Source organism: Dyella solisilvae, assembly GCF_003351225.1.
Taxonomy (GTDB): Bacteria; Pseudomonadota; Gammaproteobacteria; order Xanthomonadales; family Rhodanobacteraceae; genus Dyella; species Dyella solisilvae.
Window position 1 is genome coordinate 1 of record NZ_QQSY01000002.1, and the last position, 57119, is coordinate 57119.

The window sequence follows — 57119 nt, forward strand, 5'->3', positions numbered from 1 at the left end:
ACCAGCTACCTGGCCGCCGTGACATGGTCACTGAGAACGGGGCGGAATACCTATATCGGGTCGGAAGCAGACCTAGTAGCAGCGTCGGCAATCAAAACAGATTAGCGACTGTCGCGATGGCAGGAACTGCTATCAAGGCCGCTGTCAGCATCGAGCGTTTTCTGGCTTCGACGAACGACCGGCCGGAGAGCCAAAGAGCGCTGAGAAGGCAAAGGGCCCCAACCATTAATAGCGTGTTGGAGACGCGCCTATGGCTCTCCATGGACAAACGAGCCGCATCCGTCATCGCATCGCCAAGCTGGGACAGGACGCCGTAGTACGCCAAAAGCCAGCCCGTTACGGCCAGGACTATTGCCAAGTTCGCCATCCGACTCACACTCATTCCCCCTCCCAAATCGGTCCGCGACCCCGCTTCCAATACGTCCGCATCGGGTCGGAAGCGGACGCTTAGTCAGCCGCACTTTTTGAAAATCTGCTGGCAAGCCCCCTGCCAGCAACACACGCGACCAGGCAAAGCACTGCCCCGTTCCGCAACCAGTCCAGAAGATCAGACTGCTTCCACGTCACATAGAACACGCGATCGTGATCTTGCATCGGAACCACATGTCCGGTCGCGGGGTCAGGTGACGTCGGCCCTTTGGCGAAACCACCAAATACAGCAATCGATAGCAGGCCAGCGAAGATCCCAGCAAGTCCAAGTGCGTGCGATGTGAAGTCCACGATCTTCAGGAATCTGTCGCGATTCAAAGCCATCCACTGTCCCCTAAGGATGTCCGCTCCGGGTCGGAAGCGGACATTTTTGGCTGATCTAGCCGGAGCGTCTGCTATCGATCTGATGCGGACGCTACAACGCGATACCGCGGCCAAGCTACTGCAGGCGACTGAAGCTCAGCGACCAAGCGTCAACACTTCTACGGCACTCCCAGACCTCTGCGTGAGCGAAACGCTCTCCAACAATGTCACCCACGAACTGCCGGAAATCTCCTGCTGCTTTGCAGCCAAAGTAAACGGCCCGCAGCTCTAAAGGATGGAACGGTACGTCTTCGAACTCCGCGCCGGCATCGCGGCCTGGCCCGGTGTCAATTCGCCACTCGCTTTCGTACTCCCAGGCGGCCGCCTTTGCGTAAAGCGTCTTAAGGGCGAGGTCATGGGTAAGCCTTAGACCGCCTGAAATAAATTCGGAAAGTTCATCTTCGTCAAACAGACACGGCACCTCGCCGCAGTAGTTGACCCTTCGCGCAACTTTGTAAGGGCTATCCACGCCCTCAGGGCTACCGAACTCTAGGGCTAGACCTTGATGACTCTCCGCATAATGCGACCACATTAAGATGCTGTCGCGCACCGCGCTCAGGCAGAGAATCTTGGTTTCAGCCAGCGCTTTCTGCACTTCTTTATTTAGGTTAACCATAACATTCGGTAGACCCTCGAGCGTCTTGATGACGCCCGGGGCTTGTCCTTTATTGAATTTCTCTCGCCCACCCTTGCGATGCAATGCCGCGGTCAGATCAAGAATCGCACCCATTTCGTTTTGGGCAGTGGTGCCCTGCCCGAGGCAGCGGGCCCACATCTTGTCTAAGGTCATTTGCACGACCCGGTCTAGGTCAAACCTGGCCTGCAAATTGACCTGCATGTCGAACGGGTCGTTGAACCGCGATGGACGAGACCAACGAAGTCGACCACCGCCCAAGACAGCTCTGGCTGTCTGTACGCTCACATACTTAAAGAACGACGCTGGCCTGTCCGTCATCCGCCATTTCCGCAGAGAGTGAGTATTGGGTCGGCGCAGGAGGGATCGCCGCAGCCCATCCTGCCTGTCAACAGTCAGAAGCGCCTCCATCGGGACGTTGCAATGAGCGACTTCCGAATCCAAATGGCCTGTGACCGAAGGAGGCTGCCTTTGACGGCGCTTCTTACTCGTCAGCTAGATCACTAGACGTTCTTCTGTGACGCATCAATCGCCTGGTCAATTTTGAGGCAGATCGATTTGCACTTGCTGATGTGCTGATTAACGAACCCAAGCGACAGCTTTTCGGCAAGCTTATAGTCTGCTAGACACCGCTGCTTGTGGGCGGACTCCAGCAATCCTCCGATTAGCTTTAGAGATTTGTAGCTCGAAGCGATGTACCGCTTGGCGAGCTGTTTATGCATCCCTTCGGAGGGCTCCCCCGCGACGATCGCCAGATCCAGAAATCGCAGGGCGTCAACGGCGCGGTGGTAAGACCAATAGTAAGACCGACTCACTGCGTTCCGCAGCTCAATCTCATCTGGCGACGTTTTGAATCGAGCAACGCAATCCTGAGCACTAGCCAGAAAATCATACGAATCCAAAGGCCGGCTCCCCTTGCTCTCGACTCAATTTGACGAAGGTTTGATATAGCTCCAACGGATAGACCACAAAGCTCACCGCTTCGAAGAGTGGGTCGTCGAAGTTGTCAATAAGTGCTTCGGTGATCGCAATGTCATAGTTGGCTCGCGACTCGTCATCCGCAGGACTCGGAAAGCCGAAAATAACGCCGGCAGCCGTTGGCTCGATAATGCAGTTGTATACACCCCGACCGGAGAGCGTCATCAGGGTCTTGCTCGCGAAATGCACCCTCAGTGACAAGCTCGCGTCATCAACCCCCTGCTCTTCCAGAAAGTTGGCAGCCTCGACAATTTCGTCCGGTCCAAAGATGTTTTCAGAACCAGCAAACGCTTGCCTGTTTGCCTCGATATGAATTGCGGCCTCTTTCAAGCGACCAAGCTGCATCATGCAGCCGACATAGTGACGCACATCAATTGGCACTAAGCGCGCGAGAGCCGCTTGAAGAGTTTCATCAAATACCGCTGGCTCCGCCAGTTGAGCAGCGCTGGTCATTACAGCGTGATAACTGTTTGCCGACAGCTTGGGGTCTGCTATTGCGCGACGCGCATGATACTGAAAGTCCTCGACGCCATCTGGCCCGCGAGCCACTTGAATGGCGGCTAGGCTCGCGTGGGCTTTAGAAGCTTCAGACGAAACCTGATGAACAAGCTTAAGTAAGTCCTGCTTAATGCCGTTCCATACGAATACGTTGACTGGCTCCCCGGCTTGGACAGCCAGATCCTGGATCTGGACTCTTCGCAGAATCTCGTCGTGTTTTGCGAGCGGTGACGGAATGACCATTCGATTGGCCTGACATTAGGACGAGTCGCGGCAGGTTCTCTCGAGCGACATTGACGCGAGACTATCCCGCCAGAATCCATTCTGCCATAGCCCAAATTGGGGGCGACCGCCTCCGGTGCCCCTAGCCACTTCTCCTCGAGATCGCTGCCCGCAGCATGCGCCAGGGGCTGCCGCGGCACCAACAGCACAACCAATTCGCAATCCATGGCCGACGCCGCCCGACGCAAGGTATCGACGCGCACGGTGTCGGCACGTTCGCTGTTTTCCAGCTTAACCACGGAACTGGGAAGCACGCCGAGCCGTCGTGCGAGATCTGACTGCGACATGCCCAGAGCATCGCGCGTAGCTGCGACCCAACCTCCCCGCGGGGTGGATCGGAGCTTAGGTAGCACTTGGCGCAGCCAGTCGCCAGCTTGATCGAGCCGTGTCCGGGCGAGGCGGCGCATCTGCTGGGACGTATTGGAGGCCATGGATATTCCCTATAAGGCGGAACGTGCTTGGCTATCTATGCCCTGTAGGGCGCGTCACGTTCGAATCCTCGTGCTTCGTCGTCAAAATTCGGGGCGCTACCAGTTGACTAAGGCGGCGCCGCGGCGCACATCGCGGTGTGGCCAAGCAAGTTGCGCCGCGGTTGCCATTAGCGGCGGGTATTTTGGGTCACTGCGCGGGACCGCAAATCTGCCGAAGTCGCTCGAGGCAGCGCTATGAAGTCCCGCTCCGTCATAACCTCATAGGCGTCCTGGAACGGCAGATATAGCTCGACGACCCACTCCCCTTCCTCTTGCCGCCCTGCGAAAGGATGCAGGATCTCGCCGTCCGTTCGGCGTCGGTCGAAGCGCAACACGCCCGGGTACGGATAAGCGTGAGCGCGCCGCACCTTCAGCATGTGCGTCAGGGCCGCGGAGGAATAACCGGGGTGTGCGCTCGTTTGGCGTTCCGTCGCGGCGGCCGACAGCGCGTCGGCATTGGTTGGGTGGCAGCGCGCCAGGTCATGCTCATCAAATACGACCTCTTTGGCGATATAGGGCGGCCCCTGGTACCAATTGGTGTCGTTCCGGTCGAGCCGAATGGCCAGGATGGTCCGACTGCCCACATCCGTGCATCGCCATCGGAACCCCGCGCCGGCGACAAACTCCAAGCCGATATGAAAATCCGCGGGCTTCACGTTACCTCCGGCCGATGGCCGACGAATGACTTGGGCGATGCGCGACCTAAATTTTCGCCAATGCAGCGTCCGAAGATGAGCCCTGTGATCGCCATGGCCCGCAGGCTCGTAACATTGGTTTGCACGGTAACATTGCCGATGTTACGAAGCGCGGCCTGGCCGGACGCGGGGCGCAACCAGTTGACTATCTGGACGGCTCGCGCGTCGGGCAGATGAGCCCTTACCCAGGTTACCGGCGATCGGTCCGCGCGCGCCGCAAGGCGCCAAGGAAGGCCCTCCAGTCCCGCACGGGGATGCCTGCCTCCGATACAGTGACACCCCGACCCCAGCCCCAAAACGCCTCCTCTAAGCCGGGTGCTGTGGCCTGCGCCACGGCTTCCATGTCCTCAAATAGCACGAAACCGTCCCTTACTTGCACCAAGCGCTCCAGTGCATCGGGGTCGAACCTTTGCCATTCGGCGGGGAAGTGCGCACTCGTCGCCATGACGTCTCCTTCTTGGCCTCGGGCGCTGCGTGATGGCGCTCGGACGGATCATAGTGCAGGAGGGCCTTCACTTCTGTAGTCAACTGGTTGCACTCTCAAAAAAAAAGCGCCGCGATCCCTGCCGCTCAGTGCATGGTGTGCGCGCACTTTGTAGTCAATTGGTTGCACCTTGCGTCGGCAAGTGTGGGGTTCCACGCGCCCGGTGTTGGCGGCGATGCTGCATTGCTTTATGGTCGCTCGCAAGCGACGCGACGGTCGTCGTCGGACAGCGCAGACCGATGATCCTGTATCTCGATTTTGACGGTGTCCTCCATGCCGAAGACGTGGCGCTGGATGCGCAGCATCGTCCTTTCCTGCGTGGGCCGGGCACGTTGTTCGAGCACGCGGACTGCTTGGCGACGGCGTTGGCGCCCTATCCCCAGGTGGCGATCGTGCTGTCCACCAATTGGGTGCGGGTCAAAAGCTTTCGCTACGCCGTTCAACGTCTCCCGCTCGAGCTGCGGCGACGTGTGATCGGCGCCACGTGGCACAGTCGTTTCGCCGTTCAGGACGAGTTGCACTTTTGGTGGCTGCATAGCGCCAGTCGCTACGATCAGATCGTCGGCGATGTCAGTCGGCGCCGGCCGCGGTGGTGGTTGGCGCTCGATGACGACGCCCACGGGTGGCCGGCGAGCGCCCTGGCGCACCTGGTGCACTGCGATTCACAGCACGGCCTCGGCGAGCCACGCGCGCTCCGGCAATTGGAGGAGCGGCTCGCCGCGCAGTGCGCCGCGCGGCCCTCGGCGCCTTAGCGGGTCGCGGCGTGATCGCTGATCGTAGGCGGATGGTTGCGCGTCGCGGGTGGTCGTCGGCAACAAGCTCACCCGCCACAACGTTCAAACCCTTCGTTTCCTCACCTGCTTGATACCCAAGGAAGCCCCCGTGGATCGCCCCCTGGACCCTGATCTCGAGGCCTTGCTGGCGGAGCGCCAGCGCAGCATGGCGTTGTTCACGGCGGACTATCGACCGCTCAACATGTACGTGATCTATCGCGCGGACCTGGCCATGAGCCCGAGCAAGTTGGCGGCCCAGTGCGGTCACGCCTTCGTCAATGCGTACGAGCGGGCGCGGCTAGAGCGCCCGGCCATCACCGCGAGTTACCGCGGCAGCGGCGAAGGCACCAAGGTCGTGATGGAGGCCAAGAGCCTGGCCACGTTGGTGCGGGCTTACCGCGATCTGCAGGCGGCCGCGTTGCCCTATCACCTGGTCATCGATCGCGGCCATCACTGGCCGCCCCACTTCACCGGCGCCCCGATCATCACGGCGCTCGGCATGGGGCCTGTGTTTCGCGACGAGGTCGCGCACATCACTCGGCGCTACCGGCTGGCGCCGTGAGCGCGGATCACGACAGAACGTAGTCAACTGGTTGCGCGCAACCGCCATGGGCACACCCTAGCTGTGTGCCGCTACACGGCCATCCATAGTCTTAAATCCACGGGTGAACAAAGATGACTTTGTTGATACCGCGTGCCATGGACAGGTTTCCTCTGTGAGCCGGCGCTGCGTTCTGGGGCAGTCAGCGCCGGGATGTTGAACCGGAGGCCATCATAACCGCGCGCCACGGGGTGAAAACAGGATTGACCTGCGCCCCCGGCCCGGATTCGCGACCGGCCGACGCCCTGCCCGGTTGTGCGGGCAGGACGAAAAAACGTCCGCCCATCAGAGCATTGGCCGCTCTCACCGGCTGCGACACGCGGACGTCCGGCTCAGGCGCCGCTGAGGAAGCGGTAGCCCACCCCGGCCTCGGTCTTGAGCCAGCGCGGGGCGGTGGGGTCGTCCCCCAGCTTCTGCCGCAGCTTGCCGATCACGATCCGCAGGTAGTGGCTGTCGTGGGTGTGGGTGGCGCCCCAGATGTCGCGCAGCAACTGTTGCTGGGTCACCACGCGCCCAGCGTGGCGCAGCAGCATGGCAAGCACGGCGTATTCCTTGCGGGTCAGCGCCAGCGGCTCTCCGCCCAGGGTCACCTCGCGACGGGCCAGGTCGATGGCCAGCTCGCCGTCGTCATATCGCTGCGGCGCCTCCGGCTCACCCGGTCGGCTGCGCAGCATCACCCGCAGGCGCGCCATCAGTTCCTGGATGCCGAACGGCTTGGTGACGTAGTCGTTGGCGCCGGCATCGAGCGCCTTGACCTTTTCGGCCTCCGCATCGCGCACGGACAGCATCACCACCGGCACCTGGGTCCACTGGCGCAGTTCGGCCAGCACCTCGTGGCCTTCACGGTCGGGCAGACCAAGATCCAGGATCACCAGATCGGGCGAGCGCGTGGCCGCCAGGGCCAGGCCCTCGGTGGCGTTGGTGGCCAGCAGCACCTCATAACCCTCGGCGCGCAGGCCGATGTCGAGGAATTTGCGGATCTGCGCTTCGTCGTCGATGACCAGGACACAGGGAGCGCTGGTACTCATGGCACAGGCTCTCAGCTCTCGGGAGGGGGCGGCAACGGCAAGGTGATGCGAATGGTGGTGCCTACGCCGTCGCCCGGCAAGGCCTCCACGCTGCCGCCGTGGGCGCCGATCATGCCGCGGCAGATGGCCAGGCCGAGGCCCGTGCCCTGCGGCGCGCGGTCGCCGCGCGAGACCGAATAGAACATGTCGAAGATCCGTGCGCGCTCATCCTCTGGAATACCGGGACCGCGATCGGTCACATCGATCTGCACCTGTTCGCCCTTGCTGCGCGCCACGACGCGCACCGGCTCGCCCGGCGGGGAGAAGCGGGCCGCGTTCTCCAGGATGTTGAACAGGGCCTGCTCGATCAGCGCCGGGTGCACGTAGAGCAGCAGCTGGCCGTGCGGCAGCACGGTGTCGAGCTTGAGGTCGGGGAACAGCTTGCGCAGGCGCGTGGTCGACGCGCCCACGATCTCCGCCACGTCGGTCCAGTCGCGATTGAGCTTGAGCGTGCCATGGCCCAGCTTGGTCATGTCCAGCAGGTTCTGGATGTAGCGATCCAGACGCTGGCCTTCGCCGAGGATGGCGTCCAGCAGCTCGTGCCGCTCGGCCGGCGGCAGCTGATCGCCGTAGCTGGCGAGGGTGCCGGCGGAACCGATCATGGAGGCCAGCGGCGAGCGCAGGTCGTGCGACACGGAGGACAGCAGCGCATTGCGCAGGCGCTCGGTCTCGCCCTGCACGCGGGCGCCTTCCAGTTCCTCGGCAAGCTTCGCGCGCTGCAGCGCCTGGCCGATGTCCTGCACCATCGCCAGCGCCAGGCTGCGCTCATCCGGCGATGGCTCGCCCTGCCCTTGCGGGAAGCGCAACGCGGCCACGCCAAGATGGTTGTCGTCGGTGCCCAACGGCAGCACCCAGCACGGCGCTGCGTTGAGCGTGTCCGTGTAGCGGCCGGCCTGTTCGGAGTGTTTTTCGCTCCATGCCGCGGCGCCCATGTCCTGCGAGGTCAGCGGAAAGTCGTGCGGCGAGGACGCCACCACGCGCAGTACCTGGCTGGGGTCCTGCGCCAGCACGGCGCAGTCGCAACGCAGCACATGGGCGAGCGCGGAGGAACCGACCTTGCGGATACCCGCCGCATCGGTGCTGACCGAGAGGCGCTGGCCCAACGCAAGCAAGGCGCGCGCATTCGCGTGCGCGGTGCGCAGCGATTCCACCTGGCTGGCCAGCCGCGTCGCCAGGCGACTGCACACCAGCGCCGCCACCAGGAACAGGCACACCGCCAGCACATCGTCGAAGCTGGCGATGGCCAGCGTGTAACGCGGCGGGGCAAAGAAGAAGTTGTAACCGAGGAAACACAACGCAGCGGTGTACACCGCCACTGCCATGCGTGTGCGCACCGCCACGACCAGCACTGCGGTGAGGAAGATCAGCGACAGGTTCGCCACCGACAGATAGCGATCGGCGATGAACGACAACCCGAACGCCACCACGGTAGCGAGCGTGGCGTAGATGTACTCGCTGCGTCGTCCCCTGCCTCCCGGCATGCGCAGGCGCAGGCGCGACTTGGCCCGTTCGGCGGGCGTGGCGATGATGGTCAGCTCCAGGTGCGCGCCCTTTCGCAGCACCTGCTGGGTGAGCGAACGCCCCAGCATGCGCGCCACCGGACGCTCGCGCGTACGGCCAAGGATGATCTGGCCCATGCCCTCGCGGTCGGCATGCGCAATCAACTCGTCGGCAGGATTGTGGCCGCGCAGCACCACCGCGTCGCCACCGAGGCGGCGCGTCAGGCGCATGGCCGAATCCAGCCGCTCGCGACGCGCCTTGTCCAGGGTGGCGCCAGTGTCGACGAACGCCACGCTCCACGGCGCGCCGCGCCGCTCGGCGATGCGACGCGCCACGCGCACCAGGTACTCGCTTTGCGAGTGACCGTCGATCGCCGCCAGAACGCGGCGGCGCACCGGCATCACGCCGCCACGCGCCAGCATGTGCTCGCGAAGGTCGCTGTCCACATGGCCGGCCACGGTGTCCACCGCAAGCTCGCGCAGCGCGACCAGGTTGGTCGGCGAGAAAAATGCGTCGAGCGCGGCGGCGGCCGTCTCCGGCACGTAGACCTTGCCCTGTTTCAGGCGCTGGATGAGTTCGCGCGGTGGCAAGTCCACCAGCACGATGTCGCGCGCCCGGTCGAGGAAGGCGTCCGGCACTGTTTCACGCACGGTGACGTTGGTGATGCGTCGCACCTGGTCGTTGAGACTCTCCAGGTGCTGCACGTTGAGCGCGGTGTACACCTCGATGCCGGCATCGAGCAGTTCGGCGATGTCCTGCCAGCGCCGCTCGTGACGGCCGCCCGGCAGATTGGTGTGAGCCAACTCGTCGACCAGGATCACCTCCGGCCGTCGCACCAGCGCGGCGTCGAGGTCGAACTCGGTGAAGTCGCGTCCCTTGTAGTTCACCTTGCGACGCGGCAGCTGCTCGAGTCCTTCGAGCAGCGCCGCCGTCTCGTTGCGGCCATGGGTTTCCACCAGGCCGACCACCACGTCGACGCCCTGGCGCTTGAGCTCCCGAGCGGCCGACAACATGGCGTAGGTCTTGCCCACGCCAGGCGCCGCGCCCAGGAAAATCTTCAGGCGATTGCCTCGCTGCTCCTGCACGGTATCGAGCAGGGCGTCGGCGCGTGCTTCACGGGAAGGTTCGGACATGCGATACCAGGGCGTGTCAGTTGTGCAACTACGTTATGCCTTAATGGCCATCCAGCGCCATATTGAGCTTGAGCACGTTGACGCGTGGCTCACCCAGGATGCCGAACTGCCGCCCCGTGGTGGCCGCATCGACCAGGGCCTGCACCTGCGCCTGGCTCATGCCCCGCACGCGGGCCACGCGCGGCACCTGGTAGGCCGCCGCCGCCAGCGAGATCTCCGGATCCAGGCCACTGCCCGAAGCGGTGACCAGGTCCACCGGCACCGGCGCGGTATTGCTCGGGTCGGCGGCGTGCAGCGCGTCGATGCGCTGCTTGACCGCGTCGGTCAGGGCCGGGTTGGTCGGCCCCAGGTTGGAGCCGCTGGAGTTCAGGCCGTTATTCGGCTGCGGCGTTGTCGCCGACGGCCGGCTCCAGAAGTACTTGGGGTCGGTGAAGGACTGCCCGATCAGCGCGGAACCGACCGGCTTGCCATCCTTCACGATCAGGCTGCCGTTCGCCTTCGACGGGAACAGCACCTGGGCCACACCGGTGACGGCCAGCGGGTAAAGCACGCCGGTAATCACCGTCATCAATAGCAGTAGCACGATGGCACTGCGGAGCAACCTGCCCATGTTCATCACCTTTAGTAGTGGAGGATCGCGTCAATCAACGCGGTGGCCTGGTGATTCTTCAGGCCACCGTCATAGGCCGGAAAATCGTAGGCGTACTCGTAACGCAGCTCTGGACGAACCTCCAGATCAGGCGACACCCAGTACGTCATGCCCACCGTGTGACTGGAGTAGCGCGTGGCAAAACCCGTGCGCTGTCCGTCCTGATCCTTGTAGAACTCGTTGCGGATCGAAACGTAAGCCTTGGGGCTCAGCTGGATGTTGAAGTAATTGACGATGCCGTACGCAGGGTTGTTACCCAGCGGAAAATCCGGCGCCTGTCCCAGCGGATAACCTGGTTTGCCGGTCGGCGCCTGGGACTGTCCCGGGCCAGTGACCAGCGCCTGGTCCTTGACGTAGAGGTAGTACGCCTCGGTGAGCATGTGCACGTCCGGCGTGAAGCGGTGCCCCCAGGTCATCACGAATTCCTGGAGATTGTTGTACGTCTGCCGGTCGTTGTTATAGGACTCCACGCAGGGGTAAAGCATGTCGTTGTTCGACTTCGACACCCAGCGCACGCAGGCCTGGCCAGTCAGGCGACTGGTGCTGTCCCAGATGGCCGAGTCGTCACCGCCATGCACGCCGAGCTGCAGCGTCCACTGGTCGTTGAGCTTGGTGCTCGTGATGATGCCCATGTTGGTATACGCATCCACCGTGTAGAGAATGGAGTGCGTCAGAAGATAGTTTTCGGGAGAGAACTGGGCTTCGATGTCCGGCAGCGACAGGTAACGACCCGCCGTGATCACCATGCCCTGGGCCACCCACGGGATGTAGAGGCTCACAAAGGCGATCATCGGGTCGTTGCCGTAGACCTTGCCGTTGAGCGCACTGTTCGGCCGGGGATTGTCGAGCAACTGATCGCTCGTCACGCCCTTCATGGTCGTGTAGTGATAGTCGTAGCCGTACAGATCATCGAAATGGAAACCCCAATCGATGTGGTCGGTCTGTACCGTGTCCGGAACGCGCTGGATGCGGAACAGGAACTGGTCAAACTCCACACGGTTCGGGCGCGTCGCATACGACAGAGGGTAGTTGGTGTGCTCTGACGTGCTGAGGTTTGCCGATGGATTGAACCAGCCGTAGACGTCGATGCGATTATCCTGCATCCAGCGACCTAGCCTGTTGCACCCCATCGCCCTTTCCAGCGGACCTGGCGAATTGGTATTGGGAACGCCGATCGGCGTGTCCACACCGCCGAGCTGCCATTCCGAATTGGGAAACGGCGGCGAGGAGAACGGTGCGTCCATCGCGCGACGCGCCGGCGCCGGGGCGTTGGAATCGGCAGGCTGGGCGTCCTCACGATAGGCGGCAACGAAACGGGACAAGAAGCCGCGCGAGCAATCCGCGCTGGCGGCCGTGGGCGCGGCGGGCGTCGCAGCGCCCAGGTCGGCCGAGGGAGCAATCGCAACAGCCGTATCGACAGACTCCGCCGACGCCATGGCCTCACTCAACGGTGCAAGCGCAAGCAGCAACGCAAACGAAAGCATCTTCCTGGAAATCATAGATAGTCCTGAAAACCGGCCCGGGGCAGGCCGTCCTTAAGGTGTTGTGTTGGGATGACGGGCGGCGCCTCTGCGCGCCGCGGTCAGATGCCGGCGTAGCCGCCGAGCACGTACTCGTCCTGCTCGCTGCGTGGCGCCGGCGCCATCTGCGGGGCCGCTTCCGGCGACCGCGATTGCACCGGCACCGCGATCACCACGTCGCAGGCGCCGTCGTTGGCGGACAGGCGCAATTCCATGTCCGGGTGTGTTTCATCAGGCAGCGAAACGAAAACCTTCAAAGTCTGCATGGCGTCAACCTCGCCTCAAGCCAGCCCCACCAGGACCAGCAGCATGTCGATCAGCTTGATGCCCACGAACGGCACCGCGATACCGCCCAGCCCGTAGACCAGCAGATTGCGGCGCAACAGTTCGCCGGCGCCCAGAGCGCGGTACTTCACGCCTTTCAGCGCCAGGGGAATCAGAAAGATGATGATCAGCGCATTGAAGATCACCGCCGACAGGATGGCGCTCTGCGGCGTGGCGAGGCGCATCACGTTCAGGCTGTTGAGCGCCGGATAGGTGGTGGCGAATGCCGCCGGAATGATGGCGAAGTACTTGGCCACGTCGTTGGCGATCGAGAACGTGGTGAGCGAACCGCGCGTGATCAGCATCTGCTTGCCGATCTCCACCACCTCGATCAGCTTGGTCGGGTTGGAGTCGAGGTCAACCATGTTGCCGGCTTCCTTGGCCGCCTGGGTGCCGGTGTTCATCGCCACCGCCACGTCGGCCTGGGCCAGCGCCGGCGCATCGTTGGTGCCGTCGCCGCACATCGCCACCAGGCGGTTTTCGGCCTGGATCTTGCGGATCAGCTTGAGCTTGGCTTCCGGGGTGGCCTCGGCGAGGAAGTCGTCCACGCCCGCCTCGGCGGCAATGGCCGCGGCGGTGAGCGGGTTGTCGCCGGTGATCATGATGGTCTTGATGCCCATCCGGCGCATTTCGGCAAAGCGCTCGCGGATGCCGCCCTTCACGATGTCCTTCAGCTCGATCACGCCCAGCGCGGTAGCGCCCTCGGTGACGATCAGCGGCGTGGCGCCACGGCGCGCGATGGCCTCCGCCATGCGCTTGACCAGCGGCGGCAGGTGGCTGCCCTCGGCTTCGAGGTAACGCTCCACCGCGTCGAGCGCGCCCTTGCGAATGCGGCGATCACCGATATTGACGCCGCTCATGCGGGTCTGCGCGGTGAACGGCACGAACTCGGCGTGGCCTTCTTCCAACTGGCGCTCGCGGATGCCGAAGCGCTCCTTGGCAAGCACCACCACGCTGCGGCCTTCCGGCGTTTCGTCGGCCAGCGAGGCGAGCTGCGCGGCGTCGGCCAGGCGGCTCTCCTCCACGCCCGGAGCCGACAGGAAGGCCACCGCCTGGCGATTGCCCAGGGTGATGGTGCCTGTCTTGTCGAGCAACAGCACGTCCACGTCACCCGCTGCTTCCACTGCACGGCCGGAGGTGGCGATCACGTTGGCGCGGATCATGCGGTCCATGCCGGCGATGCCGATGGCGGAGAGCAAGGCGCCAATGGTGGTGGGGATCAGGCACACCAGCAGCGCCACCAGCACGGTGATGGTGATCGGGCTGCCCGAACCGGCCACCTGCACGCTGAAGATCGAATACGGCAGCAGCGTGGCGCAGGCCAGCAGGAAAATCAGGGTGAACTTGGCGAGCAGGATGGTCAGCGCGATCTCGTTCGGCGTCTTGCGGCGCGAAGCGCCCTCCACCATCGAGATCATGCGGTCCAGGAAGCTCTCGCCCGGATTGGCGGTGACGCGCACCACCAGCCAGTCCGACAGCACCCGGGTGCCGCCGGTGACCGCGCTGCGGTCGCCGCCCGACTCGCGGATCACCGGCGCGGACTCGCCGGTGATCGCGCTCTCGTCGACGCTGGCGGCGCCCACCACCACTTCACCGTCACCGGGGATCTGCTCGCCCGCCTCCACCAGCACGTGGTGACCCACGCGCAGTTCGGAAGACGGTGTGAACGTCACCGCAGCCTCGCGGTCAGGCGAAGCCAGACGCTTGGCGATCACGTCCTTGCGCGAACTGCGCAGCGCGGCGGCCTGCGCCTTGCCGCGCCCTTCGGCGACGGCTTCGGCGAAGTTGGCGAACAGCAGCGTGAACCACAGCCAGATCGTCACCCAGAAGATGAACGAGGTTGGCGCCTCGCCGTGTCCGGTCAGCGCCTGCACCCACAGCAGGGTGGTCAGGATGCTGCACACGAACACCACGAACATGACCGGATTGCGGAACTGCTGCCGCGGAGAGAGCTTGCGGAACGAATCCGCGATCGCCCTTAGGATCAGATCGCGGTCGAAAGTCTTCACCGCATGAACATGGTTATGCATGGTCGTCATGAATCTTCAGTCCTGTGGATATCAGCGAACCGACATCAGGAATTCGGCGATCGGGCCCAGCGCAAGCGCGGGCAGGAAAGTCAGGGCGCCGACCACGATCACCACGCAGGCCAGCAGCGTGACGAACAGCGGCGTATGGGTGGGCAGCGTGCCCGCCGACGGCGGCACGTGGCGCTTGGCGGCGAGCGAGCCGGCCATGGCCAACATGGCGATCGCCAGCAGGAAGCGCGAGAAGTACATGCACACGCTCAGCAGAACGTTCCAGAACGGCGTGTTGGCTGAGAGACCGGCGAAGGCGCTCCCGTTATTGTTGGAGGCCGACGACACCGCGTAGAGGATCTCGCTGAAGCCATGGGCGCCGGGGTTGGCCACGGCGGCCACGCCAGCCGGCGTCATCACCGCGATGGCCGTGCAGATCACCACCAGGGCGCAGGGCACGAGCACGGCGAGGCTGGCCATCTTCATCTCGTGCGCCTCGATCTTCTTGCCCAGGTATTCGGGCGTGCGGCCCACCATGAGACCGGCGATGAAGACCGCGACCACCGCGAAGGCGAGCATGCCGTACAGGCCCGAACCCACGCCGCCGAAAATCACCTCGCCCAGCTGCATGAGCCACATCGGCACCAGGCCGCCGAGCGGCGTGAACGAATCGTGCATGCCGTTCACGGCGCCACACGAAGCGGCGGTGGTGATGGTGGCGAAGAGGCCGGTCGCGGCGATGCCGAAGCGCGTCTCCTTGCCTTCCATGTTGCCGCCGGCCTGCATCGCCGAAGCGTGCTGGTCGACGGCCAGACCGTGCAGCGCCGGATTGCCGGCCTGTTCGGCCGCGATCGCGCCGAAGGCGAGCGGGACAAAGATCAGCAACATGGTGGCGAGGATCGCCCAGCCCTGGCGGCGATCACCCACCATGCTGCCGAACGTGTAACAGAGTCCCCCGGGAATCAGGAAGATCGCCAGCATCTCGATGAAGTTGCTGAACGGGGTCGGATTCTCGTACGGATGCGCCGAGTTGGTGTTGAAGAAGCCGCCGCCATTGGTGCCCAGGTGCTTGATCGCGATCTGCGAAGCCGCAGGACCCATCGGCAAGGTCTGCGTGGTGACCACGCTTTCCTTGGTGACATCCTTGCCCGCGGCATCCTTCACGGTATTGCCGGCCGCATCCTTCACTGTCTCCACCGCCGTGGTGTTCTGCATCAGCGGAACGTCGACGTACGCCTTGAAGTTCTGCACCACGCCCTGCGACGCGAGCAGCAGCGCGATGACGAACGAGAACGGCATCAACACGTACAGCGTGCTGCGGGTCATGTCGACCCAGAAATTGCCGACGCTGTCGGCGCTGTGGCGGGTGAAGCCACGCACCACGGCTACGAGCACCGCAATGCCGGTCGCCGCGGACAGGAAGTTCTGCACCGCCAGGCCCGCCATCTGGGTCAGGTAGCTCATGGTGTTTTCGCCACCATAGGCCTGCCAGTTGGTGTTGGTGATGAAGCTGATGGCGGTGTTGACCGCCAGGTCCGGCGCCAGCGCGTCGAAGTGCTGCGGATTGAGCGGCAGCCATTGCTGCAGGCGCGACAGGGCATACACGGCCAACATGCCGGCCATGTTGAACAACAGCATGGCGAGGGCGTACTTGCGCCAGCCCATCTGCTGTTCGGCATCCACGCCGGCCAGGCGATAGAGCACGCGCTCCACACCGCCACCGAAGCGGGTGACGCCATTGGGCGTATCGGAGAACGCCAGGGCCATGTAACTGCCGACCGGCTTGACCAGCACCAGCAGCACGGCCAGGTAAAGCACGACCTGGAAGAAGTCAAAGGTGGTCATTCGAACCACTCCGGCTTGAGCAGGGCCACGCACAGATAGCCCGTCAGGGCCACCGCGATCACGGCAGCCGCGAAATAGATTGCGTTCATGGGTGGATCTCCCGAAGGAAAAGCGTTTGCCGATACATGCGCCGCCGCACCGGGCGACGCGCGGCCATCAGGGGCGTCGGCCCAGGCGGTCGCACATCATCAGAAAGCCGATGGCGGCCGCGAACAGCACGAAGGAGAACAGGAGGTAGATAACGTCCATGGGGACCGATTCACCGTGTCAGTTGACGGTGCAAATTGTCGGAACCGGCGCATAAGAAAGGGGTACACAACCCCTGTCTGGGCGTATACAACGCGTAAAATTTTGACGCTGCGCGGCTCGCGTCGCCGCGCCATCACATTCGGCTTGCGCCGGACTGACGCGCAGCCAACACCATCGCCCGCCGGGCGGGCGGTCAGAAATGGGGCTGGTGGGATCTACGCGGTGGTGGAGATTGCGATGTCTTCGGCCAAAGGCAGCCGGTCCAACGGAAAGCCCGCGGCGTCCCACGCGTCGAGCCCGCCCAGCAGCGGACGCACGCGCTTGTAGCCCAGCGCCATGAGCGCCTTGGCCACCAATGCGGCCGACGCTTCGTTCGGGCAACTGCAATAGATCACCAGTTCGGCGTCCACCGGCACGGTCTCGGCAATCCTGCTGACACTCTTCGTGTCAGCCAGCAAGGCGCCGGGGATCACACGGGAATCAACCAGCCGAACCGCGTCCGAACGCACGTCCACCACCACCGGGGCGCTGCCGGCGTTGATCGCGCTGTTGAGTTCTTCCACCGATATGCGGGCCATGCGCAGGGTGCGCAGCAACCGGTGGCGCTGCCACCACTTGGCGATGATGTAGAGGGCCAGGAGACAGCCAAGCAACATGAGGGCGACGCCACCGGCATTGGCCAGTGCGTCCAGGACGTAGTCGATCTGGCCGGCGAAGACATAACCCAGGCTCACCGCGACGCCCACCCACAACAGCGAACCGAGGCCATCGAACAGCGCGAACGACGCCGGTCGCAAGCCCATCGCGCCCACCAGGGGCGGCGCCACGGTGGACAGGCCGGGCACGAACTTGGCCAGCAGCAGCATGCCGCCACGCCAGCGCTGGAAGCGAAGCTCCGACTGCTTCACGCAGGAATCGGGTGACAGCGAGATGCGGCACAGCGTGCGCATCACCCCGCCACCGAAGCGGCGGCCGGCGGCATACCACGCGAAGTCAGCCAACAGGCAGGCAACCAGCGCCACCGCCACCACCCCGGCCAGCGGCAGCCGGCCGGTCGCCGCCAGGGCGCCAGCCACCAGCATGGTGGGCACCGCCGGCACCGGCGCGCCGGCCTGCTCCGCCAGCACGTTGAGGAAGACCAGCAGGATGCCGTATTGCGCGATCAACTCGATGATGTGGTGGGACATCGAAACCTCGACCGGCAAAGCCAGGAACCTCCACGATCATTGGGGCGCCCAGGCGTGAACACAATCGACCATCGGGGCGAGCCGCGCCCCTCGACGGGTCGCTCAGTAACCAACCACCTCGCCGTCCTTGCGCATCTCCGTGGCGCCCCAGTACACATGCTGGCGAGGGTCGAACAGGATGGCCTCGTAGCCGCCGAAATTGCCGGTGCCGGGCACGATCTTGTAACCGCGCCGGGCAAGCTCCGCCTTCACCGCGGGGTCGAAGCCCGACTCCATCTCCACCGTACCGATGCCCTGGGAGCGCTCGCCGGTCGGCTCGGCGTTGCCATAGTGGCGCCAGCGCGCGGCGTCGCCGGCATCCTGCACGTTCATGCCGAAATCGATGATGTTCGCCAGCACCTGGACGTGCGCCTGCGGCTGCATGTCGCCACCCATCACGCCGAAGGCCAGGAATGGCTGGCCGTCCTTGATCACGAAGCCGGGGATGATGGTGTGGAACGGCCGCTTGCCTGGCGCATAGACGTTGGCCGCGGACGGCTCCAGCGAGTACAGCTCGCCACGGTCCTGGAACATGAAACCGAGCCCGTCCGCCACCAGCCCCGAACCCATGCCGCGATAGTTGGACTGGATGATGGAGACCATCATGCCGTCCTTGTCGGCCGTGGTGAAATACGTCGTGTCGCCATCAAACAGGCGCGGATCACCGGGGCCGATGTCCGGGTTGGCGTGATCGAGGCGGATCTCCGCGCGACGCTGCGCGGCGTAACCATCGGAAATCAACCCGTGCATGGGCACATGGACGAAACGCGGATCGGCGTAGTACGTCGCCAGGTCTTCATAGGCGAGCCGCTTGGCCTCCAGCATCGCGGTGATGGCATCGGCGCTGCCCACGCCCATCTTGCGCAGGTCGAATCCCTTGAGGATCTGCAGCATCTCCAGCGCCGCGAAGCCCTGCCCGTTCGGCGGCAGCTCGTAGACGTCGTAACCGCGGTAGTTGACTGACTGCGGCGTCACCCACTCGCCATGGTAGTCGGCGAAATCCTGGTAGCGCAGGTCACCGCCGATGCGCTTGAAGTAGGCATCGATGGTGTGCGCAATCGCCCCTTTGTAAAACGCGTCGCGACCGCCCTCGGCGAGCTGGCTCAGCGTGCGGGCAAGGTCGGGATTGCGGAACACCTCGCCTTCCGCTGGCGTATGGCCATCGATCAGATAGGTGTGCCGCGCGTTCTCCAGTTCCTCGATCAGGCCCTTTTCGCGCTCGAAGGTAGCGAAGTTGGTCTTCCAGTACGCCGCCACCAGTTGGGTGACCGGGAAGCCGTCCTTCGCGTAAGCGATCGCAGGGGCCAGATCCTCGCTCATCGGCAGCTTGCCGAAACGCTCGTGCAGGGCGAACCACGCGTCGACCGTGCCCGGCACGGTGACCGGCAACGAACCCACCGGCGGAATGTGCTCCTTGGCCGGCAGGCCGGCCTTGGCGTACGCGGCCTTCACCTTGGCGGTCATCTGCGCCAGGTCGCGCCCCCTGGCCGAAGTACCGGAGCCGTTGTAGCCATAGAGCTTGCGCGTTTTCGGGTCCCACACGATGACGAAGCAGTCACCGCCGATGCCATTGAGCACCGGCTCCATCAGTCCCAGCGCCGCATTGGCGGCAATCGCCGCATCCACCGCGCTGCCGCCCTTGCGCAGGATCTCCACCGCCACCTGCGACGCCAGTGGTTGTTCGGTCGCCGCCATGCCGTGCTGCGCGAGTACGGGAGAGCGTGAAGCCCAGGGGTTACCGGAGTAGCGATCACCCCGGCTGATGTCGGCGCTCGAGACAGCTCCCGCGGCCAGGCTGGCCAGTGCGGCGATGCACGCCACGGAAGAGCAGCGGAGGAAACGGCTGGCGGCCATGCATACGCCTCGGTGGATTCAGAATGCGCGGCATCCCCTTTCAAGGCGAGCTCCATGCCCCGGCTCGCGCCGCGCTTGTCCTGTGATACACCGCCACCGCGCCCGCTGCCAAGCGGACGCCTTCACGCCGCCGTCAGGGCGCCGCTTCGGCCACCGGTCCGGAGGCGGCCACGCCGCCCTGGATACGCCGGGCGCCCAGCAGCACCAGCGGCAGCCACAGCAGGGTGAGCGCAGCGGCGCTGAAGAACACGCCATCCGTGCCCACTCGCCCCAGCGCCACGCCACCGACTGCTCCGCCCACGAAGGCGCCGAGGAACTGGCTGGTGGAATAGGCGCCCATGGCGGCCCCGCGCAGTTGTGCGGGCGCCAGCCGAGAGACCAGGCTGGGCAGCGCCGCCTCCAGCAGGTTGAAGGCCGAGAAGAACACCGCCGCCGCCACGCCCAGCGCCATCAGGTGATCGCCGGAAAGCGCAAAGCCCAGCAGGCCCAGACCGATCGCCACCACGCAGACCGCCACAATGCGCAGGCTCTGCGCCACCTCACGCATGCGGTGCAGGCAGCCGCCCATCACCAGGGCGGCAATCACCATCACCGGCAGGTACAGCTGCCAATGGCGATCCACCGGCAGGTGCAGGCGGTCGGCCAGCAGCAGCGGCAATCCGACGAAGCTGGCCGTGAGCAGCATGTGCAGGAAGAACACCGAACCATTCAGCACCAGCATGCGCCCGTCGCCCAGCATGGACAGTACGCTGCCGAATGCGGCCGAGGCCGGCGCCTTCTGCCGCTCCGGGGTGGGCACGATAAGCCACAGCAGCACCAGCGCCGCCAGCGCCAGCAGCGAGGTGGCGCCGAACAGGCCGGACAGGCCGCCGATGGCTTCCAGCGGCGGCCCCAGGATGAGGGCCAGCAGGAACGCCACGCCGATCGACACGCCGATGATGCCCATCACCTTGCCGCGGTTTTCTTCGCGCGTGAGGTCGGCGGCCAGCGCCGTGCCCGCCCCCGCCACCGCGCCCATGCCCTGCAGCGCGCGACCGGCCACGATCCCCAGCAGGCTATGTGAACAAGCCGCGACGAGCCCACCGGCGGCGAACACCAGCAGGCCGAAAGTGATCGCCGGCTTGCGCCCGATGCGGTCCGACAGCAGGCCCAGCGGGATCTGCAGCAGCACCTGGCCGAGGCCATAGACGCCGAGGGCCAGTCCGATCAGCCAGGGAGTCGCGTCGGGCATCCGCTGCGCATAGAGCGAAAACACCGGCATGATCAGGAACAACCCGAACAATCGCAGGCTGATCACGCAGGCGAGCGTCAGGGCGCTGCGCCGCTCGAGTGGAGAGAGTTTGCTCACCGGAAGGACTTATGAAGGCGGACCAGACCCGGATTATACGTTTCACCCCACAATTCCGACCGTGGTGGCGTGTCGCGGCGGGTTCTTGCGCCTGCAACTCTCTATAATGCGCAAATACGACGCCGCGACTGCCTCATGACCACGACTCACGCCGACACCCGCCGTACCGCCGACTTTGCCGCCGTCAAGCAGCTCGCCGCCGGAGACATGCAACGGGTCGACACGCTGATCCGCTCCCGGTTGTCCTCGGACGTCGTGCTGATCAACCAGATCGCCGACCACATCATCGCCGGCGGCGGCAAGCGCCTGCGCCCGATGCTGCACGTGCTGGCGGCCAATGCGGCCGGCTACCGCGGCGAGGACCACATTAAGCTGGCCGCGGTGATCGAGTTCATCCACACCTCCACCCTGCTCCACGACGACGTGGTGGACGAGTCGGACCTGCGCCGCGGCCGCAAGACCGCCAATGCGCTGTGGGGCAACGCCGCCAGCGTGCTGGTCGGCGACTTTCTGTATTCGCGCTCATTCCAGATGATGGTCGAGGTGGACGACATGCGCATCATGCGCATCCTCGCCGACACCACCAACACCATCGCCGAAGGCGAGGTGCTGCAGTTGCTGAACATCGGCAACGCCGACGTGGACGAGGCCGCCTACCTGGCGGTGATCGAGCGCAAGACCGCCGTGCTGTTCGCCGCCGCCACCGAACTGGGCGGCCTGCTGGGCGGCCTGCCGACCGAGCAGATCGCTGCGCTGCGCCGCTACGGCATGGAGCTGGGCTACGCCTTCCAGATCGCCGACGACCTGCTGGACTACGTCAGCGACGCCGGCACGCTGGGCAAGAACATCGGCGACGACCTGGCCGAGGGCAAGCCGACCCTGCCGCTGATCTACGCCCTGCAAAAGGCCGACGGCGACCAGCGCCAGTCACTGCGCCACGCCATCGAGCACGGCGGCCTGGATTCGCTGGACCGCATCATCGCCGCCATCCGCGATTCCGGCGCGCTCGAGCGCACGCATGCACGCGCGGTGCTCCACGCCGACGCCGCCCGCGACGCATTGCGCGCGCTGCCGGATTCGCCATGGCGCGAAGCGATGGCGACGCTGGCGGACTACTCGGTGCAGCGCAGCTTCTGACCCTGCCGCTATCCGGGTCGCGCACTGGATGCGCGACCCGGCGCCTTGCGCATGACTTACGGCGTGCCCGTGAACGCCCCGTGCAACCAGTCGCGCATCAGGCGGTAGCTGCGCGCCGCGGAGCGTTCGTCGTACATGCAGCCTTCCTTGTGCTGGTCGGTCTCGGTGAAGCAATGCACCGTGTTGCCGAACACCACGAACTGCCAGTCAGCCTTGCCACCACGCATCTCGTCCATGAACGCGTCGGCATCGGGCATGGTCCCCTTGTCGTCGGCGCCGTTCATCACCAGCACGCGCGCCTTGATCTGCTTGGCCAGTGACGGGTCGTCGGTCTTCAGCCCGCCGTGGAAGGAGACCACCGCGGCGATGTCGGCGCCACTGCGGGCCAGGTCCAGCACCGCCGAGCCGCCGAAGCAGAAGCCGATCGCCGCCAGCTTTCCGAGGTCGATAGGCGCGTCCTTGGCCTGGGCCTTGAGCTGGTCCAGCGCCAGGTTGACGCGCTTGCGCATCAGCGCGCGATCGGAATACAGCGGCTTGACCGCAGCCTGCGCCTGCTCGTCGCTGGTCGGTCGCACCTTCGCGCCGTACATGTCGGTGACCAGGATGACGTAGTCCTTGCCGGCGATGCCGTCGGCCTTCTTCAGCGCCTGATCGTTCACGCCGTACCAGTTCGGCACCATCACCAGACCCGGCCGCTTGGTGGCGACCGCATCGTCGTACACGAGCACGCTGTGGAAGGTGACGCCGTCCTGGCTCCACTCCACCGGCTTGTGCACCATCTTCGCCTGCGCAGCGAAGGCCATACCGGACAGCAACAACGCACAGCAAAGTCGGGCAATACGCATGACGTGCACTCCTTGAGCGGTAGGGACAGGACGGTTCAAAGCCCGGCGGCGTGCTCCGCGAGCCGGCGCTTCAAGGGCGAAAGCTTGTCGACCAGGCGCACGCCGAGGCCGCGTGCAGCCACCAGCAGGGGCGAACGCCAGCCGTAGACGCGCGCGAGTGCATCGAAGCCGAGCGCATCGAGCGTGTCGGCGCTGCGCCGGCGACGTGCATAGCGGCGCAGCACGTGGGCTGCGGCGATGTCTTGCCCGTCATCGCGCGCGTCCACCAACGTGTCGCGAAGTTCGGCGACGTCGCGCAACCCCAGGTTCACGCCCTGCCCGGCCAACGGATGCACCGTGTGCGCCGCGTCGCCAAGCAACACGAAGCGCTCGGCCTGGTAGCTCTCGGCCAGTTGCAGCTTGAGCGGGAACGCCGCGCGCGGCGTGCTGCCGGTGATGCGGCCCAGACGGAAGTCGCTCGCCACGCCCAGCTCTTCGAGGAAGCTCGCGTCGTCGAGGCCGAGCACGCGCTGGGCCTCCGCCTCCGGCAGCGACCACACGATCGAACTGCGGCCATCCGCCAGCGGCAACAGCGCCAGCGGCCCGGTGTCGAGGAAACGCTGCCACGCCGTACCTTCGTGCGGGCGCTCGGTGCTTACGTGAGCCACTACGCCACGCTGGGCATAGTCGCGGCCTTTGGTCGGGATGCCAGCCAGCGCACGCAAGGGCGAGCCGGCGCCATCGGCGGCCACCAGCAACCGAGCGGAAAGCACGTCTGTCTCGGCGCCATCCAGCGTGAGCTGCACGCGGTCTTCCAACACGTCGTAAGCACTGACCTTGGCCGGGCAGACGCGCCGTACACCGGCGTGCTCCAGCGCCTGCCACAGGCGCCACTGCACCAGATTGTTCTCGACAATGTAGCCGAGCAGGTCGCGCCCCTCGGCAGCCGCATCGAAGTGGATCGCGGCGCCGCTGGCGGCATCCCAGACATGCATGTGCGTGTAGGGACCTGCCCGCGATTCGCGGATGGACGTCCACACGTCCAACTCATCGAGCAGAGCAATGGAGGACGGCGCCAGTCCGACCACGCGCAGATCCACTTCGTCGTCGGCCGACCAGGGCGCCGGCGCCCGCGCCTCGACCAGTGCGGTGGCGAAGCCGGCCCTCGCCAGCGCCAAGGCCGTGGCGGCCCCGACCATGCCACCGCCCACCACCGCCACATCAAGGGCAGGGCCACGTCGGCGCGCGCTTTCGCCGCGCATCATCGGTGTCGAATTCATGGCAGTCGCTCCAGCACGGCGCGCGGCGGCTCGCCGCGAAATCCCATCCCGCGCCTGGCGAGCAGCCCTTGAAGAGGAGGAACGCGATCCAACGCCAGCATGGCCAGCGAGCGCACTGGGCCGAGCAAGGGTTGTGGCAGGCAGGCCAGCTGGATCAGGCCATGACTCATCGCCATGGTGCCTTCACGGTCGCTGGCGCGTCGCTCCGCGTAGCGCGCCAGCAGCGCCTCGGCGCCGGGATCGGCGGCATCGGCCAGCAACTCGGCCAGGGTGAGCGCGTCACGCAATCCAAGGTTGAAGCCCTGCGCGCCGATCGGATGGATGGTCTGCGCCGCGTTGCCCACCAGCACTGCGCGCGGCGCCACCAGCACGCTGGCCGCCACGCGCTGTATCGGATACGCATGGCGCTTGCCGGGACGGGTCAGGCGACCGAGCCGCCAGCCAAACCGCTGCTGGGCGAACGCGACGAAGGCGTCGTCATCCAGCGCGGCCACGGCGTCGGCGTCCTCGCCCGGCACGGTGAGCACCAGTCCGCAACGCCGCCCCGCCAGCGGCAGCAGCGCTACCGGGCCATCGTCGGCGAAACGTTCGTAGGCGCGGCCGGCGTGATCGCGCTCGGGCGTCACGGTGCAGACGAACAGGGTCTGTCCATAGTCGTGGCGTTCGGCGCCGATGCCCAGCCGCTCGCGGACAAAGGAGGCCGTGCCATCGGCGCCGACCAGCAGCGGCGTGTCGATGGTGAGTTCGCCTTCGCCAGTATTAATGATGGCCCGCCAGCCATCGTCCCGCGGCTCGAGCGCGGCAAGCTTCGCCGGCGCCAGGCGTCGCAGCCGCGTGCACTCGTCGAGGCGGCGCAACAGGGCCGCGCCCAGTTCTCGCGCCGGCAGGGTCCACCCCAGTGCATCCACGCCGTGGCGCTCGGCGTCGAGCCGAACGCTGCCGAACTCCCCGGCGCGCGTGACGTGGATGTGACGAATCGGCGTGGCCTGCGCGGCCGCGTGTTTCCACACGCCGATCGCACTGAGGCCGTTCACGGTGGCGCGCGCCAGCGCGAGGTTGCGTTCGTCGTAGCTCGGCTGCTCGCCCACGCGGGGCGCGGCCGCCTCGACCATCACGGCATCGATGCCGGCCGCGTCGAGCGCGATAGCCAGGCTGGCGCCGACCAGGCCGCCGCCGATGATGAGGACCGGTGATCGGCCGGGGGCGCCGACGGAAGTGGGTGGGGTAGTCATGGGGTTGCATGATACGCGCTGGCTCAGGTCAGACCCCACCCAGTTGCGATAGACTTCCGCTCTGCCCTTGGCGCAACACTCTGGAGCAACTCATGGCTACGACGCGAAACCAGCGACTTGGCATCTTCCTGGCCCTCGCTCTGGTGATGGCCGCCACCCGCGTGCACCTTTCCCTGTTCCATCACGACGTGTGGGACGCCTCGTGGGGCATCTTCTTCCTGGCCGGCTTCTGGTTGCGCGGTTCGGCGCGCTGGGCCTTCCCGTTGCTGATCGCCGAGGCGGTGCTGATCGACTACCTGGTGATCAGCAGCCAGGGCATCAACTTCTGGGAGCACTACTGCGTGTCGGCGGCCTACTGGTTCCTGGTGCCGTCGTACTTCAGCCTTTGGCTGGGCGGCAGCTGGCTGGCGCGCAAGCCGCTGGGCTTCAACGTAAGCAGCCTTGCCCGCGCCGCCGGCGCGCTGCTGGCGAGCTGGGCCGCCTGCTACGTGATCTCCAACGGCAGCTTCTACTGGCTGAGCAACAGCGTGCCGCAGCCGCGCAGCGTCGGCGCATGGGTCGGCAACCTGGGTGACTGGTACCTGTTCTTCCTGCAGACCACGGCGCTGTATGTCGTGCTTGGCCTGGTGCTCCATGCGCTCGCCTCGCAGCTGGCCCGTTCGCTCGGCCACGCCGGGCACACCCACTCGGCGCGCTGAACACCATGGGTAATCGCCTCTCGAAGATCTACACGCGCACCGGCGACGACGGCAGCACCGGACTGGGTGACGGTTCGCGCGTCGCCAAGGATTCGCTGCGCGTCGGCGCCTACGGCACCGTCGACGAACTCAACAGCACCATCGGCATGGTGCTGGCCTCCGACGGCGTGAGCGACGAGGTGCGCGAGGCGCTGACCCAGGTGCAGCACGACCTGTTCGACCTGGGTGGCGAGCTGTGCATCCCGGGCATGGCCATGGTCCATGATCAGGACATCGAGTGGCTGGAACAGGTGCTCGATGGCTTCAACGATCCGCTGCCGCCGCTGAAGGACTTCATCCTGCCCGGCGGTGGTATGGCCGCCTCGTGCTGCCACCTGGCCCGCACGGTGTGCCGACGCGCCGAGCGCGAAGTCATCGCGCTGGGTCGCGTGGAGGACGTGCGCCCGCAGGCGCAGCGTTACCTCAACCGTCTGTCCGACCTGTTGTTCGTGGTTTGCCGCGTGCTGGCCCGCGCCAGCGGCCATGGCGAAGTGCTGTGGCAGCACGAGCGCCGCCGCAAGTCGAGCTGAGTCACCCGATGCTGCGGCTTTACACCCACGCCAGCTGCCTGCAGCACGACCCCGGCCCGGACCAACCCGAATCGCCGGCGCGCCTGCGCGCCGTGCTGCAGGCGCTCGATCACGACCGCTTCGCCGCGCTTGATCGCATCGAAGCGCCGCGCGCCACGCGCGAGCAGCTGTTGCGCGTGCACACGCCCGAGCACGTCGACCGCATTCTGGCTGCCACGCCGGAGAACGGCACGGTGCGGCTGGACGAAGACACCCTGATGTCGCCCGGCTCGGCCGAGGCTGCCTTGCACGCGGCCGGAGCGGCGGTCGCCGCCGTCGACGCCGTGCTGGCCGCCGGCGGCCAGGCCTTCTGTGCGGTACGTCCGCCCGGGCACCACGCCACACCCGATCGCGCGATGGGTTTCTGCCTGTTCAACAACGTGGCCGTGGCGGCCGCTCATGCCATCGCCGTACATGGACTCAAGCGCGTGGCCATCGCCGACTTCGACGTGCACCACGGCAACGGCACCCAGGACATCTTCGACAAAGAGTCTCGTGTGCTGTTCATATCCAGCCACCAGATGCCGCTGTATCCGGACAGCGGCCGCGAAGACGAACGTGGCGTGGGCAACATCGTCAACGCCCCGCTATCGCCGGGCGACGGCTCCTACGAATTTCGCGAGCTGTGGGAAGGCGCCCTGCTGCCGCGCATCCATGCCTTCCGACCGCAGCTGCTGCTGGTGTCCGCTGGCTTCGACGCCCACCGCAACGACCCACTAGCGGACTTGCGCCTCGGCAGCGAGGACTACGCCTGGATCACCGGACGCCTGCGCGACGTCGCCGACGCCCACGCCGAGGGTCGCCTGGTTTCGAGCCTGGAAGGCGGCTACAACCTGCTCGCCCTGGCCACGAGCGTGGCGGCGCACGTTACGGCGTTGATGGAATAAGCCCCGCCTTAGCCGGGGATGAAGTCCAGCGCCACCGAGTTGATGCAGTAGCGCAGGCCGGTCGGCTTGGGACCATCGGGAAAGACATGCCCCAAGTGCGAGGCGCACGTCGCGCAACGCACCTCGGTGCGGCGCATGCCATGGCTCTCGTCCTGCTGCAGGCTGATCGCGGCACGCGCCAGCGGCTGGAAGAAGCTTGGCCAGCCGGAGCCTGAGTCGTACTTGGCCTCGGAAGCGAACAGCCGGGCGCGGCAGGCGACGCACACGTAGGTACCTGCGGCCTTGTGGCGATACCACTTGCCACTGAACGGCGGCTCGGTCGCCGAGCAACGGCATACCGCATATTGTTCCGGCGTCAGCGCCGATCGCCACTGCTCGTCGGTCCTGCCGGGTTTCTGCTCGTTCACGCCGAATTCTCCTCGTCGATGGCTCCATCCAACTGCCGTCCATAGGGGCTTTCTGTTAGTTTTACGAGCCTCCCAGCCGACAGACTGCCATCGTGACGCCCAAGCTGACTTCGCGCCACCTGCCCCCGCGCCGCCTGTTGGCGGTCGCTGCCGCGCTAGCCCTGTTCGGCGGGCCGGTGGAAGCTCAGTCTGCCCCCGACCAGTCCGCGCCGGCGGCTCCGACCCAGGCGCAGGAGCCGGCCCCCGCGACCGTGCCGGCCACGCCGGCGCGGCGGACGCCGGAGATGTCCACCTGCCCGCTTGGCACGTTCCGTTGCAACCCTCGGCCGGTCAACTACAACCTGTGCCGTCCCAACGACATGCTGGGGTTCTACGACCCCACGCTGAGCAAGGACAGCTCGGTTCGCGACACTTCCAACACCTACGTCACCGCCGAGCGCGTGGACGGCGCCAACCAGACGGTGTACCACCTGGAAGGCCAGGTGAAGGTTGAGCGTGCCGACCAGCGCCTGCAGGCGGACGTCGCTGATTACAACGACGACACCACCGACTATGACGCACGCGGCAACGTGCGCTACCAGGAGGTAGGGCAGCTGGTGTCCGCCGACCACATGCGCGGCAACCAGGATGCCAGCACCGCCACCGCCGACAATGTCGCCTACCAGATGCTGACCAATCGCGGCAGCGGCGTGGCGGTCCAGGGCCAGATGCTGGACGACCAGCGCAGCCGCTACATCCAGGCGACCTACTCCACCTGCGACATCGACGATCGGACGTGGGAGATCCGTGCGAAAGACATCCGCATGGACAAGGAAACCGGTGAAGGCACCGCGCACGACGCCACCATGTACCTGCACGGCGTGCCGTTCTTCTGGCTGCCGACCTTCACGTTCCCGATCAACGACGAGCGCAAGACCGGCTTCCTCACGCCCTCGATCGGCAACTCCAGCCGCTCGGGCTTCATGCTCAGCGCGCCGTACTACCTCAACCTGGCGCCGAACTACGACGCCACGCTGGACCCGCGCATCTACACCGACCGCGGCTTCATGCTCGCCAGCGAGTTCCGCTATGTGGTGCCGGGCAGTACCGGTCAGGTGAATCTGGAGTTCCTGCCCAATGATCAGGGCTCCAACGACCCGGACAGCCTGATCAATACCAAGAATACCGATCGCTGGCTGCTCAAGTTGAACGACCTGACCCACCTCTACGGGCCGTTCAATTTCTCCACCAGCATCAACCTGGCGTCCGACCGCAACTACATGCGCGACTTCGGCAACGACCTGTTCACCGCCACCATCGGTCAGCTGCCCTCGAATGCTTACGTCGGAGGCGGCGGCATGTGGGGCAAGGCGTTCTGGAATGCCTCGATTGGCGCGGACTACTACCAGAACGTCGACTACTCGTTGCCGGACACCTCGGTGCAGTACAAGCGTTGGCCGCGCGGCACCTTCAACGTGGACTGGCCGATCAACACCTGGCTGGAGGTCGGCGCCAACAACGAAGCGGTCGCTTTCCGCCGGCCCGACTCGGTCGAGGGCAACCGCCTGGACCTGTATCCCTATGTCTCGGCGAACTTCCAGGGCGCGGCGTGGTTCGTGCGCCCGAAGGTCGCCTATCGCTACACCGGCTACGACCTGACCGGCAACTATCAGCAATACGGCTTCTACAGCCTCCTGAATCCGGGCCAGACCTCGCCCTTCACCACCAACTCGCCCAGCCGTTCGCTGCCCGTGGTCGACCTGGACACCGGCCTGATCTTCGACCGCAGCACCTCGCTGTTCGGCACCGCCTACACGCAGACGCTGGAGCCGCGGCTGTACTACCTGTACGTGCCGTACCGGAACCAGGACAACATCCCGCTGTTCGACACCAACCTGATGTCGTTCGACACCTGGCAGCTGTTCACCACCAACACCTATTCGGGCGCCGACCGCCAGATCAACGCGAACAACTTGAGCGCGATGCTGACCAGCCGGCTGCTCGACGACAACGGCGTGGAACGGCTGTCCGCCAGCTTCGGCCAGATTCGCTACTTCACCCAGCAGCGGGTGCAGGTCCCCAACGGCAACACCACGATCCCGACGGCGACCAACTGGTCCGGATCGGACTATGCGATCGACCTGACCACCCAGCTGAACGACGACTGGCGCCTGACGTCGCAATACCAGTGGAATCCCAACACCCGCATGACCGACCTGGGCGCCATCGGCATCCAGCACCGCCTGTCGGACTACGGCATCGTCAACTTCTCCTACCGCTTTCGCCGTACGCCGGGCACGAACCAGCCGCTGCTGGAACAATATGACGCTTCCGCGGTCTACTCGCTCACTGACCGCTGGCGTCTGATCGGACGCTGGACCTATTCGACGCTGACCGATCAGACGATCGAAGCTGACGCCGGTGTCCAGTACGACAGCTGCTGTGTGGCTTTGCGCCTGATCGCACGGCACTACGTCAATACCTACAACGTCACCACCGCCGTGGGCTCGGCCAACACCGCCGTGATGCTGGAAGTCGAGTTCAAGGGCATGGGCAACTTCAGCGGTCAGTCCGAAAACGTCCTGCGCAGTGGTATTCTTGGTTATCAATAACTTCCCTGTCGCCTCCGGCGATTGAAGGCCCCCCGACTGATGAAGCAGCCCTTCGCGTTTTTCCTGCTCGCGATCGCCACCGCGACCGCCCTGCCCACCCATGCCCAGCTGTTGCCGCAGGCGGCTTCCGGCAAGCAGCCGCTCGACCGTATCGTGGCGGTGGTGGACGAGGGCGTGATCCTGCAGAGCGACCTGGATGAGGCTGTACGTTCCGTGCAGCAGCAGTACGCCAGCAACCCCGGCCAGCTGCCCCCGATCGACGTGCTGCGCCGCCAGGTGCTGGACCGCCTGATCCTGATGCGCCTGCAGGTGCAGCGCGCCGAGGACCAGGGCGTCCGCGTGTCCGACGCCGACGTGGACCAGGCCGTGGCCGCCGTGGCCCAGCAGAACCACATGACCCCGGAGCAGCTCCGCGCCGCCGTGGAACAGAGCGGTGGCAGCTTCGCCGCGTTCCGCAAGCAGTTGTCCGAGCAGTTGACCGTGCAGCGCCTGCATGACAGCGTGATCCGCGACCAGGTGACCATCACCGACAGCGAAATCAACAACATGCTGGCCAGCCCGAGCTACAAGGCGGGCGAGGTCCACCTGGCCCACATCCAGATCAGCGTGCCGGCCGGCGGCAGCGCCGCCGACATCAAGGCGGCCCAGGACAAGGCCGCCCAGACCATGGACGCCATCAAGGGCGGCATGGACTTCCACGCCGCGGCGATCCGCTTCTCCGACGCCCAGGACGCCCTGGAGGGCGGTGACCTGGGCTGGCGCCGCATGGACGAAATCCCGCCGGCGTTCGCCGAGGCGGTCTCGAACATGAAGCCCGGTGACATCACCCCGGCCATGCGCGGCCCGACCGGCTTCCACATCCTCAAGCTGGTCGAGCAGCGCGCCCCGAGCCGCCAGGTGGTGCAGGAATTCCACGCCCGCCAGATCCTGATCCGCCCGAGCGAGCTGGTGACCCCGGAGCAGGCCCACCAGAAGGCCGAGGACCTGTACAACCGCATCGTCAGCAAGCATGAGGACTTCGCCAAGCTGGCCAAGGAGTACTCCAAGGACGACACCACCGCCAACAACGGCGGCGACATGGGCTGGTTCATGCAGGGTGACTGGGGTTCGATCATCGGCCAGAAGGTGGCCGATCTGAAGGACGACCAGGTCGCCCCGCCGTTCCAGAGCGAGGCCGGCTGGCACATCCTGGAGCGCCTGGGCAGCCGCCAGAGCGACCGCACCGACGAGATGTCCCGCAACCAGGCCCGTCAGGCGATCGGCAACCGCAAGGCCGAGCAGGCCTACGATGACTACCTGCGCGAGATGCGCTCCAGCGCCTACGTCAACATCCTTGTCCCCGAGCTGCGTGAGCCCAACCAGCAGCAGGGCGCCAAGTCCTCCTGAGGCCGCGTGAACGCTCACGCCCTGCCCCCGCTGGCTGTCACCGCAGGTGAGCCGGCGGGGATCGGCCCCGAACTCCTGATCCGATTGGCCGCCACTCCGCTGGCGGCCAATTTCATTGCGCTCACCGACCGCAGCCTGCTGGAGCGCGCCGCGGCTCGCTGCAACCTGGCCGTGGAGCTGATCGACGACGATGGCGCGCCAGTGTTCGAGCGCCGCCCGGGTCAGCTCCGGGTTCGCCACATTCCGTTGGCCGTCCCGGAAGTGCCCGGCCAGCCGGATCCGGCGAATGCCCGGCACGTGCTGGCCACCCTTGCCGAGGCTGCCGATGGTTGCCAGGCGGGACGCTACGCCGCCGTGGTCACCGCGCCGCTGCAGAAGTCCTCAATCAACGAAGCGGGCATCCGCTTCAGTGGTCACACGGAGTTCTTCGCCGAACGCGCCGGCGCCGAGGTGGTGATGATGCTGGCTAGCCCGGAGCTGCGCGTGGCGCTGGCCACCACCCATCTGCCACTGTCGGCGGTGCCCGCGGCCATAACCCGCGACGGGCTGGGGCGCGTGCTGCGCATTGTCCACCGCGAGCTACAGGCCAAGTTCGGCCTGGCCGATCCGCGCATCGCGGTGCTGGGCCTCAATCCGCACGCTGGCGAAGGCGGCCATCTCGGCCGTGAAGAGATCGACACGGTGATCCCGCTGCTCGACAGCCTGCGCGCCGAAGGCCTGCACCTGCTCGGCCCGTTGCCCGCCGATACGGCCTTCGTGCCCAACCAGCGCGAGCGCTACGACGCCGTGCTGGCGATGTACCACGACCAAGCCCTGCCCGTGCTCAAGAGCGAAGCGTTCGACCGCACGGTCAACCTCACCCTGGGGCTGCCCTTCATCCGCACCTCGGTCGACCACGGCACCGCCCTGGATCTGGCCGGCACCGGCCGCGGCGACCCGTCCAGCCTGATCGCCGCCGCACGCATGGCGCTGACGCTGGCCGAACGACGCCGCGCGGCAGCCCTTGGCGCCGCCTGATCGCTTCGCCCTCTCATACCCTTGCAGCATGCCCTCACCATGAACGCCCGCCCCAAGAAAAGCTTCGGCCAGCACTTCCTGCACGAGAAGCGCTACATCGAGCGCATCGTCAGCGCGATCTCGCCGCGCGCGGACGACTTCGTGGTGGAGATCGGCCCCGGCGAAGGCGCGCTGACGCTGCCGCTGCTCGCCGCCGCGGGCAAACTCACCGCGATCGAACTCGACACCGACCTGATCCCGGACCTGAAGGCGCGCGCCGCCAGCGTGGGCGAACTGAGTGTCATCCATTCGGACGTGCTCAAGGTCGACTTCACCGCGCTCGCCCATCGCCACGGCGTGGAGCGCCTGCGCATCGCGGGCAACCTGCCCTACTACATCTCCAGCCCGATCCTGTTCCACTGCGTCGAGCATGCGCACGCCATCCAGGACATGCACTTCATGCTGCAGAAGGAAGTCGTGGACCGCATGGCCGCCGAACCCGGCAGCAAGGTCTACGGCCGGCTTTCGGTGATGCTGCAACTGGTGTGCCGCGTCGAACCGCTGTTCGTGGTGCCGCCGGGCGCGTTCCGTCCGCCGCCGAAGGTCGATTCGGCCGTGGTGCGGATGACGCCGCTGGGAGCGGATCAACTGCCCGATGCCGACCCTGCGCGCATCCACACGATCGTGAAGGCCGCCTTCGCGCAACGACGCAAGACGCTGGGCAATGCGCTGAAGAATGTCATGGATGCGCAGGCCATCATGGCGGCCGACGTGGATCCCAAGGCTCGCGCCGAAACCCTCTCGCCGCAGGACTACGTGCGCCTCGCACGCGTCGCCGCGGAATGATCGTGCAGGGCCCGCCACGTGGCTGGCCACGATTCAGCCCATCGCCCGCAAGCTTGCCCCATGCGGCGCGACAACCCGTACAATCGCGGCATGAATGAAAGATCTTCCTACACGATCGACGTGCAGGTCGTTCCCCGCTTTGTCCCCGACCAATCCCGTCCCGGCGACAACCGCTACGTTTTCGCCTACACGATCACCCTGCATAACGCGGGCGATGTTCCCGCGCGCCTGTTGACCCGGCACTGGATCATCACCGACGGCAACGGCAAGGTCGAAGAGGTCGAAGGTGAGGGCGTGGTCGGCGAGCAGCCGTGGATCCGCCCGGGCGACGAATACGAGTACACCTCCGGCGCCGTGCTGGAGACCAGTGTGGGCGTGATGCAGGGCAGCTACCAGATGCTGGCCGACGACGGCACGCATTTCGAGGCGCCGATCCCGCCGTTCACCCTCTCCATCCCGCGTACCCTGCACTGATGGCTACGTACGCAATCGGCGATGTGCAGGGATGCTATCCCGAACTCCAGCGCCTGCTCGACAAGCTCCGCTTCGATCCCTCCAGTGACCGCCTGTGGTTTTGCGGCGACCTGGTGAATCGCGGCGGCCAGTCGCTGGATACGCTGCGGCTGATCCACGGGCTGCGCGAGCAATCCATCGTCACGCTGGGCAACCATGACCTGAGCCTGCTGGCGATCGCCCAGCGGCGCCCCGAGGCGCAGTCCAAGGTGAACCCGGAACTGCGCGAAGTGCTGTTCGCCGATGACGCGCCAATACTGATGGAGTGGCTTCGCTCTCAGAAGCTGCTGCACCTCGACGAACAGCTCAACTGGACCATGGTGCATGCCGGCCTCGCGCCCTCGTGGACACTGCGCCAGGCGCAGCGCGCCGCGCAGGAGATCGAACGTGAGCTCGGCAGCCCGCGCCACCCGCGCCTGCTGAAGAACCTGTTCGGCAATCGCCCTGCGGCCTGGACCAGCCGCCTGCAAGGTATCGAGCGCATGCGCGCATCGATCAATACGCTCACCCGCATGCGCTACTGCGACGTGCAGGGCCGCATCGACTTCGAAAGCAAGGGTATCCCCGGCACGCAAAAGCCTGGCATGTATCCGTGGTTCGAAGTGCCTGGCATGCGCCGGCGCGAAACCCGCATCGTCTGCGGCCACTGGTCGGCGCTGGGCCGCATGTCCGGCATGGGCATCTACGCCATCGACACCGGCTGCGTCTGGGGTGGCCAGCTCACCGCCATGCGGCTGGACAGCGAAGAGCCGCAGTACATCTCCGTTGATGCCGAGCCGACGCGCAAGCGCGTGCCGGGTGGCGGCGACTGAGGCGCGACCTCGACGACCGCTGCAAAGTCGGTCGAGCACAGGGTGCGCCCCTGCAGCAGGAAACCCAGGCAAAAAGAAACCCCGCCGCGGCGGGGTTTCTTTTGATCAGGACAGCTGCCCGTGGCAGTGCTTGTACTTCTTGCCCGAGCCACACGGGCAGGGATCGTTGCGCCCCACGCGCGGACCGTCATGCGCGCTCGCCGCCGGCGCGGCCATGCTGCCCGCCGCCACGGCTTCCGGATCGGCGCCCAAGGCTCCCACCGGAGCGCCACCGCCGCTGGCCAACATCTGGCGCTGCAGGCGCTCGGCGAGCCGCTGCTGCTCGGCTTCCATCGCGGCGACTTCTTCCTCGCTGCGGATGCGCACACGCGCCAGCATCTGCACCACTTCGCTCTTGATGCGATCGAGCATGGTGGAGAACAGCGAGAACGACTCACGCTTGAACTCCTGCTTCGGCTGCTGCTGCGCATAGCCACGCAGATAGATGCCCTGGCGCAGGTAATCCATGCTCGCCAGGTGCTCCTTCCAGGCGTTGTCCACCACGCTGAGCATGATGTGCTTTTCAAGCTGGCGCATGGTGTCGCTGCCGATCTGCTGCTCCTTCGTCTTGAACAGCTGCTCCACCGAGTCACGCACGTGCTCGAGGATCATCTTGTCGTCGATCTCGTGCTGTTGCTCGACCCATGCCTTGAGGTGAAGCGACAGGCCGAACTCGCTTTCCAGCTCGCGATCGAGGCCGGCGAGATCCCATTGCTCGTCGATGCTTTCCGCCGGCACGTAACGCTGCACGAGATCGCTGACCACGGCGTCACGGATGTCGGCAATGGTGTCGGACACGTCATCCACCACCAGCAGCTCGTCGCGCTGGCTGTAGATCACCTTGCGCTGGTCGTTGGCGACGTCGTCGAACTCCAGCAGGTGCTTGCGGATGTCGAAGTTGTGCTGCTCGACCTTGCGCTGCGCCTTTTCGATCTGCCGGCTGACCATGCGGTCTTCCAGCGCATCCTCTTCCTTCATGCCGAACATGCGCATCCAACGGCCGACCCAGTCGCCAGCGAAGATGCGCAGCAGGTTGTCTTCCAGCGACAGGTAGAAGCGGGAAGAGCCCGGGTCACCCTGGCGGCCGGAGCGGCCACGCAGCTGGTTGTCGATGCGACGCGACTCGTGGCGCTCGGTGCCAACGATGTGCAGGCCGCCCGAGGTGAGCACCTGTTCGTGGCGCTTCTTCCAGTCGGACTTGACCTTCGCGCGCTCGGTCTCGGAGGCATCTTCCGGCAGCGCAGCCAGCGCCGCCTCGAGGCTGCCGCCGAGCACGATGTCGGTGCCGCGACCTGCCATGTTGGTGGCGATGGTCACCGAACCCGGCGCGCCGGCCTGGGCCACGATGTGCGCTTCGCGCTCGTGCTGCTTCGCGTTGAGCACTTCGTGCGCGATCTTGTCCTTGCGCAGCAGGTTCGACAGCAGCTCGGACACTTCGATGGACGTGGTGCCCACGAGCACGGGCTGACCGCGCTTGTTGCAGTCCTTGATGTCCTCGATGACCGCACGGTACTTGGCCTGCTGACCAAGGAAGACCATGTCCGGGTTGTCCTGGCGGATCATCGGCTTGTGGGTGGGAATCACCACCACTTCCAGGCCGTAGATCTGCTGGAATTCGTAGGCTTCCGTGTCCGCCGTACCGGTCATGCCGGCCAGCTTCTTGTACATGCGGAACAGGTTCTGGAAGGTGATGGTCGCCAGCGTCTGGTTCTCGCGCTGGATCGGCACGCCTTCCTTCGCTTCCACCGCCTGGTGCAGGCCATCCGACCAGCGGCGGCCCGGCAGCGTGCGGCCAGTGAATTCGTCGACAATCACCACCTCGCCGTCGCGGACGATGTAGTCCACGTCGCGGTGGTAGATCGCGTTGGCGCGCAAGGCGGCATTGAGGTGGTGCACCGCAGCCAGATTCTTGGTGTCGTACAGGCCGCTGTCGGCATCGATGACGCCGGCCTCGTGAAGCAGTTCGTCCGCGTGCGACATGCCCTCTTCGGACAGGTGCACCTGCTTCTGCTTCTCGTCGACCCAGTAATCGCCCGCGCCGTCTTCCTTCTCCTGACGGATCATCTTGGGCACGATCTTGTTCACCGCGATGTACAGCTGCGGGGAATCCTCGGCCGGGCCGGAAATGATCAGCGGGGTGCGCGCCTCGTCGATCAGGATCGAATCCACCTCGTCGACGATGGCGTAGTGCAGGCCGCGCTGGTAGCGCTGGTCCTTGCTGAGCGCCATGTTGTCGCGCAGGTAGTCGAAGCCGAATTCGTTGTTGGTGCCGTAGGTGATGTCGGAAGCGTAGGCGGCATGCTTGTCCGCGTGGTCCATGCCCGGCCACACCACGCCCGTGCTCAGGCCCAGGAAGCTATAGAGCTTGCCCATCTGCGCCGAGTCGCGGCGAGCCAGGTAGTCATTGACCGTGACCACGTGCACGCCCTTGCCTTCCAGCGCATTGAGGTACACCGGCAAGGTGCCGACCAGGGTCTTGCCTTCACCCGTGCGCATTTCGGCGATGCGGCCCGAATGCAGCACCATGCCGCCGATCATCTGCACGTCGTAGTGGCGCATGCCCAGCACGCGCTTGGCCGCCTCGCGCACGGTGGCGAAAGCTTCCGGCAGCAGCTTGTCCAGCGATTCGCCGCCGGCGACGCGCTGCTTGAACTCCTCGGTCTTGGCCCGCAGCGCCTCGTCGCTCAGCTTCTCGAATTCGGGTTCGAGCGCATTGATGCGCGCGACATTCTTGGAGAGCTGGCGCAGCACGCGTTCGTTGCGGCTACCGAAAAGGCTCGTCAGGGCACGGTTAAGCATCGATCTTCCGGATCAGGATTCATGAGCCGCCCGCCCGGCAAATCCGGGCAGGACGAAAGGATTGATGATACTAGGGTCGGCGAGCTATCCCAAACGCCGCACCGCCGCAGGCGCTGGTCCGCAACATGCCGCGTCGCACCGCCGTACGGGCCGGCGCTGCAGACTCCCCGATCATCGTCCCAGCCAAGGAGTGGCGGCGCGCGGAAAGCCTTTCAAGGGCGGCCGAGGCCGCCCGCGCGAACCGCTCAGCGATGGTTCTTCACGAAGGCCAGCGGATTGACCACGCGGCCCTTGTACCAGACCTCGAAATGCACGTGAGAGCCGGTCGAGCGGCCGGTGGAACCGGCCTCCGAGACCACATCGCCCACGTGCACGCGCTGGCCCGGACGCACGTCCAGGCGGCTGTTGTGGGCGTAGCGGGTCATGTAGCCGTTGCCGTGGTCGATCTCGATCACCTGGCCGTAACCCGTGCGCTCGCCGGCATAGGTGACCATGCCTTCGGCCACCGCGTGCACCGGCGTGCCCTTGGGCGCGGAGATGTCCAGGCCCGTGTGATACGCACTGTGACCGCTGAACGGGTCGGGGCGACCGCCGAAGTAGGACGAGATATAGCCCTCGACCGGCATGCCGGTGGGCTTGAGACTGGATTCGACCTTGGCGTCCAGCAGCAGGCTCTGCAGGGCCAGAAGCTGGGCCTGCTGGCTATCGAACTGGCTGGCCAGCTGGTTGATGCTGTTGTCCAGGGTCTGCGGCAGCGCGTAGCCGCTATCCGAGGTGTCTTCTACGCCGCCCACGGGCGGGGCCTCGTCGAAGTTGAACTCGCCATCGTCGAGCTTGCCGACCTGGGTCAGGCGCTCACCGAGGGCGTTGAGCCGCGTCGATTGCGCCTGGAGCTGGCCAAGTTTCACCGCCAGGGCGTCCGTGTCGCGCTGGGCGTCCTTGCGCACGCCAGCCAGTTGCTGATCCTGCTGCTGGACCTGCTGGCGGAGGCGGCGGATCTCGCTCAGCGCCCGGTCGTGGGGGCTGGCTACCACCATGGCGACTGCGCCGCCGAGTCCCGCACAACCAAGCACCGCCGCCGTCGCTGCTCCGATCAAGCGCCAACGCAGGCGCCGATCGGCAAGATTGAAGGTTTTCGGCACCTTTTTGGTGCGGGACACAAGTATGATTTGCATGTCTTTCTTCGTCGAAGTTGTCGGCATCCATGCAGCGCGACGTTCCAAAACCCACCCGCCGCACAGGATCCGGACTCAAAGCCATCACTGAGTTCGGCCCCGTCGCCTCACTGGCCCGCAAAGCCCGTGAGCTGGATGCATTGGATCGCGCACTGCGCCAGACGTTACCGTCACCACTCCGCGAGCAGGTTCGATTCGCCAACCTGCAAGACGGCCGCCTCGTTTTTCTGGCTCCCTCGCCGGCCCTGGCCGCCAGGCTGCGCCTTCTCCAGGCGCAAATCCTCTCGACCGCACGTGCTGTGGGCACGTACGCCAGTTCAGTCACCGTGAAAGTGGCCCCCCCTTCACCGACAGAAACCGTGCCGGATCGGTCCAAACCGCTTTCAAAAGCCGCCGCCTCTCATCTGAGAGCCGCCGCGGCCTCAACCTCAGACCCCGAATTGCGGAATCTGTTCCTTGAGCTGGCGTCCGTCGCCGAAAATTCTGATTCCAGGCCCGGCGACGCGGACTAAGGTCCGTCAGCCACCGACTCCATCGCCGTACTCTCCCAACGTCGGCCTGTCGGCCGGCGCCTTCGGGTTTATACCATGCCCCCACGACCCTGATAGACCCTGATGTCATCAGTACGTGAACAGCTGCCAATGGAAGGGGCGAGGTATATCACAAAACGAACGGCCGCGTCCCGAGAGGCGCGGCCGTTCAGTTTGTTCAGCTTGGACCGGGGCTTAGCCGATCCGGCGAATCTCAGATCGCCTGCGCCGGGTGGGCGTAGGAGATCGGCGAGGTGGCCGGGTCGTCTGCGAAGCTGACTTCTTCCCAGGCCGAAGCGTCGGCCATCAGGGTACGAAGCAGCTTGTTGTTGAGCTCATGGCCCGACTTGTGGGCGTAGTAGGCGCCCACCAGGCTGTGGCCCAGCAGGTAGAGGTCACCGATCGCGTCGAGGATCTTGTGCTTCACGAACTCGTCCTCGTAACGCAGGCCGTCTTCGTTGAGCACGCGGTAGTCGTCCAGCACCACGGCGTTGTCCATCGAGCCGCCGAGCGCGAGGTTGTGTTCGCGCAGCATCTCGATGTCGCGCATGAAACCGAAGGTGCGCGCACGGCTCACTTCCTTCACGAAGGAAGTGGTGGAGAAGTCGATCTCCGCCCTGGAGGTGCGCTTGCTGATGATCGGATGGTTGAACTCGATCGAGAAGCCGACCTTGAAGCCTTCGAACGGCTCGAAGCTGGCCCACTTGTCGCCGTCCTGCACCTTGATCGGCTTCTTGATGCGGATGAAGCGCTTGGCGGCGTTCTGTTCTTCGATGCCTGCGGACTGCAGCAGGAACACGAAGGGACCGGCGCTGCCGTCCATGATCGGCACTTCCGGCGCAGACAGGTCGACGTAGGCGTTGTCGATGCCGAGGCCCGCCATCGCGGAGAGCAGATGCTCAACCGTCGAGACGCGCACATCGCCATTGACCAGGGTGGTGGAAAGACGCGTATCACCGACGTTGTCGGGACGGGCGGCGATTTCCACCGGCGGATTCAGATCGGTACGACGAAACACGATGCCCGTATTCGGGGCAGCGGGGCGAAGCGTCATGTACACCTTGTCGCCGGTATGCAGACCGACGCCTGTGGCGCGAATGATGTTCTTGAGCGTACGCTGCTTGATCATTTTTTTGGTACCTGTAAGGGGCAGCAGCCAAATTAGGGGAGCGATGCTAACACAGTCTTAACCTGTGAAAAGCCAATCCGCTCCACAAACTCTGCACACCCTTTCATGTTCCTTTCATTCATGAACAAGCCACGTTCATGCGGTGTGCAAATATTTCCCTAACCGTTTCAACAACTTAGCCTCGACACAGCGCCCCGCACCGGGACGGGATCCGGTGGCGGGACGCTGGACCGGGCCGGATCGAAAGATTCGGCCAGTCATGCGCCATCCCTGAGGCACGTCGTTGAAGCCAGATGTACTCAAGAACGATCGCCGAACAGCGTCAGCCGGGCCCCCCACCTAACGGCGGGGGTGACCCTCGCGTGCACCGCCCCAACCGGGGCAGAACCGTGCGCGGTTCGTTACTGACAAGTGAAACCGGCGATTTGTTCAATTTTTCTTCAAATTATTTGCCCTGTCAGTCGTTTCAGTCGGCCTGGCGGCGCAGGAAGGCCGGGATATCGAGGTAATCGAAGCTCGGATCGGCGCTCTTGGCCGACGAGCTGGTCTCGACGCGGCTGGTGGTGACGGACTCGGGCTGGGCGTAATCGACCACTTCGTTGCCGGTGCCGGTACGCAGCACGACCGGACGGGGGCGCTGGCGCATTTCGACCTGCTGGGTCACCTGCGGGCGCACCGGCTGGCGGGCGGTGGCGCGGTTGAGGCCGGTGGCGACCACCGTGACGCGCACGTCGTCCTGCATTTCCGCGTCGAGCGAGGTGCCCATCACCACGGTGGCGTCTTCGCTGGCGAAGTCGTGGATGACGCGGCCGATCTCGTCGAATTCGCGCATAGTCAGGTTCGGACCGGCGGTGACGTTGACCAGGATGCCGCAGGCGCCGTTGAGATTGACGTCTTCCAGCAGCGGGTTGTTGATGGCGGCCTCGGCGGCGGCCTGGGCGCGATCATCGCCACGGGCGGTGCCGGAACCCATCATCGCCATGCCCATCTCGGACATCACGGTGCGCACGTCGGCGAAGTCGACGTTGATCAGGCCCGGGGCGGTGATCAGGTCGGCGATGCCCTGCACGGCGCCCTGCAGCACGTCGTTGGCGGCCTTGAATGCATTAAGAAGCGTCACTTCACGACCGAGCACCGACAGCAGCTTCTCGTTCGGCACGGTGATCAGCGAGTCCACGTGCTGGGAAAGGTCCTCGATACCCTTCATCGCCACCTGCATGCGGCGACGACCCTCGAACGGGAACGGCTTGGTGACCACCGCCACAGTGAGGATGCCCTTCTCCTTGGCCAGCTGCGCCACCACCGGCGCCGCGCCGGTACCGGTGCCGCCGCCCATGCCGGCGGTGATGAACACCATGTCCGCGCCCTCGAGCATCTCCTCGATGCGCTCGCGGTCTTCCAGCGCGGCCTGACGGCCCACTTCCGGGTTGGCGCCGGCGCCCAGGCCCTTGGTCACGTTGGCGCCCAGCTGCAGGTGCGTACGCGAACCGCAGCTCTTCATGGCCTGCGCGTCGGTGTTGGCGACGACGAACTCGACGCCTTCGATGTTTGCGTTAAGCATGTGCGCCACGGCATTACCGCCGCCGCCGCCCACGCCGATGACCTTGATGACTGCATTTGGTGCGAGTTTTTCGATCAGTTCAAACATTTCCCGTCCTCCGTAGAGCATCGTTGTCGTTGTAACCGCGGGTGTCGACCGTCCTGTCGCCCCTTGGTGGCGGACGAACATCCATTCGTCCATGGCGAGGCCTCCTGCCCCACCGAAATCAGAAATTCTTGGTGATCCAGCCGCGTAGCTTGTCGACCAGGCCGCCCACGCTGCCGCCCGAGGGGCCGCTCACGCGCATGCCGCCGGAGCGCGCGCCGTGCAGCAGCAGACCCACGCCGGTGGAGTGCAGCGGATTGGAGACGACCTCGCCCAGACCCGAGACATGCTGCGGCACGCCCACGCGCACCATCTTGTGGAAGATCTCCTCGGCCAGCTCCAGCGCGCCTTCCATGCGCGAGGCGCCACCGGTGAGCACCACGCCAGCCGCGACCAGGCTCTCGTAGCCGGAGCGGCGCAGCTCGTCCTGCACCATCTCGAAGATTTCCTCGTAACGCGCCTGCACCGACTGCGCCAGCGACTGGCGGGCCAGGCGGCGCGGCGGGCGGTCGCCGACGCTGGGAACCTGGATGGTTTCCTCGGCGTGGGCGAGCTGCGCCAGCGCGCAGGCGTACTTGATCTTGATCTCCTCGGCATGCGCGGTCGGCGTGTGCACGCCGTAGGCGATGTCGTTGGTGACCTGGTCGCCACCCACCGGCAGCGACTTGGTGTAGCGGATCGCGCCCTGCGTATAGATGGAGATGTCGGTGGTGCCCGCGCCGATGTCCACCAGGCATACGCCCAGCTCGCGCTCATCGTCGGTCAGCACGGACTTGGCGCTGGCCACCGCCGAGGGCACCAGCTCGTCCACGGTGAGACCGCAACGCTGGATGCACTTGGAGATGTTCTGCACCGCCGCCGCTGCGCCGGTGACCAGGTGCACGCTCGCCTCCAGGCGCACCCCACTCATGCCCACCGGCGAGCGGATGCCGTCCTGGCCGTCGATGCGGTATTCCTGCGACTCCTTGTAGAGCACCTTGCGGTCGGCCGGGATCGCCACCGCACTGGCCGCTTCCAGCACCTGCTCGAGATCGCCCGGAGTCACTTCGCGGTCGCGGATCGCCGCGGTGCCGTGCGAGTTCTTGGTCTCAAGGTGGCTGCCGGAGATCGAGGCGTAGACCGAGCGGATATCGCAGCCGGCCATCAGCTCGGCCTCCTCGACCGCGCGCTGGATGGAGTGGACGGTCGATTCGATGTCCACCACCGAGCCGCGCTTCATGCCGCGCGAGACGTGGGTGCCGATGCCGATCACTTCGATCGGTTCGCCCGGCTCGTACTCGCCGACGATCGCCACCACTTTCGAGGTGCCGATGTCGAGGCCGACCACCAGTTGCTTGTCGTTCTTGGTCTTCATGTGCGGGGTGAGCCTCCAGCGTTCACGGTGCTCGCCTGCGGCGGCCATCGAACGGCAAATCCATTGGTGTAGCGAAGATCGGCATAGGCGAAGCCATCGGTATGGCCAGCCATCAGCTGCGGGTAGACGTCCAGGAAACGGCGCAGGCGACGACCGGCCTGGTCGCGGTCGCCCAGGATGATCTGCGCGCCGTTGCTGGTGGTGAGGCTCCAGCTGCCACGCTCGGTGAGCGAGACGCCGGTGATTTTCAGATGGGTGTTGGTGAACGCCTTCTGCGTCTCGGCGTAGAAGCTCACCACCTCGGCCAGGCGCGCATCGGGTCCGCGCAGGTCAGGCAGTTCACTGTTGGCGGACACGTCCGGCACGTCGAACACCAGTCCCTGACGGCTGATCAGCTGCTTCTCGTTCCAGCGTGCAAACGGCTGGCGTTCGTAGATGCGCAGCACCAGGGTGTCCGGCCAGCGCTTGCGCGCCTCCACCGACTCCACCCACGGCAATGCGGCCACGGCCTTCTGCACGCCCTCGATGTCGAGCGCGAAGAACCCCTTGCCGAGACGCGGCATGACCACGGCGCGGAGCTCGTCCGGCGTGACATGCTTGAACTCGGCCTGCACCGTCAACTGGGTCACCGGCCAGCGATTGGCCGCAAACCATCCGCGCAGCACGCCGACGATCGGCAGCGCCACGAGCGCGATGGCGAGAACCCAGGCAACGAGGCGGATGGTTCCCCTCACACGCCCTCCCGGAAGCTGGTTTCCAGTACGCGCCAGCAAAGCGTCTGGTAGTCGATGCCGGCCACCGCGGCGGCTTTGGGCACCAGCGAATGCGAGGTCATGCCCGGCGCAGTGTTCACTTCCAGCAGCCAGTTGCGCCCCTGCCTGTCGCGCATGACGTCGACGCGGCCCCAACCCGAGCAGGCCAGCGCGTCGAACGCGCGCAGGGCCAGTTCCTGCATCTCGCGCTCGGCGTCGCCGTGCAGGCCCGGGCAGAGGTACTGGGTGTCCTCGGCGATGTACTTGGCGTTGTAGTCGTAGTACTCGCCCTTGGGGACGATGTTGATCGTGGCCAGCACCTGGCGATTGAGGATGCCGACGGTGTACTCACCACCCTCAATGAGGGTCTCCATCAGCATGTCGCCCGGATAGCGCTGGGCCAGCGCCACCGCTTCGTCCAGATCCTCTTCCTTGAACACGCGGGAGACGCCCACGCTGGAGCCTTCCCAGGCCGGCTTCACGATCAGCGGGAAGCCGATCTCGCGTGCCGCCGCGTGCACGTCGGCGCCGCGCGGCAACGCCTTGAACTTCGGCGTGGGAAGGCCAATCGCCTGCCACACCAGCTTGGCGCGGATCTTGTCCAGCGACAGCGCCGAGCCGAGCACGCCCGAACCCGTGAACGGGATGCGCAGCGACTGCAGGGCGCCCTGCAGCTCGCCGTTCTCGCCACCGCCGCCGTGCAAGATGTTGAACACGCGGGCGAAGTGGCCTGCACGCGCCGCGTCCAGCAGCGCCGGGATGCCGTCGATCGCGTGCGCGTCGACGCCACGCGCCTGCAGCGCGCCCAGCACGTTGCGGCCCGAGTCGAGCGACACCTCGCGCTCGGCCGAGCTGCCGCCCATCACCACGGCGACGCGGCCAAACTGTGCGGGATCGGTGATGGTCTTCGTCACTTGTGGGTCCTCAAATTGCCGGCCTGGGCCAGCTCCACCGCCGCCGCGCCGATATCGCCGGCGCCCAGCAGCAACAACAGGTCGCCGTCGCGCAACAGCGCGGGCAGCGCGTCCTTCAGTTCACGCGGATGGTCGATCAGCACCGGATCGACCTTGCCGCGCGCCCGCACCGCGCGCGCCAGCGCTCGACCATCGGCGCCGGCGATCGGCGCTTCGCCGGCCGGATAGACGTCCGTCAGCACCAGCACGTCGGCCTCGGCAAGCACGTTGGCGAAGTCGTCCAACAGGTCGCGCGTACGGCTGTAGCGGTGCGGCTGGAAGCCGACCACCAGGCGACGATCAGGCCAGCCACCGCGCGCTGCGGCGAACACCGCCGCCAGTTCGCGCGGGTGATGACCATAGTCATCGACCAGCAGCGCCGTCCCTTGATCGAGCGCGATCTCGCCGCGGCGATGGAAGCGGCGGCCGACGCCCTGGAAGTTTTGCAGCGCATGGGCGATCGCCTGCGCCTCCACGCCGAGCTGCCAGCCGATGGTGGCGGCGGCCAGCGCATTGAGTACGTTGTGCCGGCCCGGCAGGTTGAGCTTGACGTGCAGCGCCTCGGCACGGCCCGGCAGCCACAGGTCGAAGTGCATCTCGAAGCCGTGCTGCGAGAGATTGCTCGCGCGCACGTCGGCATCCGGCGTATCGATGCCGTAGGTCATCACGCGGCGCGTGGTGGACTTGGCCAGCTCGGCCACTTCCGGGTCGTCCACGCACAGCACGGCGAGGCCGTAGAACGGCAGGCGGTGCAGGAAGTCGCCAAAGGCCTTCTTCACCAGCGCGAAATCGCCCTGATAGTTCTCAAGATGATCGGCGTCGATGTTGGTGACCACGGCGATCACCGGCGACAGCATCAGGAACGAGCCGTCCGACTCGTCGGCCTCGGCCACGATGTACTGGCCGGTGCCGAGCCGCGCGTTGGCGCCGGCCGCGTTGAGCTGGCCGCCGATCACGAAGGTCGGATCGTAGTCCGCCTCGGCCAGCACGCTGGCGGCCAGGCTGGTGGTGGTGGTCTTGCCGTGCGTGCCGGCGATCGCGATGCCGCGACGGAAGCGCATCAGCTCGCCCAGCATCTCGGCGCGCGGCACCACCGGGATGCGCGCGGCACGTGCGGCGACCAGCTCGGGGTTGTCAGCGCGGATCGCACTGGAGGTCACCACGACATCGGCGTCGCCGATGTTCTCCGCGGCATGGCCGACATGGACTTCGATGCCCAGCGCCGCGAGCCGCTGCGCGGTCGGCGAGTTGGAGCGATCGGAACCGGAAACCGCATAGCCCAGGTTGTGCAGCACCTCGGCGATGCCGCTCATGCCCACGCCGCCGATGCCGATGAAATGCACGCGGCGGAAGGTGGTCATCAAGTCTTCGTGCGCGAGCAGGCGGCGCGGCGTCATGCAGCCACCTCCAGGCAGGCGCGGGCGATCACGGCGGCTGCGTCAGGCTTGGCCAGCGTGCGCGCGGCCTCACCCATCGCGATCGTGCGCTCGCGGTTATCCAGCAGCGCTTCGAGGCGCTGCGCCAACTGCTGTACGTCCAGATCCTTCTCCTGAATCAGTTCGGCCGCATGCGCGGCGACCAGCGCCTCCGCATTGCGGGTCTGGTGGTCATCCACCGCATAGGGGAACGGCACGAGCACCGCGCCGAGGCCGGCGGCGGTCAGTTCGGCCAGGGTCAGCGCGCCGGCGCGGCACACCGCGAGGTCGGCCCAGGCGTAAGTGCCGGCCATGTCCTCGATGAAAGGAACGATCTGCGCCTCGACGCCGGCCTTGGCATAGGCCTCGCGCGCCTCGTCGATGCCGCGGTTGCCGCACTGGTGCAGCACTTCGGGGCGCTGCGTCGGTGAGATCAGCGCCAGCGCCTGAGGCAGCGCGATGTTCAGCGCGCGCGCGCCCAGGCTGCCGCCCAGCACCAGCAGGCGCGGACGATCATGCCGGGCAGCCATGCGTTCGCGCGGCGCTGGCAGCGCTGCGATCGCGCCGCGTACGGGGTTGCCCACCCACTCCGCGCCCGGCAAGGCATCGCTGAAGCCGGCGAGCACACGCTGGGCATGCGCCGCCAGCTTGCGGTTGGTGAAACCGGCGACGCGGTTCTGTTCGTGCACCAGCAGCGGTCGACGCGTGAGGCGCGCGGCCACGCCGCCGGGGCCGGCCACGTAGCCGCCCATCGACAACACGCTGCGCGGCTTGATCCGGCGAAGCGCGGCCAGCGAGGCCAGCAGCGCCCGCGCTAGCATCAGCGGCGCCAGCAGGCGGGTCTTCAGCCCCTTGCCGCGCAGGCCGCCGACCGGCACGGTGACCAGATCGATGCCGTGCGCCGGCACCACCTTGGTCTCCATGCCGCCCTCGGCGCCCAGCCACACCACGGGCACGCCCTGCGCGCGCAGCGCTTCGGCCACGGCCAGGCCGGGGAAGATGTGGCCGCCGGTGCCGCCAGCCATGATCAACACGGGCGCCTGTCCGCTCATGCGGTCACCGCCTCGCGCGCAGGCGCGGCGGCAACGGCCGGATTGGCGTCCGGCACGGCGTTGGCGGGGTTGCGTGCCGCCATCTGGCGCGCGTCGATCGCGCGGTTGATTTCGTAGGTGGTGCGCAACAGCACGCCGGCCATCGCGCAGGTCAGCACGATGGACGAGCCGCCGTAGCTGATCAGCGGCAGGGTCAGGCCCTTGGTCGGCAGCGCGCCGAGGTTCACGCCGATCGACACCATGGTCTGCGCGCCCAGCATCAGCGAGATCCCGCAGGCCACGTAGCCGGCGAAGCGCTGGCCCATCTCCATGCCCTTCATGCCCATGTACAGGCCGCGGCCGACGGCCAGCGCGAACAGGCCCATCACGAACAGGATGCCAGCCAGGCCCAGTTCCTCGGAGATCACCGCGAAGATGAAGTCGGTGTGCGCCTCGGGCAGGTAGGAGAGCTTCAGCACGCTCGAACCCAGGCCTACGCCGGTCCATTCGCCGCGGCCAATCGCCATCAGCGACTGCGTCAGCTGGAAGCCGTCGTTGAACGGATCCGCCCACGGGTCGATGAACGAGGTGAGGCGTCGCATGCGGTAGGGCTCGAACTTCGCCACGAACCACAACAGCGCCACCACCGGCAGGCCCATGCCGCCGAGGTACACCGGCTGGGCGCCGCCCAGCCAGATCATGCCGATGGTCACCGCGATCATCAGCGTGGCCGAGCCGAAGTCCGGCTGCGCCAGCAGCAACACGACGAACATGCCTGCGACCATGATCGGCTTGAACAGGCCCCAGAAGCTGGTCTCCACGCTTTCGCGATGGCGCACCAGATAGCTCGCCGTATAGACGACGAGGATCAGCTTCACCGCCTCGACCGGCTGGAAGCTGGTGATCAGGAAATTGAGCCAGCGCCGCGCGCCGTTGATGCGCATGCCGATGCCCGGCACGAACACCATCAGCAGCAACAGCACCGCGCCGCCCAGCAGCAGATAGGCATTCTTCTCCATCAGCTTCAGCTCGGTGCGCATGGCGATGGCCGCCAGCACCAGGCCAATGCTGAGGAACAGCAGGTGGCGCTTGAGGAAGTAGAACGCGCCGATGTGCTGGCTCTCCGCCACCGCGATCGAACTGGACGCCACCATCACGACGCCAACGCTCGCCAGACCGACGAGCGCGATCACCAGCGGCATGTCGAAGCTGCCGCGGGGTCCCTGTCGTCGTTTGGCTTGGGTGGCGTCGAATAGCATCGTCAGCGCACCTTCAAGGTAGCGAGGCCGATCAGCACCAGCACCACGCTGATGATCCAGAAGCGCACGATCACGCGCGGCTCGGGCCAGCCTTTCAGTTCGAAGTGGTGGTGAATCGGCGCCATGCGGAACACGCGCTTGCCGGTCATCTTGAAGCTGGCCACCTGGATCATCACCGAGGCGGTTTCCATCACGAACACGCCGCCCATCACCAGCAACACGATTTCCTGGCGCACGATCACCGCGATGGCCGCCAGCGCCGCGCCGATCGCCAACGCGCCGACGTCGCCCATGAAGACCTGGGCCGGATAGGTGTTGAACCACAGGAAGCCCAGGCCGGCGCCCGACAGCGCGCCACAGAAGATCGCCAGCTCGCCCGCGCCGGGAATCGAGGGGATGCCCAGGTACTCGGAGAACAGGCGGTTGCCGGCGAGATAGGCGAACACGCCCAGCGCGCCGGACACCAGCACGGTCGGCATGATGGCCAGGCCGTCCAGGCCGTCAGTGAGGTTCACCGCGTTGGAGAAGCCCACGATCATGAAGTAGGCCACGACGATGAACATCGCGCCCAGCGGCAAGGCGACCTGCTTGAACAGCGGCACGTACAGCGCGGTCTCGGCCACCGGCTGCAAGCCGCTGGCCTGCGGCGCGGTGTAGTACAGGAACAGCGCGGCCGCGAGGCCGAACACGGACTGCCAGAAGTACTTCCAGCGCGAGGCCAAGCCGCGGCTGTCCTTGAGCACCAGCTTTTTGTAGTCGTCGTAGAAGCCGATCACGCCGAAGCTGAGCAGCACCGCCAGCACCAGCCACACGTAGCGGTTGTGCAGGTCGGTCCAGAGGATGGTGGACAGGGTGACCGCCAGCAGGATCATCACGCCGCCCATGGTCGGCGTACCCGCCTTGGACAGGTGCGTCTGCGGGCCATCCTTGCGCACCACCTGGCCCGCCTTCAGCTCGGCGAGCTTCTGGATCAGCGCCGGCCCAAACAGCAGCGACATCGACAGCGCGGTGAGCGCGGCCATGATCGTGCGGAACGTGATGTACTGGAACAGATGCATGGCGGTGAAGTGCCGCGCCATCCAGTCTGCGAGTTCAAGCAGCATCGGATGCGCCCTCCCCTTTTGCCTTGTTGTCGCGAAGCGCAACGACCACCTGATCCATGCCTGAGGAGCGCGAGCCCTTGACCAGACAGGCGACGGCGCTGTGCATGTGTTGTTTGAGTGCGGCGATCAGCGCCGCCTTGTCGGCGAAATGCTCGCCGCGCTCGCCGAACGCCTTCACCGCGGCCGCGCTCAACGGGCCGACCGCAAACAGGCGATCGATGCCGCGCTGGCGCGCGCGCTCGCCGATGCCGGCATGCAGGGCCACGGTGTTGTCGCCGAGCTCGGCCATGTCGCCCAGCACCAGCCAGCGCTCGCCCTCGGCCAGCGCCAGCGTATCGATGGCGGCGCCGACCGAACCCGGATTGGCGTTGTAGCTGTCGTCGATCAGCACCCAGCCGCCCGGCATCTGCTCGAACTGCAGGCGGCCGGCCACGCTGGGCACGTTCTCCAGGCCGTCGACGATGGTGTCGAGCGGCACGTCCAGCGCCAGCGCGATCGAGGCCGCCGCCAGCGCATTGGCGATGTTGTGGCGGCCAGCGAGCGGCAGCTGCACTTCAGCGTCGCCCACCGGCGTGCTCAGCAGGAAGTGCGAGCCGTCCACGCGCTGATCGAGGATGTCCGCGCCCACATCGGCCTTGTGGCTGAGCGCGTAACGCAGCTGGCGACGCGAACCGGCCAGCCCGGTGAAGAAGCTGGCGAACGCGTCGTCCGCATTGATGATCGCCACGCCGTCGACCGGCAGTGCCTGGTACAGCGCGCCCTTGGTCTCGGCCACGCCTTCCACGCTGCCCATGCGCTCAAGATGCGCGGGAGCAATGGTGGTGACGAGGCCGATATCGGGCCGCGCGATGGCGGCGAGGTAGGCAATGTCGCCCGGCTTGCCGGCGCCCATCTCCAGCACCGCGTACTCCGTGTCCTGCGGCATCGCCAGCAGGGTCAGCGGCAGGCCCAGCTCGTTGTTGTAGTTGCCGGCGTTGACGTGGGTGCGACCATGCCGCGACAGGATCGAGGCGGTCAGCGTCTTCACCGTGGTCTTGCCATTGGAGCCGGTGATGCCGATCACGCGCACGTTGCTCTGCGCGCGCACCGCGCTGGCCAGGTCGCCCAGCGCAAGCTCGGTGTCGTCCACCAGCACCTGCGGCAGGTCGAAGTCGACCTTGCGGGTGACCAGCGCAGCGATGGCGCCCTTGGCCTTGGCGTCGGCGAGGAAGTCGTGGCCGTCCACGCGTTCGCCCTTGATCGCCACGAACAGGTCGCCTGACTTCAGCTTGCGCGTGTCGATGGCGACGCCGGTCACGTCCACGTCGTCGCCCAGCAGGCGGCCGCGGGTCCACAGGGCAATGGCGCTCAGGCGCATCATGCTCGGGTCTCCAGCGCTTGGCGGGCTACCGCCAGGTCGTCGAACGGACGCTTCCCTGACGCGCCTTCCTGATAGGTCTCATGCCCCTTGCCGGCGATCAGCACCACGTCGCCCGCCTTGGCAGTGACAAGCGCGCGCTGGATGGCCACTGCACGGTCGCGCTCGATCGTGGCGGCGGCGGGATGCTTCAGCCCGGCGACGATCTGCGCCACGATCAGGTCGCCGTCTTCGCCGCGCGGGTTGTCGTCGGTGACGATGATGGCGTCGGCCAGGCGTTCGGCAATCTCACCCATCTGGGGGCGCTTGCCGGCGTCGCGCTCACCGCCGCAACCGAACACGCACAGCAGCTGGCCCTCGCAGTGGGCGCGCAATGCGGTCAGCGCCTGCTCGAGTGCGTCGGGAGTGTGCGCGTAGTCGACCACCACCAGCGGCAGCCCGGCCACGCCGCCGAGACGGTTCATGCGGCCGTTGATCGGCGCCAGCGACTCGACAGCGGACACGATGCGCTCGAACGACTCGCCCATCGCGCCCAAGCAGCCCACCACCGCCAGCAGGTTGGCGACATTGAAACGTCCCAGCAGGCGGCTGCGGATCGCATGGGCACCCCACGGGGCGTGTACGGTGAAGGCGAGCCCTTCGGCCGAGGTGACGACGTCAGCGGCGCGGATTTCGGCGCTGGCGTCGCCGTCGGCGCTCAGGCGCAGGGCGCGCACGCCCGACGGCAGGCGCGCAGCCAGCTCGCGGCCGAACGCGTCGTCGATATTGATGGCCGCCGCCTTCAGGGTCGGCCAGGCGAACAGCTTGGCCTTGGCCGCGCCGTAGGCTTCCATGCTGCCGTGGTAGTCCAGGTGGTCGCGGGTGAGGTTGGTGAACGCCGCCACCTCGAACGCCACCGCTGCGACGCGGCCCTGCTCGAGCGCGTGCGAGGACACCTCCATCGCCACGTGGCTGGCGCCGCCCTCGAGGAACGAGGCGAGCAGGCCCTGCACGTTGATTGCGTCGGGCGTGGTGCGCTCGCCTTCGCTGATCTGGCCATGCAGGCCCGCGCCGAGGGTACCGATGGTCGCCGCGCGATGGCCGAGGTGCTCGAGCGCCTGCGCCAGCAATTGCACGGTGGAAGTCTTGCCGTTGGTGCCTGTCACGCCGATCACGCGCAGCGACTCGGACGGACGGCCGAAGAAACGCGCAGCGATCTCGCCGACCTTGCCGTGCAGGCCGTCGACCCACAGCACCGGCACGTCGACCTCGGGCAGGTCCGCCGCCGGCGCCTCGGCCAGCACCACACGGGCGCCGCGCGCCGCCGCGCCCTGGGCGAAGCGGATGCCGTGCTCGCGCGTGCCGCGCAGCGCGAAGAACGCGTCGCCCGGGCGCACCTGGCGCGAGTCGAGCGTGAGCCCTGAAACGACGATATCGCCGACACCAGGGGTCTCGGCGATGCCTTTGAGCAGTTGATCGAGGCGGGCGCTCATGGCGTGGCCCCCTCGATCGGCGCGTCATCCACGGCTTCCACCGTGGGCTGTTTAGTACTGGTCAAACCATTCTGTCCTTGCAGCGGCCCGCCGACATACCAGCGGCCGATGTTGTCCGGTGGCACGTCCATCAGGCGCAAGGCGCCGTCCATGACCTTGGCGAAGACGGGGCCGGACACCAGTGCGCCGTAGTAGCTGCCCTTCTTCGGGTTGTCGATCACCACCACGGCCGCCATGCGCGGATCGGAGGCCGGCACGATGCCGGCGAAGGCCGCGCTGTAGTTGTTCTTGGAATAGCCACCGGCCGAGGCCTTGTGCGCGGTGCCGGTCTTGCCTGCCACGCCGTAGTTGGCGATCCATGCGTACGGCGCCGCCGTGCCGCCGGGCTGGGTCACCGACTCCAGCATCTGCACCAGCTCATGGGCGATCTTGGGGTCGACGATCTGCTTGGCTTCGTTGTCCGAGCCCTTCACGAAGGTGGGCAAGTGCATCACGCCGTCGTCGGCGATGGTGGCGTAGCCGTTCGCCAGCTGCAGCGGCGTCACGTTGAGGCCGTAGCCGTAGGCCAGAATGGCCTTCTCCAGCATGCCCCAGCTCTTGCCCGGCTTGAGGTAGCCAGACGCTTCGCCCGGGAAGCCGCTGTTGGTGCTGTTGCCGAAGCCGAACGCGCGATAGGTGTCGTACATCAGGCCGGTGTCCAGCGTCATCGCCACCTTGGCGGCACCGATATTGCTGGACTTGGCGAGGATGCCGGTGGGCGAGAGCATGCCGTAGGCGTGCGTGTCACGGATGTCGTGCGAGATGTAATAGAAGTGGCCGTTGCCCGTATCCACCAGCGGTCCAGTCGGCGTGTACTTGCCACTGGACAGCGCCGCGGCCATCACGAACGGCTTGATGGTGGAGCCCGGCTCCACCACGTCGGTCATCGCGCGGTTGCGGCGACTCGACGGATTGCTGCCGCGCAGGGCGTTCGGGTTGTAGGTGGGCCAGTTCACCATGGCCAGCACTTCGCCATTGCGCACGTCGATGATCACCATCGAGCCGGAGTCCGCGTCGGACTGTTCGATGGTGTTCTTCAGCTCGTTGTAGGCGAGGAACTGGATGCGGCGGTCAATGCTGAGCGTGATGTCGCGGCCCGGCTGCGGCGCGCGCACCAGGTCCAGGTCTTCCACCACGTGGCCCATGCGATCGCGGATCACCCGCTTGGCGCCCTGCTTGCCCGCCAGCCAGTCGTCGAAGGCCAGCTCCAGGCCTTCCTGTCCGTGGTCGTCGATGTTGGTGAAGCCCAGCACGTGGGCGGTCACCGGGCCAGACGGATAGAAGCGGCGGAACTCGCGCTGGCCGTTGACGCCCGGCACGCCGAGGTCGAGCACCACCTGGGCGGCGTCCGGCGACATCTGGCGGCGCAGGTAGACGAACTCGCGCTCGGAGCGCTGCGCCAGGTACTGCTTGAGCGCGTCCGCATCCATGCCGATGGCCTTGGCCAGCGCGGGCAGCTTGTCCTCGTTATCCAGCACTTCGGATGGATTGGCCCAGATCGAAACCACGGGCGTCGACACGGCCAGCGGCTCGCCGTTGCGATCGAAGATGGTGCCGCGGGAGACCGCGATCGGTACTTCACGCAGGATGCGGGCGTCCGCCTGGTTCTGATAGAAACCCTTGCGCACCACCTGCATGTCGAATGCGCGCGCCACCAGGCCCAGTGACGCCAGGCCGAGCACGGCGGCCACCACCATCATGCGGCGGCGAATGCTAGGACCCGCCTGTCGGCGGCGGGTCGGATGGGCGGTCGGACGGGGGCGCGGCTTCATCGGCGCACCAGCTGGATGTCTTGCGGCTTGGGATTGACCATGCCCAGCGCCTGGCGGGCTTCGTCGTCGACGCGACGAGGCTCGGCCCAGGTAGCCTGTTCCAGCTCCAGCTTGCCGTATTCAATGTTGAGGTCGTCGCGCAGGTTCTGCAGGCGAGTCAGCTCAACGAACAGCACGCGGCTCTCATGGCGCGTCCACACCACGGCAATGGCGCTGGACAGCACCGCCGCGAGCAGGACCAGCATGAAGATGCCGCCGAGGAACTTCATGCGAGTTTCTCCGCCACGCGCAGCACCGCCGAGCGGGCGCGCGGATTGACGGCAAGCTCCGCCTCGGACGGAAACTGCGCCTTGCCCACCGCGGCCAGGCGCGCGGGCGCCGCGGCGACCGGCGGGCCACGACGACTGCCCTGCACGCGTCCGGAGTGGTCGCGGATGAACAACTTGACCGCCCGGTCCTCCAGCGAATGAAAGCTGATGATGGACAGGCGGCCGCCGACCTTGAGCAGCGACAGCGCCGACTCCAGCCCCTGCGCCAGTGCGTCCAGCTCACCGTTAACGCGGATGCGCAGCGCCTGGAAGCTGCGCGTCGCGGGATGCTTGCCCGGCTCGCGGCGGCCGACGACGCGTTCGATCAAACCAGCCAGCTGACCCGTGCGAGTGATCGGGTGCTCGGTGCGGTCTTCGACGATGGCGCGGGCGATCTTGCGGCTGAAGCGCTCCTCGCCGTAGATCCACAGGACGTCGGCAATTTCTTTTTCCGAAGCATGGGCGAGGAAATCGGCCGCGCTCTCACCTTGCGTGGTGTCCATGCGCATGTCCAGCGGCGCATCGGCCATGAAGCTGAAGCCGCGGGCGGCTTCATCGAGCTGGGGCGAGGACACGCCGAGGTCGAGCAGGATGCCGTCGAGGCCGCCGGCGGTCTCGTCCCATTCGGCCATGCTGGAGAAGTTGGCGTGACGGATCGAGACGCGCGGGTCGCCGCTGAATTCGGCATGGGCCGTGGCGATGGCCTGCGGGTCGCGATCCATCAGCAGCAGGCGGCCGTCGGGACCGAGGCGCGACAGCACAGCGCGGGCGTGACCGCCGCGTCCGAAGGTGCCATCGAGATATCGCCCGCCTGCCTGCACGGCGAGTCCCTCCACTGCTTCACCCAGCATCACCGGGATGTGCCGCAACTGCTCGGCCATGCCGCACTCCCGCTCCCGTCCCGTTAACTCCGCCACGCCGCCACCGTTGCCGGTTACAGCTGCAGCTCCGCCATCTCGTCTGTGATCTCGTCTTCGCCGATGGTCTGGCGGATCTTTGCCAGGTGGGCCTGTTCGCTCCAAAGCTCGAACTTGTTGCCCATGCCCAGGAGAACCGCTTTCTTCTCGATGCCCGTGGTCGCGCGCTGGCTGGCAGGCAGCAGCAGGCGGGCCGCGCCGTCCGGCTCGACCACCGCCGCGGCGCCCACCAGCTTCATCTGCATGTCGCGATGGGCGGCCTTCACCTTGGGCAGCGCATTCACCTGGTCGCGCACCTTTTCCCACTCGGCGTACGGGAACAGCCACAGGCAGCCCGTTTCGAAGGGGTTGTAGGTGATCACCAGACGATTGGCGCAGGCGTCGGCCACCAACTCGCGGTACGCGGTCGGAATGGCCAGCCGGCCCTTGTCGTCAACAGTGATGGCGGTTTCGCCCTGGAACACGACCGTTAGGCTCCACGAATTCCCACGATTTCACACATGAACCCACGATAGTCTCGCCCCCTGAGACTGTCAAGGGAATTTTGCTTGTGAATCAATGAGAAAGGCGGTGATCTGGCAGTATTTCCAGCCTTTTATGAGGAACTATCTCAAGGTGCTTGAATGGCTGGGATTTTTTCCAATACCCCTGCACCACCCAAGCCCCTCTTCCCGACCCCAGGGCCGGGTCGACATGAATTGCCCGTTCATGCCGGCCATCAGCCAGCCGTCATCGCCTTGTCCACGTTCGACAAGGCGATGACGGCGGCAGTGAAGGAGGTGGAGTCGGCCTGTAAGCCGGGTTCTGTACGCCTTGCGGCGCGACAGTCATTCCTCTCGGCCTGGCGTCGCCGCCAGGCTCCAGCAACCTACCCGGGAACAACGCGGGCCGCGTTATCGTTCCCCTATTCGGT

The 57119-nt window shown here is 66.1% G+C and carries 49 protein-coding genes, 1 other RNA gene and 1 pseudogene (1 of these 51 running past the window's edge); 13 read left to right on the plus strand and 38 right to left on the minus strand.

The annotated features are described in order from the left end of the window. Positions 1–447 precede the first annotated feature (447 nt). The 5 genes and pseudogenes from DVT68_RS20265 to DVT68_RS07350 all read right to left on the minus strand — a co-directional run bounded on the left by DVT68_RS20265 (position 448) and on the right by DVT68_RS07350 (position 4310). The gene (locus DVT68_RS20265; protein WP_147281682.1) at positions 448–753 is read right to left on the minus strand and encodes a hypothetical protein; all 306 of its coding nucleotides are present in this window, start codon (positions 751–753) and stop codon (positions 448–450) included. Positions 754–868: 115 nt separating this feature from the next. Continuing rightward, complete coding sequence (locus DVT68_RS07330) at positions 869–1630, minus strand: DUF2971 domain-containing protein (RefSeq protein WP_158543465.1); 762 nt, start codon at positions 1628–1630, stop codon at positions 869–871. Positions 1631–2314: 684 nt separating this feature from the next. Beyond that, entirely contained in the window at positions 2315–3145 is an 831-nt protein-coding gene (locus DVT68_RS07340) for a hypothetical protein (RefSeq protein ID WP_233523391.1), read from the minus strand. A gap of 197 nt (positions 3146–3342) precedes the next feature. Continuing rightward, a pseudogene (locus tag DVT68_RS20860) lies at positions 3343–3615 on the minus strand (helix-turn-helix domain-containing protein); the annotation flags it as partial. A 167-nt stretch (positions 3616–3782) separates the two neighbouring features. After that, positions 3783–4310: a hypothetical protein gene (locus tag DVT68_RS07350; RefSeq protein WP_114824452.1), complete on the minus strand. Its 528-nt coding sequence runs from the start codon at positions 4308–4310 to the stop codon at positions 3783–3785. A gap of 762 nt (positions 4311–5072) precedes the next feature. On the opposite strand from DVT68_RS07350, the gene DVT68_RS07360 reads away from it, so the two are divergent. Together DVT68_RS07360 and DVT68_RS07365 are read left to right on the plus strand one after the other, a co-directional pair. After that, complete coding sequence (locus tag DVT68_RS07360; protein ID WP_114824454.1) at positions 5073–5585, plus strand: HAD domain-containing protein; 513 nt, start codon at positions 5073–5075, stop codon at positions 5583–5585. A gap of 130 nt (positions 5586–5715) precedes the next feature. Continuing rightward, positions 5716–6168: an aminoacyl-tRNA hydrolase gene (locus tag DVT68_RS07365; RefSeq protein WP_114824455.1), complete on the plus strand. Its 453-nt coding sequence runs from the start codon at positions 5716–5718 to the stop codon at positions 6166–6168. A 371-nt stretch (positions 6169–6539) separates the two neighbouring features. Here the strand turns inward: DVT68_RS07365 and DVT68_RS07370 are convergent, their stop codons facing one another. From DVT68_RS07370 to DVT68_RS07420, 11 genes are all read right to left on the minus strand, one after another. Continuing rightward, positions 6540–7235, minus strand: a complete 696-nt coding sequence (locus DVT68_RS07370; protein WP_114824456.1) for a response regulator — start codon at positions 7233–7235, stop codon at positions 6540–6542. An 11-nt stretch (positions 7236–7246) separates the two neighbouring features. Next, positions 7247–9907, minus strand: a complete 2661-nt coding sequence (locus tag DVT68_RS07375) for a sensor histidine kinase (RefSeq protein WP_114824457.1) — start codon at positions 9905–9907, stop codon at positions 7247–7249. A 40-nt stretch (positions 9908–9947) separates the two neighbouring features. Then, entirely contained in the window at positions 9948–10517 is a 570-nt protein-coding gene (kdpC, locus tag DVT68_RS07380; RefSeq protein WP_114825290.1) for a potassium-transporting ATPase subunit KdpC, read from the minus strand. Between the two features lie 11 nt (positions 10518–10528). Then, positions 10529–12055 (minus strand): outer membrane beta-barrel protein, encoded by a 1527-nt coding sequence (locus DVT68_RS07385; RefSeq protein WP_114824458.1) that lies wholly within the window; start codon positions 12053–12055, stop codon positions 10529–10531. Between the two features lie 83 nt (positions 12056–12138). Beyond that, entirely contained in the window at positions 12139–12342 is a 204-nt protein-coding gene (locus DVT68_RS07390) for a hypothetical protein (RefSeq protein WP_114824459.1), read from the minus strand. 15 nt (positions 12343–12357) lie between these two features. Then, the gene (gene kdpB / locus DVT68_RS07395; RefSeq protein WP_425477450.1) at positions 12358–14439 is read right to left on the minus strand and encodes a potassium-transporting ATPase subunit KdpB; all 2082 of its coding nucleotides are present in this window, start codon (positions 14437–14439) and stop codon (positions 12358–12360) included. Between the two features lie 21 nt (positions 14440–14460). Then, complete coding sequence (gene kdpA / locus DVT68_RS07400; RefSeq protein WP_114824460.1) at positions 14461–16263, minus strand: potassium-transporting ATPase subunit KdpA; 1803 nt, start codon at positions 16261–16263, stop codon at positions 14461–14463. Beyond that, complete coding sequence (gene kdpF / locus DVT68_RS07405) at positions 16260–16352, minus strand: K(+)-transporting ATPase subunit F (protein ID WP_114824461.1); 93 nt, start codon at positions 16350–16352, stop codon at positions 16260–16262. Before kdpF ends, kdpA begins: the two co-directional genes overlap by 4 nt. Positions 16353–16727: 375 nt before the next feature. Beyond that, positions 16728–17699: a VTT domain-containing protein gene (locus DVT68_RS07410; protein ID WP_114824462.1), complete on the minus strand. Its 972-nt coding sequence runs from the start codon at positions 17697–17699 to the stop codon at positions 16728–16730. Positions 17700–17801: 102 nt separating this feature from the next. After that, positions 17802–19592, minus strand: a complete 1791-nt coding sequence (ggt, locus tag DVT68_RS07415) for a gamma-glutamyltransferase (protein WP_114824463.1) — start codon at positions 19590–19592, stop codon at positions 17802–17804. 133 nt (positions 19593–19725) lie between these two features. Continuing rightward, complete coding sequence (locus DVT68_RS07420; RefSeq protein ID WP_114824464.1) at positions 19726–20940, minus strand: MFS transporter; 1215 nt, start codon at positions 20938–20940, stop codon at positions 19726–19728. Between the two features lie 135 nt (positions 20941–21075). Here DVT68_RS07420 and DVT68_RS07425 point away from each other — a divergent pair, with 135 nt between their 5' ends. After that, on the plus strand, positions 21076–22077 hold the full coding sequence (locus DVT68_RS07425; RefSeq protein ID WP_114824465.1) for a polyprenyl synthetase family protein: 1002 nt from the start codon (positions 21076–21078) through the stop codon (positions 22075–22077). 56 nt (positions 22078–22133) lie between these two features. On the opposite strand, the gene DVT68_RS07430 is transcribed toward DVT68_RS07425, so the two are convergent. The 3 genes from DVT68_RS07430 to ubiH are packed head-to-tail and all read right to left on the minus strand — an operon-like array spanning position 22134 to position 25413. Beyond that, positions 22134–22922 (minus strand): dienelactone hydrolase family protein, encoded by a 789-nt coding sequence (locus tag DVT68_RS07430; protein WP_114824466.1) that lies wholly within the window; start codon positions 22920–22922, stop codon positions 22134–22136. 35 nt (positions 22923–22957) lie between these two features. Further along, positions 22958–24181, minus strand: a complete 1224-nt coding sequence (locus DVT68_RS07435; RefSeq protein ID WP_114824467.1) for a UbiH/UbiF/VisC/COQ6 family ubiquinone biosynthesis hydroxylase — start codon at positions 24179–24181, stop codon at positions 22958–22960. After that, positions 24178–25413: a 2-octaprenyl-6-methoxyphenyl hydroxylase gene (gene ubiH, locus DVT68_RS07440; RefSeq protein ID WP_114824468.1), complete on the minus strand. Its 1236-nt coding sequence runs from the start codon at positions 25411–25413 to the stop codon at positions 24178–24180. The genes DVT68_RS07435 and ubiH overlap by 4 nt, the downstream gene beginning before the upstream one ends. Before the next feature lie 92 nt (positions 25414–25505). Here ubiH and DVT68_RS07445 point away from each other — a divergent pair, with 92 nt between their 5' ends. The 3 genes from DVT68_RS07445 to DVT68_RS07455 are packed head-to-tail and all read left to right on the plus strand — an operon-like array spanning position 25506 to position 27606. Continuing rightward, entirely contained in the window at positions 25506–26111 is a 606-nt protein-coding gene (locus tag DVT68_RS07445) for a hypothetical protein (RefSeq protein WP_114824469.1), read from the plus strand. A 5-nt stretch (positions 26112–26116) separates the two neighbouring features. Continuing rightward, entirely contained in the window at positions 26117–26680 is a 564-nt protein-coding gene (locus tag DVT68_RS07450) for a cob(I)yrinic acid a,c-diamide adenosyltransferase (RefSeq protein WP_114824470.1), read from the plus strand. An 11-nt stretch (positions 26681–26691) separates the two neighbouring features. After that, entirely contained in the window at positions 26692–27606 is a 915-nt protein-coding gene (locus tag DVT68_RS07455; RefSeq protein WP_199536033.1) for a histone deacetylase family protein, read from the plus strand. Positions 27607–27614: 8 nt separating this feature from the next. Here the strand turns inward: DVT68_RS07455 and msrB are convergent, their stop codons facing one another. Next, a complete protein-coding gene (gene msrB / locus DVT68_RS07460) occupies positions 27615–28013 on the minus strand; it encodes a peptide-methionine (R)-S-oxide reductase MsrB (protein WP_114824472.1) in 399 nt (132 codons plus the stop codon). Positions 28014–28105: 92 nt separating this feature from the next. Here msrB and DVT68_RS07465 point away from each other — a divergent pair, with 92 nt between their 5' ends. The 6 genes from DVT68_RS07465 (at position 28106) to DVT68_RS07490 (ending at position 35157) form a co-directional block, all read left to right on the plus strand. Continuing rightward, positions 28106–30604 (plus strand): LPS-assembly protein LptD, encoded by a 2499-nt coding sequence (locus tag DVT68_RS07465; protein ID WP_114824473.1) that lies wholly within the window; start codon positions 28106–28108, stop codon positions 30602–30604. A gap of 39 nt (positions 30605–30643) precedes the next feature. Continuing rightward, entirely contained in the window at positions 30644–31990 is a 1347-nt protein-coding gene (locus DVT68_RS07470) for a peptidylprolyl isomerase (protein WP_114824474.1), read from the plus strand. Positions 31991–31996: 6 nt separating this feature from the next. Further along, positions 31997–33007, plus strand: a complete 1011-nt coding sequence (gene pdxA, locus DVT68_RS07475) for a 4-hydroxythreonine-4-phosphate dehydrogenase PdxA (protein ID WP_233523392.1) — start codon at positions 31997–31999, stop codon at positions 33005–33007. 39 nt (positions 33008–33046) lie between these two features. Next, positions 33047–33832, plus strand: coding sequence for a 16S rRNA (adenine(1518)-N(6)/adenine(1519)-N(6))-dimethyltransferase RsmA (rsmA, locus tag DVT68_RS07480; protein ID WP_114825293.1), 786 nt, complete (start codon positions 33047–33049; stop codon positions 33830–33832). Between the two features lie 90 nt (positions 33833–33922). Next, on the plus strand, positions 33923–34306 hold the full coding sequence (apaG, locus tag DVT68_RS07485) for a Co2+/Mg2+ efflux protein ApaG (protein WP_114825294.1): 384 nt from the start codon (positions 33923–33925) through the stop codon (positions 34304–34306). Next, positions 34306–35157 (plus strand): symmetrical bis(5'-nucleosyl)-tetraphosphatase, encoded by an 852-nt coding sequence (locus tag DVT68_RS07490; RefSeq protein WP_114824475.1) that lies wholly within the window; start codon positions 34306–34308, stop codon positions 35155–35157. The genes apaG and DVT68_RS07490 overlap by 1 nt, the downstream gene beginning before the upstream one ends. A 105-nt stretch (positions 35158–35262) precedes the next feature. On the opposite strand, the gene secA is transcribed toward DVT68_RS07490, so the two are convergent. Both secA and DVT68_RS07500 read right to left on the minus strand, forming a co-directional pair. Continuing rightward, positions 35263–37995 carry a preprotein translocase subunit SecA gene (secA, locus tag DVT68_RS07495; RefSeq protein ID WP_114824476.1) on the minus strand — a complete coding sequence of 911 codons (2733 nt, stop codon included), beginning with the start codon at positions 37993–37995 and terminating at the stop codon, positions 35263–35265. A gap of 245 nt (positions 37996–38240) precedes the next feature. Continuing rightward, on the minus strand, positions 38241–39170 hold the full coding sequence (locus DVT68_RS07500; protein WP_114824477.1) for a M23 family metallopeptidase: 930 nt from the start codon (positions 39168–39170) through the stop codon (positions 38241–38243). 29 nt (positions 39171–39199) lie between these two features. Here DVT68_RS07500 and DVT68_RS07505 point away from each other — a divergent pair, with 29 nt between their 5' ends. Next, positions 39200–39682, plus strand: coding sequence for a DciA family protein (locus DVT68_RS07505; RefSeq protein WP_114824478.1), 483 nt, complete (start codon positions 39200–39202; stop codon positions 39680–39682). 232 nt (positions 39683–39914) lie between these two features. Here the strand turns inward: DVT68_RS07505 and lpxC are convergent, their stop codons facing one another. The 16 genes from lpxC to rnpB form a co-directional block, all read right to left on the minus strand. Further along, positions 39915–40829 (minus strand): UDP-3-O-acyl-N-acetylglucosamine deacetylase, encoded by a 915-nt coding sequence (gene lpxC / locus DVT68_RS07510; protein ID WP_114824479.1) that lies wholly within the window; start codon positions 40827–40829, stop codon positions 39915–39917. Between the two features lie 466 nt (positions 40830–41295). Then, the gene (ftsZ, locus tag DVT68_RS07515; protein WP_114824480.1) at positions 41296–42477 is read right to left on the minus strand and encodes a cell division protein FtsZ; all 1182 of its coding nucleotides are present in this window, start codon (positions 42475–42477) and stop codon (positions 41296–41298) included. Positions 42478–42595: 118 nt separating this feature from the next. Beyond that, on the minus strand, positions 42596–43828 hold the full coding sequence (ftsA, locus tag DVT68_RS07520; protein ID WP_074545695.1) for a cell division protein FtsA: 1233 nt from the start codon (positions 43826–43828) through the stop codon (positions 42596–42598). Beyond that, positions 43825–44562, minus strand: a complete 738-nt coding sequence (locus tag DVT68_RS07525; RefSeq protein WP_114824481.1) for a cell division protein FtsQ/DivIB — start codon at positions 44560–44562, stop codon at positions 43825–43827. The genes ftsA and DVT68_RS07525 overlap by 4 nt, the downstream gene beginning before the upstream one ends. Beyond that, the gene (locus DVT68_RS07530) at positions 44559–45494 is read right to left on the minus strand and encodes a D-alanine--D-alanine ligase (protein ID WP_114824482.1); all 936 of its coding nucleotides are present in this window, start codon (positions 45492–45494) and stop codon (positions 44559–44561) included. The genes DVT68_RS07525 and DVT68_RS07530 overlap by 4 nt, the downstream gene beginning before the upstream one ends. Further along, on the minus strand, positions 45491–46930 hold the full coding sequence (murC, locus tag DVT68_RS07535) for a UDP-N-acetylmuramate--L-alanine ligase (RefSeq protein ID WP_114824483.1): 1440 nt from the start codon (positions 46928–46930) through the stop codon (positions 45491–45493). Before murC ends, DVT68_RS07530 begins: the two co-directional genes overlap by 4 nt. Then, positions 46927–48000, minus strand: a complete 1074-nt coding sequence (gene murG / locus DVT68_RS07540) for an undecaprenyldiphospho-muramoylpentapeptide beta-N-acetylglucosaminyltransferase (RefSeq protein ID WP_114824484.1) — start codon at positions 47998–48000, stop codon at positions 46927–46929. The genes murC and murG overlap by 4 nt, the downstream gene beginning before the upstream one ends. After that, entirely contained in the window at positions 47997–49238 is a 1242-nt protein-coding gene (gene ftsW / locus DVT68_RS07545) for a putative lipid II flippase FtsW (RefSeq protein ID WP_114824485.1), read from the minus strand. The genes murG and ftsW overlap by 4 nt, the downstream gene beginning before the upstream one ends. A 2-nt stretch (positions 49239–49240) precedes the next feature. Further along, positions 49241–50341, minus strand: coding sequence for a phospho-N-acetylmuramoyl-pentapeptide-transferase (gene mraY, locus DVT68_RS07550; protein WP_114824486.1), 1101 nt, complete (start codon positions 50339–50341; stop codon positions 49241–49243). Next, positions 50331–51701, minus strand: coding sequence for a UDP-N-acetylmuramoyl-tripeptide--D-alanyl-D-alanine ligase (locus DVT68_RS07555; protein ID WP_114824487.1), 1371 nt, complete (start codon positions 51699–51701; stop codon positions 50331–50333). The genes mraY and DVT68_RS07555 overlap by 11 nt, the downstream gene beginning before the upstream one ends. Then, the gene (locus DVT68_RS07560) at positions 51698–53170 is read right to left on the minus strand and encodes a UDP-N-acetylmuramoyl-L-alanyl-D-glutamate--2,6-diaminopimelate ligase (RefSeq protein ID WP_114824488.1); all 1473 of its coding nucleotides are present in this window, start codon (positions 53168–53170) and stop codon (positions 51698–51700) included. Before DVT68_RS07560 ends, DVT68_RS07555 begins: the two co-directional genes overlap by 4 nt. Then, positions 53167–54981, minus strand: coding sequence for a peptidoglycan D,D-transpeptidase FtsI family protein (locus DVT68_RS07565; RefSeq protein WP_114824489.1), 1815 nt, complete (start codon positions 54979–54981; stop codon positions 53167–53169). The genes DVT68_RS07560 and DVT68_RS07565 overlap by 4 nt, the downstream gene beginning before the upstream one ends. Beyond that, positions 54978–55250, minus strand: a complete 273-nt coding sequence (gene ftsL / locus DVT68_RS07570) for a cell division protein FtsL (RefSeq protein ID WP_114824490.1) — start codon at positions 55248–55250, stop codon at positions 54978–54980. The genes DVT68_RS07565 and ftsL overlap by 4 nt, the downstream gene beginning before the upstream one ends. Continuing rightward, entirely contained in the window at positions 55247–56170 is a 924-nt protein-coding gene (rsmH, locus tag DVT68_RS07575; protein WP_114824491.1) for a 16S rRNA (cytosine(1402)-N(4))-methyltransferase RsmH, read from the minus strand. The genes ftsL and rsmH overlap by 4 nt, the downstream gene beginning before the upstream one ends. 53 nt (positions 56171–56223) lie before the next feature. Further along, a complete protein-coding gene (gene mraZ / locus DVT68_RS07580) occupies positions 56224–56670 on the minus strand; it encodes a division/cell wall cluster transcriptional repressor MraZ (RefSeq protein WP_038621199.1) in 447 nt (148 codons plus the stop codon). 313 nt (positions 56671–56983) lie between these two features. Continuing rightward, positions 56984–57119, minus strand: an RNA gene (gene rnpB / locus DVT68_RS07585) — RNase P RNA component class A (it continues 231 nt past the right edge of the window).

Excerpts from the sequence above, each read along its gene's own strand:
- DVT68_RS20265 (WP_147281682.1), bottom strand. The coding sequence starts at position 753 with ATGGCTTTGAATCGCGACAGATTCCTGAAGATCGTGGACTTCACATCG.
- DVT68_RS07330 (WP_158543465.1), bottom strand. The coding sequence starts at position 1,630 with ATGCAGGTCAATTTGCAGGCCAGGTTTGACCTAGACCGGGTCGTGCAA.
- DVT68_RS07340 (WP_233523391.1), bottom strand. The coding sequence starts at position 3,145 with ATGGTCATTCCGTCACCGCTCGCAAAACACGACGAGATTCTGCGAAGA.
- DVT68_RS07360 (WP_114824454.1), top strand. The coding sequence starts at position 5,073 with ATGATCCTGTATCTCGATTTTGACGGTGTCCTCCATGCCGAAGACGTG.
- DVT68_RS07370 (WP_114824456.1), bottom strand. The coding sequence starts at position 7,235 with ATGAGTACCAGCGCTCCCTGTGTCCTGGTCATCGACGACGAAGCGCAG.
- DVT68_RS07375 (WP_114824457.1), bottom strand. The coding sequence starts at position 9,907 with ATGTCCGAACCTTCCCGTGAAGCACGCGCCGACGCCCTGCTCGATACC.
- kdpC (WP_114825290.1), bottom strand. The coding sequence starts at position 10,517 with ATGGGCAGGTTGCTCCGCAGTGCCATCGTGCTACTGCTATTGATGACG.
- DVT68_RS07385 (WP_114824458.1), bottom strand. The coding sequence starts at position 12,055 with ATGATTTCCAGGAAGATGCTTTCGTTTGCGTTGCTGCTTGCGCTTGCA.
- DVT68_RS07390 (WP_114824459.1), bottom strand. The coding sequence starts at position 12,342 with ATGCAGACTTTGAAGGTTTTCGTTTCGCTGCCTGATGAAACACACCCG.
- kdpB (WP_425477450.1), bottom strand. The coding sequence starts at position 14,439 with ATGACGACCATGCATAACCATGTTCATGCGGTGAAGACTTTCGACCGC.
- kdpA (WP_114824460.1), bottom strand. The coding sequence starts at position 16,263 with ATGACCACCTTTGACTTCTTCCAGGTCGTGCTTTACCTGGCCGTGCTG.
- kdpF (WP_114824461.1), bottom strand. The coding sequence starts at position 16,352 with ATGAACGCAATCTATTTCGCGGCTGCCGTGATCGCGGTGGCCCTGACG.
- DVT68_RS07410 (WP_114824462.1), bottom strand. The coding sequence starts at position 17,699 with ATGTCCCACCACATCATCGAGTTGATCGCGCAATACGGCATCCTGCTG.
- ggt (WP_114824463.1), bottom strand. The coding sequence starts at position 19,592 with ATGGCCGCCAGCCGTTTCCTCCGCTGCTCTTCCGTGGCGTGCATCGCC.
- DVT68_RS07425 (WP_114824465.1), top strand. The coding sequence starts at position 21,076 with ATGACCACGACTCACGCCGACACCCGCCGTACCGCCGACTTTGCCGCC.
- DVT68_RS07430 (WP_114824466.1), bottom strand. The coding sequence starts at position 22,922 with ATGCGTATTGCCCGACTTTGCTGTGCGTTGTTGCTGTCCGGTATGGCC.
- DVT68_RS07435 (WP_114824467.1), bottom strand. The coding sequence starts at position 24,181 with ATGAATTCGACACCGATGATGCGCGGCGAAAGCGCGCGCCGACGTGGC.
- ubiH (WP_114824468.1), bottom strand. The coding sequence starts at position 25,413 with ATGACTACCCCACCCACTTCCGTCGGCGCCCCCGGCCGATCACCGGTC.
- DVT68_RS07445 (WP_114824469.1), top strand. The coding sequence starts at position 25,506 with ATGGCTACGACGCGAAACCAGCGACTTGGCATCTTCCTGGCCCTCGCT.
- DVT68_RS07450 (WP_114824470.1), top strand. The coding sequence starts at position 26,117 with ATGGGTAATCGCCTCTCGAAGATCTACACGCGCACCGGCGACGACGGC.
- DVT68_RS07470 (WP_114824474.1), top strand. The coding sequence starts at position 30,644 with ATGAAGCAGCCCTTCGCGTTTTTCCTGCTCGCGATCGCCACCGCGACC.
- rsmA (WP_114825293.1), top strand. The coding sequence starts at position 33,047 with ATGAACGCCCGCCCCAAGAAAAGCTTCGGCCAGCACTTCCTGCACGAG.
- apaG (WP_114825294.1), top strand. The coding sequence starts at position 33,923 with ATGAATGAAAGATCTTCCTACACGATCGACGTGCAGGTCGTTCCCCGC.
- DVT68_RS07490 (WP_114824475.1), top strand. The coding sequence starts at position 34,306 with ATGGCTACGTACGCAATCGGCGATGTGCAGGGATGCTATCCCGAACTC.
- secA (WP_114824476.1), bottom strand. The coding sequence starts at position 37,995 with ATGCTTAACCGTGCCCTGACGAGCCTTTTCGGTAGCCGCAACGAACGC.
- DVT68_RS07500 (WP_114824477.1), bottom strand. The coding sequence starts at position 39,170 with ATGCAAATCATACTTGTGTCCCGCACCAAAAAGGTGCCGAAAACCTTC.
- DVT68_RS07505 (WP_114824478.1), top strand. The coding sequence starts at position 39,200 with ATGCAGCGCGACGTTCCAAAACCCACCCGCCGCACAGGATCCGGACTC.
- lpxC (WP_114824479.1), bottom strand. The coding sequence starts at position 40,829 with ATGATCAAGCAGCGTACGCTCAAGAACATCATTCGCGCCACAGGCGTC.
- ftsZ (WP_114824480.1), bottom strand. The coding sequence starts at position 42,477 with ATGTTTGAACTGATCGAAAAACTCGCACCAAATGCAGTCATCAAGGTC.
- ftsA (WP_074545695.1), bottom strand. The coding sequence starts at position 43,828 with ATGAAGACCAAGAACGACAAGCAACTGGTGGTCGGCCTCGACATCGGC.
- murC (WP_114824483.1), bottom strand. The coding sequence starts at position 46,930 with ATGACGCCGCGCCGCCTGCTCGCGCACGAAGACTTGATGACCACCTTC.
- murG (WP_114824484.1), bottom strand. The coding sequence starts at position 48,000 with ATGAGCGGACAGGCGCCCGTGTTGATCATGGCTGGCGGCACCGGCGGC.
- ftsW (WP_114824485.1), bottom strand. The coding sequence starts at position 49,238 with ATGCTATTCGACGCCACCCAAGCCAAACGACGACAGGGACCCCGCGGC.
- mraY (WP_114824486.1), bottom strand. The coding sequence starts at position 50,341 with ATGCTGCTTGAACTCGCAGACTGGATGGCGCGGCACTTCACCGCCATG.
- DVT68_RS07555 (WP_114824487.1), bottom strand. The coding sequence starts at position 51,701 with ATGATGCGCCTGAGCGCCATTGCCCTGTGGACCCGCGGCCGCCTGCTG.
- DVT68_RS07560 (WP_114824488.1), bottom strand. The coding sequence starts at position 53,170 with ATGAGCGCCCGCCTCGATCAACTGCTCAAAGGCATCGCCGAGACCCCT.
- DVT68_RS07565 (WP_114824489.1), bottom strand. The coding sequence starts at position 54,981 with ATGAAGCCGCGCCCCCGTCCGACCGCCCATCCGACCCGCCGCCGACAG.
- ftsL (WP_114824490.1), bottom strand. The coding sequence starts at position 55,250 with ATGAAGTTCCTCGGCGGCATCTTCATGCTGGTCCTGCTCGCGGCGGTG.
- rsmH (WP_114824491.1), bottom strand. The coding sequence starts at position 56,170 with ATGGCCGAGCAGTTGCGGCACATCCCGGTGATGCTGGGTGAAGCAGTG.